This window comes from Mesorhizobium shangrilense (genome assembly GCF_028826155.1).
Classification (GTDB): Bacteria; Pseudomonadota; Alphaproteobacteria; order Rhizobiales; family Rhizobiaceae; genus Arvimicrobium; species Arvimicrobium flavum.
The window spans coordinates 3,872,552-3,927,803 of the sequence record NZ_JAQGPN010000001.1; the positions used below are offsets into that span (position 1 = coordinate 3,872,552).

Genomic DNA, 55,252 nt, shown 5'->3' on the forward strand with positions numbered 1-55,252 from the left:
CTCCATCAGCCGCCCGATCACGGCCGGCGTCGTCACCACCCCGCGCAGCGTGAAGCCGCTGGCGTCGGGGGACGCATAGACCGCCTGGCTGCGCCATGGCTTCTGCCATGCCGCGATCCTGAGCCGCGTTTCCGGTGCGGTCTCCTCGATCCCCATTGGCAGGTCCAGGAGCGACGCATCTGGCCTTCCCGCAAGGATCGGCACGACCGGTGCCGTCGATGCCGCACCGCTGCCGCGCCAGGGCGTCGGACTGACGCGCGCGATCTGCTTGGCATTGACCGTGCGGATCAAGCCCTCCTCGATATTCGTGACCAGGAACTCGGCGTTCGCAGCGGGCAGGCGGATGATCGTTCCAGGCTCGATGTCCACTTCTGCCGGCGCCACCGAGAAGGTGACGCCCTGGCGCTCGGTCCAGAGGCGCTTCATCCAGTCGTCCAGCAGCGACTGTGCCTGGCCAGTTTCGATCGAGCCCGGAAAGTGCACCGTCTGCTGGCGGCTGCCCACCGCTCCGAGGCGTCGACTGCGCGGCGCAGTCGCCTGATACTCCAGGAACAGCTCGCGCAGGCCGAGCACCGCTTCGCGCGGCAATTCGTGATCCGGCGTCCGCGCGATGTCGAGCGCCGCGCCGCCATGGAGCGCCAGGTCGTCGACGGTCATTGCGTCCGATGCGCCTGCTCCTTCCAGCCGAAACGCCATCTGCGCGGGGCCGTCCAGCGCGATGATGCCGAAGAGGTCGGTGAGCGGCTCGAGCGCCGCCCTTGCCGTCGAGGGGTCCTGCACGACGTAGCCCTGCACCATGCCTTCTGCATAGGTGGTGTCCGCCTCCGGAGCGCCGTGGTCCGTCAGGATGGCGTTGATCAGGTCGCTGCAGCTCGACGCATCGAGACGCCCGTTCAGCCAGTGGCCCAGATGCCAGTTGCCGCCGTCCCGCCATTCGTCGCCACGCAGCGGGAATGCCGGAAAGGGCCGTGCATCCCAGGCCCACAGGAGCGTGCGGGTGTGATCGAGCATTCGGCCGTCGTAGACTGCCGACATGGGATTGCGCGCCTCCTGGAAGCCGGTGAGCGCCGGATCCCAGTATCTCTGATGCGCCTCCAGGAACCGCCGTTGCGCGATGTCGGAGCGACCGCCGCCCGAAAAATAGGGCGACGCGCTTTCCGAAGATTTGGGGTCGGGGAAGACGTTAGGCTGGTTTGGTCCCTTGTCGACTGCCGGGCAGCCAAGTTCGGTGAACCAGATCGGCTTCGAGCGCGGCATCCAGCCGGTCGGCGAGGCAACCTCGACTCCGCCGAGACGGTCGTAGTGCGGGTTCGACCACCAGTTGACCAGGTCCTTGTAGCGATACACCCACGGCTTCCCGGAACCGTCGGTGATCGGCGCCCGCTCGCGCGCTGCGCGGGCTTCCGCGCTTGAATAGTACCAGTCGAAGCCCTCCCCGCCGGCGATCGCCGCGGTCAGGCCCTCGATGTCGTATGGCGTCTGGAATCCATCCGCATTGCCGCCGCCGTAGTCCGCGTCACGCCAGTCGGAGAGCGGCATGTAGTTGTCGATGCCGACCGCCGCGATCTCGGGATGCGACCACAGCGGATCGAGGTGAAAGAAGGCGTCGCCGCTGCCGTCCGACGGCTGGTGCCCGAAATACTCGCTCCAGTCGGCGCCGTAGGTAATCTCTGTTGCCGGACCGAGAACGCCCCGCACTTCGTCCGCAAGGGCGCAAAGCGTCTCGACGAACGGAAACGCGTTGCCCGCATCGCGAAGGGTCGTCAAGCCGCGCAGCTCCGTTCCGACGAGGAACGCGTCGACGCCGCCCGCCGCAGCTGCAAGATGGGCGAAATGCAGCAGGAACCGGCGATAGCTCCACTCGGCGGCATCTCCCGTGAAGGTGATCGCATCGGCCAGGACGTTGAAGTCGGCGGGGGTCGCCACGCCGCAAAACGCCTCGACCTGCATCCGCGCATCCGCCGTCTTGTCGGCGGACCCCGGCTGCGCAGGCCCCGGATAGCAGGAAATCCGCCCGCGCCAGGGATAGGGGGCCTGGGCCGCGCCGCCATGCGGATCGGGGAGCCCGTTGTCCGGCGGCACGTCCATCATGATGAAGGGATAGAGCGTCACTTTCAGGCGACGCTTCCGGACCTCCTTGATGGCGTCGATGATGGTTTTGTCCGAGGGCGACCCTCCATAGGCCGCGCCGCCGTCATGATAGCTGACCTGCAACGCCTCCGTTCGCTCGAGTCCCGACACCACCCAGGGCTCGGAGAAGTTGGTCGAGGTGTTGTCGGTAACCATCGGCCGGATCTTGCATTCTCCGGCCCTCAGGTCGTCGCCGAACCAGGTGGCGACGAGTGCGATGTGCTGCAGGTTGGGGCACAGCATCTGAAGTTCGTCCAGCGCCGCGACGAGATTGGTCGTGCCGTAGAGCACATGCCGGTTGAGCGCCTGCGTCTCGCCCGGCTGCACCTCGCGCGTTATCAGCGTGGGCGAAAGCCCGTATTCCGTCGCGCCGGGGATCAACGCCACGCCACGTACCCGCTTGTGGAATTCGCCGACCGGCCGCAACACCTCGAACTGCAGCTGCGGAATGCGGTTTCCGTAGTCCGCCAGCGGGAAGCGCTCGAATACGACATAGGCCGTCCCGCGGTAAGCCGGCGCGTTGTCCGCACCTTGCTTCGCCTCGATCAGCGGATCGGGCTCCTGCGTTTCCGCACCGGTATAGACCCGGATCTCGTGGAGCGTGCGGTCGAGTTCCTTGCCGTCGGCCCAGATGCGGCGGACACCTGCGATCTCGCCCTCGCACAGCGCGAAGGCGACGTTGGCGAAGTAGGAGTATTCGGTGACGCGCGGTCCGCCCTTGATGCCCTGGCGCGTGGTCGTCCGGCTCTCCTCGAAGCGCGTAGCCCAGATCACCAGCCCGCCCATGCGCGCGACGCCGTAGACGCGTGGGATCGACGCCCCCTCCTCCGCCGTGAAGGGCCTCGCCCCGGTAAGCCGGGGCCCCTCGATGCGCTGCAGGCCGTTGATGATGGCGCGGTCGATGAAGTAGCCGGCCATGGCCCCGGCGGCCGAGCCGATGGCGGATCCGATGGGACCCAGCGCGCCGCCGAACGCCGCGCCCGCCGCCTGAAGAAGAATTGTCGCCATGGAACGTGAGATCCGTTGTCAGCGATCGGTGGAGACCGGCGGAAACGCAAACACGCCCGCGATCCTGCTGCGCCATTGCGGCGCCAGCGCAGACGCCACGACCGCGCTTCCCTGATAGGCATGGATGAAGCGGTTGCCGCCGGCCAGGATGCCGAGATGCTTCGCCGGCAGATGCGGCCGCCAGCGGAAAACGAGGAGGTCGCCCGGCGAATAGCTTCCAGCCGGGATCTCGATGCAATGCCGCCGCGCGGCCTCCAGCAGGGGATCACCCCTGCCCATCTCGGCCCAGTCCGCCGCATATGGACCCGCCGCTTCCGGCTCGGTTCCATAAAGCGACCTCCAGATGCCCCTGACCAGCCCGAGGCAATCGCATCCCACGCCCTTGCGGCTGGCCTGGTGCCGATAAGGCGTCCCCAGCCAGGACCGCGCCTCGGCAAGCGCCGCGGCGCGCACGACTTCGCGAGCCGCTGCCATCACGGAACCAGTGGCCCGCCGTCGAAGACGAGTCCGTCCGTCACATAGGCGTAGGCTGAATCATTGCCCGGCAGGTGCGGAAAGCCGCGAAAGTTGTCGCGGTTTGCGAACTTGGCCCTGCATGCGGCGAACGTCTTGTCGCAACCAGCCACAACGTTGAACGTGTCGCCGACTGTGGCCTCCCCTCCTTCGACCGGCAGTAGGAACATCAGCGCCTGCTCACCCTGGGTGCGGTGGTCGACGACCCGATCGCTGCGGCCGCTGCGCGCCCCGCTGGTCCAGGTCAGGACGCCATCCGTGAACCAGTCGGCGGCAAAGCCCGCCAGCCCGGCCACCAGCCAGGCATCGGGCGCTATCTTGTCGAACACGGCGCCCGCGCCCCTAAACCCGGCCTGTCCCAGGTCGAATCCGCAACGCTGGTCGCCCAGTTCCGCATCGCAGGCGCGTGTCAGGTAGCGCGCGTTCGGCTGGTCGAGCGCATGCATCCGGCTCTTCAGTTCGGCAACGAAGCGCCCGTCGCTGCGCGTGATCCTGCCGATGGTTGCGCGGCGGATGAGCGCGAACTCCCCGGGCATCCTCCAGTTGACCAGGAACGTCTCGACCGTGGCGTCGTCGAGCAGCCCCGCCTCGATCTCCTCGTCGACCAACCCGGCGGAAGACAGCGCGCCTTCGACGTCCACGGTATCGATGGCCAGACCGAGCGATGTCTTCGCCTCGCTCCCGGTGAAGCCTGTCGCCGGCTCGAACAGGGTGTTGTCGAACGCCAGCGGCACGTCGTGATCTGTATAGCCAGACGCCTCTCCGTCGCGCCGCGTCAGCCGCCATGCATGGCAGACGGTCGTGCAATCGCGCGCCAGATGCGTCCTGAGGCTTTCCGGATAGGTAGTCACGGCTGCAGCACCTCGATCAGCGGAATGGTTGGAATCTGCCCCGCGCGGAAGGACGTCAGGCTGACGGACATGCGCTCGGCGTCGAAGCGCACCGGAACGTCGTAGTGATAGCCTGCCGTCACTGCCGCGCCTGTTGCAGGCGCCGCTGCGAACACGATCTCACCGGTCGCGTCATCGAAGGAGAAATCCGCCCCTTGCCCCTTCTCAGCGCCGGCGACGGCGATGCGCAAACCGGACAGCAGCGGCTTGCGGATCGGCCGCCGGTAGGCGTCCGCGCCCGAGCCATAGGTCTTCACCAGCGCGAACCGGATGCGCGTCCCATCGCCCGTGCCGAGCACCTGGTCCGCAGGCGCTGGCGTTTCCTCCGGGCGGCAGGACCGATTGTCGAACGGGTCACGGAAGCGGAAGGCGTGGAACGAGCCCCGGCGCGCCTCGAAAAACGCAAGGATGTCATAGAGATTCTGGATCGACTTCACGCCCGTCCCCGCATCGTAGGTCCGCCGCGAGTGCGCAGTTCGGAGGTTTCGCCGCTCGCGCCCAGACGTCATGAGCACGATCTCGTTGCGCCGCTCCGGCCCACCGGTCGCTCCGAAGGAGACTGCGGTCGGAAACAGCACGTCATGGAAGCTGGAAAGTTCGGTCACCGCACCTCTCCGCGTGGTCCGTCAAGTCCAAGAAAGGGGAGTAGGGGATTAGGGGAATAGGGGATTGAGGTGGGCCAGGAGTAAACTCGGAGTGGGCACCATAGCCCCTTTCCTACTCCCCTACTCCCCTATTCCCCTATTCCCCTAAATCCTCCTCGCCCCCTGCGAGACCGCCCTCGCCAGCATCCCCGTCACCTGCGCCTCCGACTTGCGGAACGACGCGGCATCGGTCGCCGTCACGTTGAAAACCACGTTGACGCCGACGCCGCCGCTCGCGGCCACACCCAGCCTGCCGTCCGCACCCCGCTGCAACGGCAGGATCGCCTCGGGCCCAGCCTCCCCCATCACACCGAGGTTGCGGCCCAGCGGAAAATAGCTCGGCGCGGAGACGACGCCCCCGCCGGCGAAGGGCACGACATGGCCGGGCACGCCGCCCCTTGCGAAGGGCAAGGCTCCGGCCATGCTGCCGACCAGCCCGGACAACAGGGAGCCCGCCAGCGATTGAAGCGGCTTCAGCCCTTGCTCCAGCGCCATGCCGGCAAGGTTGAGCCCGATGCGCCTCAAAACATCCTCGAGGCTGCGGCCGCTAACCGCCGCACTCTTCAGCGCGCCGCCTAGCTGCGTCCCAAAACTCTGCGACAGGCGCTCCAGATTCTGAAGCGCCGCCACGAACGGCTCAGTATCGGCGTGCACGCCTATGCGAATTTCCCCAGCCATGATCCTTGTTCCTCTCGTCGGGAAACGCCGCCATCAGCGCTGCGAGATCGCGGCTCGACGGAGGCGATCCGCGCCTCGGCGCGACCGCTCCCACGGCACGCTCGAACTCGCGCGGCGTCATTGCCCAAAAATCCCGTGGCGAAAGCCGCAACACGCCGAAGCCGATCGCCATCACCTCGTCCCAAGGGAAAGCATCGGTTCCGCCATGTGCGGCAGCTAAGGGTTTTGTCCCCCCTCGCCGGCCTGCGCCGCGCCAAAAGTCACCGTCAGCAGCTCCGCGACGATGGCGGCGAAGCCCGCCGCACCGTTTTCGACCTGCATGCGGCCCACCGCATCATCCGAAATGTCGTTGCCGCCGCCGCGCAGGCCCGCGCCGACAACCCGCATCAGGTCGATTGCCGAGAGCTTTCCGGTTGCGAAGCGCCGCGCGAGCGCCGCCAGATCGTCCGCCGCGTAGGCGGCCTCAAGCTCCGCCAGCGCGCCCAGCGTCAGGCACAACCGGTATTCCTGGCCATCGAGCACGGCCCCGACCTCCCCGCGTCGCCGGTTCGCCGTCATGGCGCCACCGAGAAGCTCAGCGCGCCGGCCGATTCCAGCGCCATCTCGAAGGTGACCTCGCTGTCGTGACTGCCGCCATACTCCAGCGAAGCAATCTGGAATGGGCCCTCGATCGTGCCGAAGGACGGCACCACCACCTGCCAGCTGGCGATCTCGCCGGCGAAGAACCGCGCACGGATAGACGCATCGGATTGCTGGTCCTTAAAGATGCCCGATCCGCTGACCGAAGCGCGCTGGACGCCGCTGCCCGCGAGCAGTTCGCGCCACCTTCCGGCGGATTCGGAATCCGTGATGTCGACCGTCTCGCTGTTGAAGGCGACACGCTTCGAGCGCAGCCCCGCCACGGTGACATAGCTTCCCGACCCGTCTCCATCGATCTTGAGGAGAAGGTCCTTACCCTTCTGTGCGACCATGAGGGTTCCCTTGCGTGAAATTGGTCTTTTGGCGCTCAGGCGGCGCAGGCCGAGCGACCAGGATGATTGCCCTTACGGTTGGGCGGTGGGCTCTACTCCGACCCTTCCGTCACAGCCCGGAACCTGAGCAGCCCGTGATAGAGCAGCAGGTCCTCGTCGTGCCGCGCTTCGGCGAACTCGAGCCGGCAATTCACGAGCGCCTGCGATTCCAGCGTCAGCGGCCGGTCGTGCAGCAGGCCCTGCGCAAGTTCCATGATGTCCAGCGTCTCCTTGCGGCCCTTCGCCTTCGACCAGACGTGGAGCGTGAACAGTTGCTCCGTGCCGATCTCCGTGCCCGTGCTCCAGTCGTAGATGCTGGTGCGGCCAAAGGTGAGGTAGGGAAAGACGACGTTCGGCGGCGCGTGATCGTAGATCTTTGCGCCCTCCAGGAGAGCGATCAGCGTCGCGTCGCCTTTCAGCGCATCGAAAATCGCTTTCTGGAGTTCACTCGCCGCCGCGGTCATTGCCTTCCTCCCCGAGCCGCACGGATTGTAGCTGAATTTCCCGCCGCGTGCCGAGCCGGCTTCTGCGGTCGAGATAGGCCCGCTCGCCATCTTCCGCGACTTCATGCGCCGCTCGGCGCAAGGCGCGGATCATGCCGTCCAACGTCAGGCGAACAGTAAGATTCATAGCCCCACCTCGCGTGTACGGCAGACAAGATAGCGCCCGCTCTCGTCGGGATCGTGACCCGTCAGGATGGCGAACACGCGGCCGCACTTGCGGAAACGCATTCCGCTGGCCAGGCCGTCCCGCGCCCGCAGCGTGATGCGATGGGTGACCGTCTCCAGCGTCTGGTCGGCCCCGAAAACGCTGGTTGCGCTCACCGGCTCGACCAGCGCGAACACGGTCGCCGCCTCGCTCCAGCTCTCGGTATGGCCGCCCTGCCCGTCGGGCGCGAGCGTGGCTTCCTCCAGCACCAGTTCGGTGCGCAGCAGGCCCGGATCGAGGAACGCCATCCGCATTCAGAGCCTCCGCGTCCGATAGCCGGAGATCATGCGCTCGTAGCCGACCGGAAACGACACCGGCTGATCGCCCGGACCGAAGGTCCCGCGGAATTCGAACCAGTGCGCGACGAGCAGCAGGATCGTCCGCTTGAGCAGATCGGGCACGTCAGGACCCGACTCGCCGAAGCCGGCGGAAAAGTCGACCTCGATACCGTTCATCGCGCGCAGCGGAGCGGTGTCGGCCTCGAGGTGGAGTCGGGCCGGCCGCGACAACCCGTCGAACTGATAGGTGCCGGGATCGACGAGGCTCGCCTCGCCATCCGGGCCGTAAGCGGTGACTGACAGGATCGCCTTCACCGGATGTTTGGTGATCGCAGCACAGCCGCTCCGGGGCCATCGGTCGAGGACCAGCCGCCATGTCTGGTCGATCAGCGCCAACCCGGTCGATCTCTCGACCTCGTCTCGGGCCGCGCGGATCAGGCCGGAAACCAGCCCATCCTCGCTGTCGTGGTCGAGCCTCAGATGCGCCTTGGCCTCGGCCAGCGTCACCGGTTCGACCGCGGGCTCAACGGTTCGGAAAAGCGTCATGCGCACTCCTGGTGGATGATGGAAAAGGAAGCGGCCCCGGCAGTGTGAGCCGGGGCCGCCACGGCAGCGTGGGCCGGGAGGAAGCGGGCGCTGCCGATCAGTGAGCGGTTCGCCCCGGTTTCTTATGCGGTTCCGAATTTCAACAGCTTGATCGCGTCGAAATCCTGGACGCCACCGCCGACGCGCTTGGTCGTGTAGAACAGCACGTAGGGCTTGGCGGAGTACGGGTCGCGCAGCACGCGGATGCCGGTACGGTCGACGATCAGGTAGCCGCGGGAGAAGTCGCCGAAGGCGATGGCGGTGGCGTCGGTGGCGATGTCCGGCATGTCCTCCGCTTCGACCAGCGGAAAGCCCATCAGCATGGCGCGGCTGCCGGGTGCGGCAGGGGGCTGCCAGAGGTAGTTGCCGTCGGCGTCCTTGAACTTGCGGATCGCCGCCTGCGTCTTCCTGTTCATCACCCAGTTGGCGGCCTGGCGGTAGCCGGCCTTCAGCGCATAGACCGTGTCGATCAGCTTGTCGGCCGGATTGCTGGCGGCAAAGGCGCCGGCGACGCCGGTGGCGATGTATCCGATGTCGCCCCAGGTCCAGCTCGCCTCCGCCACGACGTCGTAGTTGAGGAAGCCGCGCGGCTTGTTGACGCCGTCGCCCTTGACGAAGGCCGCGCCTTCCTGTTCGGCGAACGCCACCTCCACCTCGCTCGACAGCCACTGGTCGAGGTCGACGATGGAATCCTCCAGCAGCGTCGCGGTCGCCGCCGGCATGGCGTAGAGTTCCATGGTCGGGAACGAGAGTTCGGCCAGCGTCGGCGTATTGGTCTGCGGACGCGACGCCGTCTCGGCCACCCAGCCGGTGGCCGGTCCGGTGAGGGCGAAAGGCTTCTTCAGCACAGCCGCCGAGACCTGGCGCACCGAAGCGATCGAACGGATCGGCGACAGCGTGGAGAGCCGCTTGCCTATCTCGGCCTCGGTCTCCTCCGGCGCCAGATAGCCGCCGTCCTGGCCCGAGCCGTAGGACATCGCCTTGGTATCGAGCGCCCTCAGCTGCCTGTCGTCGCCGCTTCGCACATAGGCCTCGAAGGCCTGCTTGTGCTCACTCGGCATCGCCTGCGCGACACGGCCGAGACCGGGCCGCAGCTTCTTCAGTGTCAGCTGGTCGATCGCCCGCTTCTGCTCGTCCAGCGCACGTGAAATGCGGTCCACCTTCTCGGTCGTCACCACGTCGGCCGACTTGGCCTCGATCTCGGCCAGGCGTCGGTCGTTGTCCTCCTTGAACGTCTCGAATGTCGCCATGAACTCGTGGAAGGCGTCCTGTACCTCGCTGCTGGCGGACGTCGACTTCACCTCGGGAGCGACCTTCAAACTCGCTTCTGTCATCAACGGAGATCCTTCTGCTGCATCAGGCGCGTCGCCGCGCGGATGGCGCCGGCAAGATCGCCGGCACGTTTGGCTGCGGCGTCCCGCTCGCGGATCAAGGTCGCGAAGCCCCGGGCGATCACCGTGCGGGCATCGCTTCGCCTCAGGCCCGCATCCCGCGTCAGCCAGCGTTCGAATTCGCGGACGGTCGGCAACCGCCCCTTCACCTGTGCAATGCGCGCTTCGGGCAGCATCGGGAACGTCACCACCGAAATCTCCCAGAGATCGGCCTCCAGGATTCTCCGCACGCCCTTCGCTGCATCGGCTCTGGCGCGCACGGTGCGGAAGCCGATGGACAGGCCGTCCAGCGCCCTGCCGCGCATCAGCGACAGGACCTCGCGGGCGCGCACGACCTCCTTGGCCAGCTTTCCCCGCACGAACAGGCCGCGCGCGTCCTCGCGGATCTCGGCCCAGGCACCGATCGGTTCGTTCGGGTCGTGCTGGAAGAGCATGCGGATGCCGGCCGCCCCGCGCCGCTTCAGCGACTGTGCGAAGGCGCCGCGCTCCACCACGTCGTTGGCGAGGTCCACCTTGCCGAACAGGCTGGCATAGCCCGAGAAAGAGCCGTCCTCGTCGACCTCGTTCAGTCCGAGTTCGGCATATTTGCGCTCGACCGGCATGTCTGTTGCGTCACCGCCCATGTTCATCCTTCCGATAGGCCGAAAAACCGCGTTCGAAGCCGCGCATCAGGAATCCCAGCGCCCACCAGGCGCACACGCTCGCGGTCGCCGAGCCCATCATCAGGATCTCGCCGGAGCTCAGCACGTCCTCGATGCCAAGCTCCTTGGCGATCTTCACGCCTGCCGCGCCGCCGAAGACAAGTCCCGAGACGACGCCGACAGCGAAGCGCACCCCCGCCTCACGGCGGCCCTGCGGCAGGAGGTAGGCAAGCGAAATTGCGGAGCCCGCGACCGCGCCGGCTCCCTTGGCGACCCACAGCCACGCCGCCTCGGTGATCTCGGTCATTGTGGTGAACTCCCTTGGAGGGACTAGGGGAGTAAGGGGAGTAGGGGAGCACACTTCGGTCGTGAGCGAAGTCAGTGGCAGGGATCAGGAGGTTTCCTGTCTAGCGCCAGCGTAGGAACGTGGTTCCGCTACTCCCCTCTTCCCATACCCCACCGCCTCCCGCTTCTCGTCCTCGCTGAGGAAGCCGGCAGCGCCAACCCTCGCCCAGAGCGCATCGCGTTCGCCGGTGAGACCGGCCACCTGGTCGGCGTCAAACCAGAGCCGGAGGCCGTGCCCGAACAGCGGCGTCAGCCAGGCCGAGAGTTCCTTGGCGGTGCGCGACACCAGCGGCAGCACGGTCAGGCGGTAAAAGGCGCGGTTCGCCTCCTGGTAGTTGGCGTAGGTGTTGTCGCCTGGAATGCCGAGGAGCATGGGCGGCACGCCGAAGGCGAGTGCGATGTCGCGCGCCGCGCCATTCCTGGCTTCCAGAAAGTCCATGTCCTTCGGCGTCAGGCCCATCGTCTTCCAGTCGAGCCCGCCCTCGAGCAGCAGCGGCCGCCCGGCGCGCGCCGCGCCTGAATAGCCGTCCTCCAGTTCGACCTTCAGCCGCTCGTACTGCTCGTCGGTGAGGTTGCCGCCCTCCTTCGGCGCATAGACCAGTGCGCCAGAGGGCCGCGCCGAATTGTCCAGCAGCGCCTTGTTCCAGCGGCCCGCCGCATTGTGCGTGTCGAGCGCCATCAGCGCCGCCTCCAGTGGCGGGAAGCCGTAGTGCTCATCCAGCGGATGAAACAGCTTCAGGTGGAGCGCCCCGCCGCCCGACGCGTCGCCGAGCGCAATGCGCCGCCGCCGCCCGTTCTCGCGATAGTCGAGCGCCACCGGCCACCCCGCGGCATCGGTCGCCACCGTCACCCGGTCAGGCCGCAGAAGATGCAGTTCGCGCGCGCCCTCGCCGCCGTCAACCAGTTGCACGTAGGCGTTGCCCGAGATCAGCAGGTGCCCGTAGATCGCCTCCATGAAGGCCGCGCCCGCCTGGCCCGAATTCGGCCGCTCGAGCAGGTCGAGCAGCGGATGCGCGTCAAGATCCGCGGTGCCTTCATAGACCAGCCAGGGCATCGCAGCGGCGGCTTCGGCGATCATCCGCACCGCCCGGTGCGCGACCGGATTGCGCATGAAACCCTCGCGGGCGAGCCCGGCATAGTCGCGCCTGGTCCACCGGGCCTCGCCCTCGAGATGCAGGGCGACGAAGCCGTAGGGCGCCGCCTTGCGCTCGGACACGGCATGTGCAGCCGCCGGCTTCCGCCAGGGAAGATGAAATGGCATGTTCCTGTCCTTCCTGATTTTCCGCCGGCCGCAAAGCCATCGCGATCCGCCCCGCGGACGCGATAGCGCTCACCCCAATCCGCGCACCCTGGGTTCTGCGCTCTTGTCGGCCATCAGTTCCGTCACCGCCCAGACCAGCGCGTCCACCCGGTCCGGCGAGCGGCCGTTGGACAGCCCGTTCGGCCCAAAATCGCACATCTCGTCCTCCAGCTCGGAAAACCGCCCGGCGTGCTGTACGCGCCCCTGCGCATAGAGCAGGGCCACCGGTTCGGCGCGTATCCATTTCCCGCGCCGCGCCCGCACTGCCCGCACTGGCACGTCCGTATCGACGCTCCTGATCACGGCCGTCACCATGTCGCCGCCCTGGTTCACCTCGGCGACCAGGCAATCGGCCTGCAGCCTGTGATAGAGCCCGACGGCGGCCGCGGCCCATTCCTGCGGCTTCGCCGCGCGCTGCGTCGCGTCGGCCAGCACCGTCACCCGCCCGTCCTCGGCCAGCCCCGCCGCGACGATGCCGCAGGCGTCCGAGGTCTTGCGCGAGCTTGCCGGCGGGTCCACCGCCACCACGATCCGCCGCAATTCCGGAAGCTCCGCCACGAAGGCCGCCTCCAGCGCAGCGCGAGACCACAGCGCGTCCTCGCGATCCTCGATCAGTTCGCCGTCAAGTTCCTGCCGTCCCAGCCGCGTGCCGCCGTATCTCTTCCGCATTGCGCCGACGAAACCCTCGGCCAGGTTCGCCGCATTGTCGTCGGTGCGCATGCGACGGGTGAGCGTCGCCGGGTCGCCAAGCAGGCGGCGGATCAGCGGCGTCGGCTTCGGCGTCGTCGTCACGATCTGGCGCGGCGCAGCCCCCAGCCGCAGGCCGAACTGCAGCATGTCGAATGTCGCCTCGGCGTTCTTCCACTTGCCGATCTCGTCGCACCACGCCGCCTCGAACTGCGGCCCGCGCAGGCTGTCCGGGTCTTCGGCGGAGAAGATCTGCGCCACCGCCCCGCACGGCCATACCAGCCGCCGCCGGCTCGTCTCGAAGCGAGGCCGCGCCTGGCGCACCAGGCTCAGGATTCCGCTCGGTCCCTCGATCATCACCTCGCGCGCGTCGGCCAGCGTCTCGCCCACCAGCGCAATGCGCCGGTGCTTCAGCGCGTAGGAGAAAGGCGGCAGGCCGCGCACGGCGGCGTCAACCCACTCTGCGCCCGTGCGGGTCTTGCCCGAACCGCGCCCGCCGATCAGCAGGAAGGTCCGCGGCCGGCGTCCGATCGGGTACTGCTCGATGCGCGCCTTGCCGACCCACTCGGCGAGGACGCGTTCGGCCTGCTCAGCCGTCAGGTTCGCCGGCGACCAGCCGCGCTGCATATCCGCGGGCCAGTTCGACGATGCGCTCGTCAACTCGTTTGAGGATCTCGGCGATTTCGGCATCGCTTCTCGTTTGTTGTTGGACCGCATGCTCCGCGGCATGCTCCTGGAGTTTCTCGGCCAGACGGATCATCGCCACCACCGTATCGACCTGCTGCTTCGTCAGCGCGCCGTCGGGCGCCGCGCCGGCGCAGGCGAGCAGCCAGTCGGCATGCTGCAGCAACAGCGTGGAGATCCGCTCGGCGCGCGCCGGCTGGTCGGCATCGGATGGCGTCGCCTGCCCCGCTGCCCCGGCCTGCTGTTGCGGCGGGGCAACGGCATGTCCTGCCGGCTCGAAGTCGCCGGCCTCGCCGGCCAGGAAGCGCCGGAGCAGCCGGTCGCGCAGTTCCCGGTGCGCGGCCTGCACGTCCCTGCGGCCGAAATCGAGCTTCGCCCCGCCGCCCCGCGCGATTCCCCGGGCGACGGTTTTGGGATGGACGCCCATCGCGGCGGCAATCAGCGCCTGCGTCGGCGCCTCAAGCCTGTTCAGCGCCCGCGCAGCATCCCACCGCTCCGGGCTGATGGCCTGAGGCATGGAGAAGAGACCTTGGATCGAGGGGAAGAAAAAGTCGCCGGCCGCAGCCCCTGAGGCGCAGTTTTCCGACGATATCGAGAAGCTACCAAAGCACCGTCACGGTGTCAAGGAATTTTTTCCTAGAGCGATGCACGACAAAGCAGGGCCGATTCCGTAAAAAAGAAGGGACGGGCCAGTCTCACGCCAGAGCAGCGTGAGGCAATAGAGTGTGAAATCAGCGGGATGCTTTGGGAAGGCAGAAGGAACGGGAGAGCCGTTCAGCGAACTATCGGCTAGGACTGTCCAGCGCGCGTTGGATTTCGTAGCCGAAGCGGAGCGTCTCGTTCATGAAGATTAGAAGCTTGACGCTGCAATCATCGATGTCGCGGATACGAACACGCTTTTGCTCCATCGTGTTGGTTTGCTTCCCGTAGCGCGTTCTGTTGAATTGAATGTCGCCGGTCTGCGCATACTCAAGGACATTGGCGACGACGCCGTGAACAATCCAGTTTCGCGTGTCTGCCAAGCTGTCTGCCTGATCGGCAACGGAGACGCCCTGCTCCCTGAAGGGGCGCAGTTCTGGTAAGTTCGTGAACCATTTGCGCAACAGGCGCGTTTTTCGGTTCAGGGCGCGGGGAGTTTCGGCCTCGCCGGTCTGCAACTTCTGCATAACGACCCAGACCAAGATATCTATATTCGTCTCCACCGCCGCCCATCGTATCGTCATCTGTCCCACGGCGGTGTAGAGGTTCTTGAACCTGTCAGCGTGCTCCTTATCCATGCCGGACACCGATCAGAAGAAGACGGAAGAAGTCCGCTTCAACGAAACTCTGAAGCGGATGTTGAAGGCACATCCAAAGCCGCACGACCAGCCGCCCAAGCCAAAATCTCAGAACTCGGAAGATAAGGAGCAGGATTCCTCTTCCTGAGTCGCGCTTTCCGCTGACTCGTGCTTCTATTATGCGGGTCAAGGGGAGGATTGCGATGGAAGGTGATGCGCGTGCCGAAGTAGCTTCGAGTGAGTTGATGGAGGCTACATACGCGATTCCTGCATTCAGGGCGAACCGCTTCGTTGTTTCGCATCCCGTAGAGAACGTTGTTCGCATAGTGCTTGGAGAGGCGTGGGGCATCGATTCCCCGATTACTATGAGATCGGCCATCGCCATGTCGGTTGAAGACGTAAAGCGTTTTCGGGATGTGATTTCATCTGTGTTGGACGCTCACGAGAAAAATGAGACAACGGCAACAATGCCCGCCGCCGTTGTTGAGTAGCCGACATGGGTGCTCACCAAATGGATGGTTTCGTTGCTCCTGCTTCGTCGGGCCACGTATTCGCCTTGGTTCCACCCGCATCTCGTCAACCAGGGTCCGCTTCTGGAGAATTCGGCGCCTCGCATCCTGAAGGCGCGGGTGCTATATCGCGACCATATTCTTCAAGTGGCGTTGCAAGGGCAAATATGTCGATTACGCGAGAAGAAATGGAAGCAAGGCTTGAGCGAACAGAAGCTCGGGTTGAAAAGACTCTGGCAGAGGTGAAGTCAGAGTTTTCAGGAATGCGAGCTGACTTGGCGCTATTCCGCGAACAAACGTCAAGCCAGCTGTCGCATGTTCCTTCTAAGTCGTTTCTTGTCGGAACCGCAATCGGCATCGTCGCGGCTGTTCTGGCGGCTCTTGGCATCGGTGCAGCCATGTTCGGCAACGGCATCATGGTTACAACGGCCTCAGTCGATCGTGCGAATCAGGCACTTACTCTTGCCGAAGAAAACGCAACCCAGATACAAGAGCTAACTCGTGGCCTGCAAGCTCTTCTGGATAAGCAGGCGGGCAGCACAACGGAACCCGCTCCTCCTACAACGGGTAACTAGGCGCGCCCCTCTTCTTGCTCCATTGAAGAAGGGCTCGCGCTTTCTGCTTAGGTGTAACGGGCTTCACCAATCCGCCGATAGGCATCGGCGTCTTGGAAGAGCAGGCTGTCGAGCTACGGCGTCACCACCACATTCCGCGTGTTCGTCCCCCCATTGTCCGACCACGAGCGCACGCCAAACGTCTTCGGGCCGCCCGTGTCGATGCGGAAGCGCCAGGTCGCCTCGCGCGAATCCCCCTGCACGATGCTGCCCAGCGTCAGGCCTGTGGCGTTCGGAAAGGTCATGGCGACGCCGTCCTCGCGCACGGTCCTGGTCTCCAGCAGGGTGACGCCGGCCGGGACGGCTGCCACCGCCGCATGCACCCCGTAGGCCTCGAAGGCCGGGTTGTCGACGCGCGCGGTGATCGTCACCGTCGAGCCGACGGCGGGATTCGTCGGGTTCGCGAAAGCGCTCAGCGACGTGGCCGGCGTCGGATCGCCGCGGACGATCTTGGCGGCGATCGCGGTCGGCAGGCCGAAGGACGGCGCGTCCCAGTTGATCACCTTCAGCCGGTAGACGCCCGCTGGCGGGAAGTCGATGATCAGGTATTCGGTGTTGTCGTCATAGGACTGCGAGGCCCACTCGCCACACTGGCCGTGGCCGTCCGGTGTGCAGTCGGCGTTGAAGTCGGCCCACAGGTCGAGGTCATAGGTCACCGCCGCGGTCGCGCCCGAGCTCGACTGCGGCTCGTCCCAGGCCATGACGACGACGAGGCGGTCGGTGCCGCGCGGCACGTCGAGGTCCCAGCTGCCCCAACGGTTGTTGGTGATGCCGTTCCACCAGGCCCAGTGCCCGGTCCACCCGTTCGGGTTGTTGTGCGCCCAGTGCGACTGGTAGTCCGACAGCCGGCCGAGGCCGAAGTCGTTGCGGCCGCCCGAGCTGTTGTTGGCCGGCAGCACCTCGTCGTGGTGGAGCACGGTCGACGCCATCAGGTGCGCGCGCAAGAGATGCGGCCTGCCGCGGAAGTCCGGATAGTGCTCCAGCAGGGTGGCGGCGATGCCGCTGACATGCGGCGTCGCCATGCTGCAGCCGGCGTCGTTGGCATACTGGTTGGTCGTGCCGGCGTCTGCCGAGGTGACCGTGCGTCCAGTCGCGACAACGTTGGGCTTCATGCGTCCGTCGCCCGTCGGGCCGAAGCTTGAGTTGAAGGCCAGCTCGCCGACCTGGTTTGCGGTGTTGTCCTCTACGTTGCCGACGGTGAGCGCGTTCTTGGCGACGCCCGGCGACCAGATGGTGCCGGCGCCCTGCCCGGTGTTGCCGCCGCACACGATGTAGGCCTGCCGGAACTGCCAGACCTTGTCGTCCAGCTTGCGCGATTCCGCGTCTGTGCCGTTCATCGACGTGCCCCGCGCGCCGCCGCTGAGATTGATGACTTCGGGCCGCGGCGCGTCGCACGCGGTCTCGTCGTCCAGGAAATCCATGGCGTTGCGCAGCCATGCATTCTGGCCGCTGTTCATGCTGTTCCATATCTTGCCGGCGCGAATGCGGTGTCGGTCGCCGACGCCGGTGGCGACGCCGCGGAAGCGCGCCTGCGCGGTTCCGGTTCCCGTGGCTGTCGCCAGCACGTGGGTCCCGTGGCCGTTCTGGTCGTTCCACACGCCGGCCGCGTCGGTGGTGAAATTCGCGCCGCAGCCGTTCTTGTTGAGGTCCTGGTGCATGGTCGCGGCCGCCCCGCCCACCATGAAGCCGGTGTCCAGGATGCCGAACACCGTCGATACCCCGGTGAAGCCGGCGGCGCGGATGTAGTCGACGCTGGTTGTCGGCATGCTCTCGTCATGCCCTCCCTGCGAGGGCTTCTCGACCTCGATGAACAGCACGAAATCCTGCTCGGCGAGCTGCCGCACCTCGCCCAGCGAGGCCAGCGCCTCGTAGGCCTGCAGGCCGGCGTCGTAGGACACGATCTCGACGCCCAGTTCCTCCATCCTGCGGGCAAAGACGTTGTCGCGGTCGGCGGCGAACAGGTTGACGATGACCGGAAAACGGTCCGCGTCGCTGCCATAGGCCGAGAGCGTCCGCGCCAGGGCCGGCTCGATCTTCTGCTCGGGCCGGGCATAGCCGATGGAATGCACGCCCGGCAGCCGCAGGATGGCATCGAGAACCCCGCGGTTGAGCGGCAGCCGCACCTTCTGCGCGTCGTCGTGACGGCCGAGCAGCTCGACGCCGAGCTTCTGCAGATCCTGCTGCATGGCCTCGTCGGGATCCGTCTCCATGACGAGAAAGGCGAAGGTGTCGTCGCCGCGCCCGCTTTCCAGCGCCTTCAGCAGCGTGTCCCCGATGCCCGGTTCGGGCGTGAAGGAGGCGCCGACGAAGCTCAGCTGCATCCAGTCGCCCGGATCGAAGCCCGGGCTCCGCGAGAGGCCGGCGCCCGCCTTGGGCTTCGTGCGGCTCATTGGTTCCGCTTTGCTCTCGACGAGTTCGGCATCGGGCGACGCTTCATGCGCCGAGGCGCCCTTCGGCGCCTTCGGCTCCGGTGGCTGCGCGGCTTCCTTCGGCCCGCCGGTTTCCTCGACCTTGGGCTCCACCTTCTTGTCGCGGGCTGCCATGCGCCGCATGCTGTCCTCCACCGCTCCGCGCAGGAAATCCAGCGTCATCGGGGCCGGATCGACCGCCGTCTGGGCGGCGGCCGGCCCGGAGAAGACGGTTCCGGCGAACAAGGTTGCAATGATGGGAAGGGCGCTGAACGCAGACATGGCACGCATCGTGACTCCTCCGTGGGAAGCGATCGGCGCCTGAGCAATGCTGGTCTGGTTGCAATTTATCACACCGCGGCAGGCACACCAACCGGGTCTGCCCCGCCGGCCGGTCGGGCGTGCGGGCGTGCCCGCTTGACGTAGCGGGACTCGAGTGAAGCGGCGCCCCGCAGGTCTTCGACCGTTGCCGGCCGGCTGTCGATTGCGAAGGGTCCGGGGTCCCTACGCGCGCAGGCCCGGCGCCTCCTGGCCCGTGCGCTCGACATATTCGGTGTAGCCGCCGCCATAGGCATTAAAGCCGTCCGGCGTCAGTTCCAGGACGCGATTCGACAGCGCGGCGAGGAAATGCCGGTCGTGGCTGACGAAGAGCATCGCCCCCTCGTAGCGCGAGAGGGCTTCGATCAGCATCTGCTTGGTGGCGATGTCGAGATGGTTGGTCGGCTCGTCGAGAACGAGGAAATTCGGCGGATCGAACAGCATCTTGGCCATGACGAGCCGGGCCTTCTCGCCGCCCGAAAGCACGCGGCACTTCTTCTCTACCTCATCGCCCGGAAACCCAAAGCAGCCGGCAAGGGCGCGCAACGGCGCCTGGCCCGCCTGCGGAAAGGAATCCTCCAGCGACTGCAGCACTGTGCGATCTCCGTCGAGCAGTTCCATGGCGTGCTGGGCGAAGTAGCCCATCTTGACGCTCGGGCCGCGCGCCACCGTGCCGTCGTCCGGTTCCGAGGCGCCGGCGACGAGCTTCAGGAGGGTAGACTTGCCGGCCCCGTTGACGCCCATGACGCACCAGCGCTCGCGGCGGCGGACCTGGAAGTCGAGCCCTTCGTAGATGCGGCGATCGCCATAGCTCTTGTGGACGTTCTTGAGCGTGGCCACGTCCTCGCCCGAACGCGGCGCCGGCTGGAATTCGAAACGCACCGTCTGCTGGCGCTTGGGCGGCTCGACCTTGTCGATCTTGTCCAGCTTCTTGACGCGGCTCTGCACCTGCGCGGCATGCGAGGCGCGCGCCTTGAAGCGTTCGATGAAGGCGATCTCCTTGGCGAGCATCGCCTGCTGGCGCTCGAACTGGGCCTGCTGCTGCACGTCCGCGACGGCGCGCTGCTGGCGATAGAACTCGTAGTCGCCCGAATAGGAGGTGAGCGAACCGCCGTCGATCTCGACGATCTTGTCGACGATCCGGTTCATGAATTCACGGTCGTGCGACGTCATCAGGAGCGCGCCGTCAAATCCCTTGAGAAAGGTTTCGAGCCAGATCAGGCTTTCGAGGTCAAGATGGTTGCTGGGCTCGTCGAGGAGCATCACGTCGGGCCGCATCAGCAGGATTTTTGCCAGCGCCACGCGCATCTTCCAACCGCCTGAAAGTTTGCCGACGTCGCCGTTCATCATCTCCTGGCTGAAGCCGAGCCCGTGCAGAACCTCGCGGGCGCGACCGTCGAGCGCGTAGCCGTCGAGTTCGTCGAAGCGGCCCTGCACCTCACCGTAGCGCGCGATGATCTCGTCCATCTCGCCGGCGCGGTCGGGGTCGCCCATCGCGGCTTCCAGCTCGGCCATTTCCGCCGCCAGCGCGCTGACCGGGCCGACGCCGTCGATCACCTCCAGTACCGCACTGCGGCCGGCCATGTCGCCGACGTCCTGACTGAAATAGCCGATGGTGACGCCGCGATCGACCGCCACCTGTCCCTCGTCGGGCTGCTCCTCGCCGGTGATCATGCGGAACAGCGTCGTCTTGCCCGCGCCGTTGGGGCCGACCAGCCCGATCTTCTCGCCGCGCTGAAGCGCAGCAGACGCCTCGATGAAGACGATCTGCTTGCCGTTCTGCTTGCCGATGCTTTCCAGGCGGATCATGCTTGGTCCAACGTGTTCAGGATGTTTGGGGCGGCCGCGAGACTGTCGCGAACCGAAGCGAGCGGACGCTAAACCATCGCGACCGCGCCGGCGCAAGAGCGCCGATGCGTCGCGGCGGTCTCGCCGCCGGCTCGGGCATGGACGTTAAATGCCTGCGATGCGCACCGGCACGGACGGAAACGCCCTCCCCTTCATTCCGTGCCAATACTGTCCTATGCTGGCTTTGGCGGGGGCTTTCCGGGAGGGACCCTCATGGCAAGTTGGCAGCCCGATCCATCATTTTATCCATCGCCCAGGATGGCGGCGAAGGCGCCGGCCGAGAAACTCGCCTACGTCGCAGCTTTCGATCCCGATCGCCAAAAGCCCGACGCCATCGCCGTGGTCGACGTCGATCCGACATCGGCGACCTACTCGAAGATCGTCGGCCAGGTCGACATGCCGAACGTCGGCGACGAGCTGCACCATTTCGGCTGGAACGCCTGCTCCTCGTGCCTCTGCCCCAACGCGCCGCATCCGCACATGGAACGCCGCTACCTCGTTGTGCCCGGTCTGCGCTCGTCGCGGCTGCACATCATCGACACCAAGGCCGATCCGAAGAACCCGAAGATCGTGAAGGTCATCGAGCCGGCGGAAGTCGCCGAAAAGGCCGGCTACTCGCGGCTCCACACCATCCATTGCGGACCCGAAGGCATCTACGTCAACGCGCTGGGCAACGCCGAGGGCAAAGCGCCCGGCGGCATCTTCCTGCTCGATCCCGACAGTTTCGACGTGATGGGCCAGTGGGAGATCGACCGCGGCCCGCAGAAGCTCGCCTACGATTTCTGGTGGCACCTCGGTCATGACACCATGATCACCAGCGAGTGGGGCACACCCGACACCTTCGAGAATGGGCTGGTGCCGGAAGTGCTGCTCGGCAGCAATTACGGTCGACGGCTACACTTCTGGGACCTCCACACGCGCAAGCACCTGCAGGAGATTGATTTCGGCGCGGAGCACCAGCTCGTCTTCGAGCTCAGGCCCGCCCACGACCCGACCAAGGCCTACGGCTTCGTCGGCTGCGTCATCAGCCTCAAGGACCTGTCGGCCTCGATATGGACCTGGTATCGCGACGGCGCCAAGTGGGCGGTGAAGAAGATCATCGAGATCCCCGCCGAGCCGGCCGACCCGGCAAAGCTGCCGCCGGTGCTGCAGGGCTTCAAGGCGGTCGCGCCGCTGGTCACAGATATCGACCTCTCGATGGACGACCGCTTCCTCTACGTCTCCTGCTGGGGCACCGGCGACATGATCCAGTACGACGTGTCGGATCCGTTCAACCCGAAGGAGACCGGCCGCGTGCGCATCGGCGGCATCGTCTCGCGCGCCACCCATCCCGGGGCGAAGAACGGCGCGCTTAACGGCGGCCCGCAGATGGTGGAGATCAGCCGCGACGGCAAGCGCGTCTACTTCACCAACTCGCTCTATGGCCCGATCGACCCGCAGTTCTATCCCGAAGGGCTCGACGGCTGGATGGTCAAGCTCGACGTCGGCGACAATGGCGGCATCAGCTTCGACGAGAAGTTCTTCGTCGACTGGCCGAAGGGACATAGGCCGCACCAGGTCCGGCTGGAGGGAGGAGACTGCTCGTCGGATTCCTATTGCTATCCGTGAAAGACCTCTTCCGGAGATGGGGCAGCCGCACCAGCTACGCGGCGCATAGCCCCCACTCCATCTCGCCTTCGGCTCGCCACCTCTCCCCCACCCCGTGGGGTAGAGGAAGGGCGCCAAGCAGTGCAGTTGGGACTTCCTCTCCCCCGTCGATCGGGGGAGAGGTGGCGAGCGCAGCGAGCCGGAGTGGGGGTCGAAAGCTGGCTGCCAGATCCTGCCGAAAATCGTCCTTCGAGGCTCATGAATGTCGCCCTGGCTGGTGCTAGCCGGGCTCGGCGCCTTCCACGGCCTCAATCCGGCCATGGGCTGGCTTTTTGCGGTGGCGCTCGGCCTCCATCGCAAAAGCCGGCGCGTGGTCTGGCTGTCGCTCCTTCCGATCGCACTCGGCCACGCGGCCTCCATAGGGGTGGTCGCGCTTACAGCCGTGGCGCTCGGCCTGTTCGTTCCGCAACGCACGCTGGAGATCGCCGGCGGCCTGCTGCTGATCGGCTGGGCGGCGTGGCACGCCGTTCGCGGCCATTCCCGCCGCGTGCGCGTCGGGATGCAGACCGGCATGCTGGGGCTCGGCCTGTGGTCATTCCTGATGGCGACGGCACACGGCGCCGGCCTCATGCTGGTGCCGGTGATCATCCCGCTCTGCCTGTCCGGCATGCCCGGGCAGGAGATCACGGCGTCCGGCTCGCTGCTGACGGCGCTGGCGGCGATCGGCGTACACACGGCCGCGATGCTCGCAGTCACCGGCGTGATCGCCGCTTCCGTCTACGAATGGATCGGCCTCGCCTTCCTGCGGCGCGGCTGGATAAACCTGGACTACCTTTGGACCGCAGCGCTCATCCTGGCCGGACTGATCCTCATCGCGTGAGGCCCAACCGAAGCACCAAAAGCGCTCCGAAGAGAGCGTCTCCCTTCTCTTTTTCCTGCTAACTCTGTCCGGCCTTTTTCCTTGCTCCCTGTCCTATAATGCTCCATGTCATTGGGGCGGCGTTCGGGGAGCGCCGTAGTGTCATTCATGCGCGTTCGAAGCAACGCATCGTCAGCGGGTGGGCAACGCCGAATGGGTGGTCCGTTCGAGCCGAGGAAAGCGAGGGGACGGATCGCGGCTGCATTGCTGGCCGTCGATGCCTGGATCGATTCCACTGTCTGGAACGCCGGCTTCAAACTCGGTGAGTTCTGGGAAAGGCTCACCATCTTCTTCCGCCGCTTCCGCGTCACCGGTTTCCGCCGCGCGTTGGTCGAGCTGTCGAGCGAAGGCTTTACGATGGGCGTCGCGGGCGCCGTCCTGATGCTCGCCCTGGCGCAGCCCGCCTTTGAGGCGACAAAGGGAGACTGGCGGTTGCAGGGCGAATTCGCCGTCACCTTCCTCGACCGTTACGGCGCCGAGGTCGGCCGGCGCGGCATCATACAGCGCGATTCCATTCCGGTCGACGAGATGCCGGACAACCTCATCAAGGCCGTGCTCGCCACCGAGGACCGGCGCTTCTTCCAGCACTGGGGCATCGATTTCTTCGGGCTCACGCGCGCCATGACGGAGAACGTGCGGGCCAACTCGGTCGTGCAGGGGGGCTCGACGCTGTCGCAGCAGCTCGCAAAGAATCTCTTCCTGACGAACGAGCGCACGGTCGAGCGCAAGGTCAAGGAGGCCTTCCTCTCCCTGTGGCTGGAGATGAACCTCTCCAAGAAGGAGATCCTGCAGCTCTATCTCGACCGCGCCTATATGGGCGGCGGCACCTTTGGCATCGCGGCGGCGGCGGACTTCTATTTCGGCAAGAGCGTGAAGGAGCTCAATCTCGCCGAGTCGGCGATGCTGGCCGGCCTGTTCAAGGCTCCCGCCCGTTATGCGCCCCACATCAACCTGCCGGCGGCCCGCGCTCGCGCCAACGAGGTGCTCACCAACATGGTTCAGGGCGGCTTCATGACCGAAGGCCAGGTGCTCTCGGCAAGGCTGCATCCGGCGGATGTCGTCGACCGCGGCGCCGACAAGAGCCCCGACTATTTCCTCGACTGGGCTTTCGAACAGGCCAAGGAGATCGGGAAGAAGGTCGGCGTGCGCACCATGGTCGCGCGAACGACGGTCGACCTCGGGCTCCAGCGCGCCGCCGAAGAGACGCTCGAGTATCATTTGAGGACCTACGGCAAGGAGTACGACGTCGCCGAGGGAGCCATTGTCATGATCGAGAACAACGGCGCGGTGCGGGCCATTGTCGGCGGTCGGGACTACGGGGCCAGCCAGTTCAACCGCGCCACCAGAGCCCTGCGCCAGGCGGGCTCCTCCTTCAAGCCTTATGTCTTCGCGGCCGCCATGGAAAAGGGCTTCACGCCAGATTCCCTGATCTCCGACGCGCCCATAACCTGGAATGGCTGGTCGCCGAAGAACTACACGCGCGGCTACTCGGGCCGGATGACCCTCACTACGGCGCTGGTGAAGTCGATCAACACGGTGCCCGTGCGGCTCGCCAAGGAACACCTGACAACCGCCCCGGTAAAGGCGCTCGCCGAGGCGATGGGCGTGGAGTCGCCGCTCGAATCGCACAAGACCATGGTGCTCGGCACGTCGGGCATGACCGTCATGGACCAGGCGACCGGCTACAGCGTCTTCGCCAATGGCGGCTACGCCGGCATGCGCTACGGCATCTCGCAGATCACGACCCATGGCGGCGAGGTCGTCTGGGATCACGACCGCGACGCTACGCCCCCGCACAGGGTGCTTTCGGAAAAATCTGCAGACGAGATGAATTCGATGCTCGTCCAGGTGCCTGAATGGGGCACCGCGCGACGCGCCGCCCTCGACGGGATCCGCTCGGCCGGCAAGACCGGCACCACCCAAGCATATCGTGATGCCTGGTATGTCGGCTACACCGGCAACTACACGGCCGCGGTCTGGCTGGGCAATGATGATTTCTCCCCCACCAACGAGATGACGGGCGGCTCCGTGCCCGCGATGACCTGGCATCGACTGATGGCCTACGCGCACCAGAACATCGAGCTGAAGCCGATCCCGGGCATCGACAATCAGCCGGTCGAGACGAGGCCCGTCGCCGCGAAGGGCAAGAAGGACGGAGAATCCGAGGAGATCAACCCGGCCGAGGCCGAGCGTCCGCCGGTGCTGTCAGCGGCGACGACACGGCTGTTGCGCGAGATGAGCCGGACGTTCAGAACGGCGCCGCCGATCGGGCCGCCGAAGTCCGAGACGCTGTCCCGGCTTTAGGACGCGTAGTGGAGTCATCTCGCTCGAATGTCGGCTGGCCGACGCTTGCATTCCCCTCATCCCGCGGGATATCGGGAAGAAACCTCCCAAGGGCCGACACCCAAGGCATGTTCCGCACGATTTTCCTGACCGCCCTCGCCATCACGATCGCCATTGTCGGCGGAGCCGGCAGCGTGTGGTACGCCCTGGACATGCAGGACGGCATCGGTGCGCTCGGCGTCGGCCCTTGGAAAGCCCATCCGGAGCTTGGCAGCCCTCAGGCGGATCCCTACTCCAAGGCGCGCGTCGCTCGCGAGGGCCTCCTGGCCCTGGGCCGCGCCGAAGGACTGACATTCACCGCCACGCACGACTCGGCAGGCGCCCAGTTGCGCCGCAATTGCGACTACACCATCGTGGGCGTCATGCCGCCCGCGCGTTTCTGGACGCTGTTTCCGGCCGATTTTCGGATGACAACCCTCTCGTCATCCGGCTCGCGTCCCGCTGCACTCCATTCCCAGGACGTCTTGCGGCTTCCCGGCAACATCGTCTCGATCACGCTCAGTCCCCGGGCTGCGCCGCGGAACTGGATCGCCACCTCCGGGAACGGCAGGATGACGGTGTTGCTGACGCTCTACGACACGACGATCGCTGGCAGCACGGGCATGTCCGATATCCAGCTTCCGCAGATTATTCGTGGTTCGTGCAATGCATAGCAGGCGCCTCCCCCGCTCACATTGGGCAGGCCTGGCATATGCCGTCCTGGTCGGGCTGGTCGGCGCAGGCATCGTCCACGTGGCCGTTCTCCTGCTGCTTCCAGAGTTCTCGGAGCGGGATCCGTGGTCCCGGCTTGCAGAGCATACCGACGTCTATGTGATGAGCCGGATCGACGGGACGCCATCTGCAGACGTCATACACGGCTCCGCCGACCCTCTCTTCTATGTGAACGCCTGCCGCTTCAGCCTTGAAGACGGGTATGCCCACATCACGGCGCCCGGCAACGTGCCCTTCTGGTCGGTTTCCATCTATGACCGGACCGGCCAGAACCTCTACAGCTTCAACGACCGCTCCTCGACGGAAGGCGAACTCGACGTGGTCGTCGTCACGCCGGCCCAGATGATCGATGTGCGCAAGGAACTACCGCAGGAATTCGTGTCGTCCGTCTTCGTCGAGGCGGATGTCAGCGAAGGCATCGCGATGGTACGCGCCTTCGTACCGGACGAGAGCTGGGCGCCGCGCCTTGCGAGCTACATGAAATCCATGCACTGCAGTCAGGAATAGAGGCGCCGCGGTCGTCGTCCCGCTCTTCAGGAGGACGGCGACAGGGAGGGCGGCGACGGATCGGGGACGCGGAGACTTATCCCCGGCATGTCCTTTGATGCAAAGCGCTCGTATCTGACGCCTGGAAATATGATGATCGAAGACCCCTGCGGCGTCTGCCGCGGCGGTCTCGTCAGCGGTGTCTTTCGTGGTGCGAAGGCCAGGATGATGCCCATGTCACGTCAACCCTCTCGGCTGCCCCGGAGCAATGCACGCAACGCCTCCCACACCCATGAGGCATTCAAATAGGTTAACGCGTCGTTGACGGATTTTGCCTCAATCGTCGAAAATAGCCCGATTTCGTAGTGCCGCTTGCTCCTCTGTTGCAAGAACCACACGGTCTTGAGCAGCTTTGCGCCCGTTCAGACCATCGTCACGGCGCCATCGCATCGGCCATCGCGCTTCATCTCAGCCGAGGCTCATCGCGTCGGTCCTGCATGCGCGGCCGAAGACGACGCGGTAACGCGATCGGTAACGTAGGTCTTATAAGGGATTGAAACCAAACGGGAACTCTTACGGATCGGTTAACAGTCCGCTAACGGATCGACGCTAATTTGAACGAAGCGAGGTCGTTTCCTCATCGTCCCTCATTGTATTGCGTCTGGCGTAATCCTTCGTGTCGTCTGCGGATTTCAGACATATTGCCGTCAAGGGCAAGCTGCACAGGTCGGAACGCCTGTTCCGCGCTGCCGTCTCCGCCTTCTGCGCGCTCACGCGCCCCAGCCGAAGCGAGATCGCGCAGCTAGAGGATCTAACCCTCCCGCTTTTCGACGCGCAGCCGAAGGAGTCCAAACGCTTTGCCGCTGCCGCATTGTCCGACGCCGCCGAGGCGCCGAACGCGCTGATCCGCCGGCTGTGTGATGAAACCGTGGACATAGCGGCCCCCTTGCTGATCCGATCCAAGACCCTGTCGGACATGGACCTCATCGGCCTGATCTGCCGTCACGGTCTTCCGCATGCACGCGCCGTGGCCCGGCGCTCCAGGCTTCACCCGTCTATTGAGGCTCTCGTGCGCGCCCTGGAAGCGAAGGAACTGAGAGGCCAGAACGAGCCGGAGGAATTGCCGATGCCGCATGACGCTCTCGCCAGCCGCCCCGCCTTGGAGCTGGTGTCGCCGCAACCCCTGCCCTCACCGACGTCCGCCCCTTCCGGGGAGGCTGCCGAGCGCATGCGCCACCGGCTGCGCGGCGTCATGGCATCGGCGGCGCAGGTCGAGCCGGCCGCTTTAACCGCGACGCCGATCGAAACCCGACTGGCCCGCCTCAAGGTGACAGCGCTCAGTGGAAATCCTGCATTCTTCCAGACCGCCCTCGCGGACGCGGTCGAGGTCGACCTTGCAGTGGCGCGCGAGATCGCAACCGCCGAGGACTACACCAGCCTCATCGCCGCGTTAAAGTCGCTGGAGATGAACGAGGAGCAGGCTTTCCTGCTGACCGCCACCGTCTTCCCCGCCAGCTTTTCGAACGCCGCGGCCATCCGCCTCTTTATCGAGAGCTTTCGGCTGATGCGTCGCGAGGCTGCCAAGGAAACGCTGCGCGGCTGGCGCGCGGCATCGGCGGCCCGCAGTCCTCTGCGCACGCAATCGTCCACGGCGGGCAACTCGGACGCGCATCAGGGCAGTTCGGATCGTCTCAGGGCGTCGTGACGTTCAGGAGTTCGGCAACCTCCTGGTCGCCCGGCTCCAGTTCCACGACCCAGATGTCCGGATCGAAGCGAGCCTCCTTGGCGAGCCGCTGCTCCACCGCCTCTTCCTCCGCTTCGCTCATGAGAACCGAGAACAGCCGGTCGTCGGGCTTGGCGGTGTCGTAGCTTGCCTGTGCAGCGGGGCCGTAAAGCGTCACCTGCCCGTACCTGTTCCTGACGGTGACAAAGACCGCTCCGGCCTCCGTCGCGCCACGGCGCAGCACGGCGGCAAAGCCACCCTGGCGGAAAACGTTTCGAATGAGGGCTGAAACCCAGAAATCGGTGGTGAGGCGCATGCCCGTCCTTACGGAGGAAGGGCCGCGCCGCGCAAGTGGCCGATGACGTGCAACGTGCGCTGACGAAGCCGCCGGCCCTAGTTGATCAGGCCTTCCTTCCGCATCTTGGCAAAGACGACTTCGTCGGCTTCGCCGGTCTGCGGCAACCCGAACAGCGCCTGGAACTCCTTGATCGCGGCGCGCGTGCGGCCGCCCAGCACGCCGTCGATGTCGATGTTCTTGTTGCCGAACTCCCTCAGGCCCGCCTGGATCTTACGGACGCGCCCTGCCGCGGAATTGTCCTCACCGTCGAAACGGGCCGGCGAGGGTTCGTTGATGATCGCTTCGACGCTCTGCGGCCGCGGCCGCGGCTGCGGGGGGATCGCCGCCGTCGGACTGGTGTCGAGCTGTTCCAGGAGCTGTTCGTTGATAAGGCCGGTCACCGGCAGACCCACCGTCTTCTGATAGGCCTCCACGGCTCTCCTGGTGTTCGGCCCGGACAGGCCATCCACGGCGCCGTCGTAGAGGTTGAGATCTTTCAGCACCGTCTGCACGGCCTTCGTGATCGGGTCGCCGACGATCTGACGATGCGCCTCTTCCGGGCGCTCGATTTTGATCGTGGTCTCGGTCGGCGCAGGCCCCTCATCGCCGCGCTCGATGGTCCTTGTGGTGAAGAACGCACCGGGATGGGCGAAGGGCTGGTACCAAAGGGCGTTGGCGGAGACGAAGGAGAGGGCGACCAGGAACGCGGTCGAACCGCCCACCAAAGCAGGATTGCGCGCGATCATGCCGCCGACTGCGGAGGCGGCCGCCACCGCCGGGCGGGTCCGCTCGCGGCTTGGATCAGGCCGTTTTGAGGAGCGCGCCATGTTCTATCGTCTCTTTATGCACCAGTTCGCGAACCAGCCCAGTCTCCTCCACGCTCGCCAGCGCGGGCCCGCTGACCGGCAGGCTGATCGCAACCTTGGTGCCCTCGCCGGGCGCGCTCTCGATGGACATGGTGCCCTCATGCAGCGACACCAGGCCCTTGACCAGCGAAAGCCCCAGCCCCGCGCCCTCGAACTGGCGCGTGTAATCGTTGCGGATCTGCGTGAACGGACGGCCGATCCTGTCCAGATCCTCCTCGGCGATCCCGATCCCGGTGTCGGCGACCCAGAAGTGCAGGCGCGAGCCGAGCCGCTGCGCACCGACCACGACGGAGCCTCCTTCGGGCGTGAACTTGATCGCGTTCGAGACCAGGTTGATCAGGATCTGCTGGACCGCGCGGCGGTCCGCGACCACCTCGCCAACGGCGCGCCCGACCTGGGTGCGCAGGTCGACACCCTTCTTCTCCGCCTGCAGCGACATCATCGACCGGCACATCTCGGCTGCGTCGCCGAAAGCGAAGGTCTCGGTGTGAATCGGGTAGGCGCCCGACTCGATCTTCGAGACGTCCAGAATCGCGTTGACGACCGAAAGCAGGTGATGCCCCGACTCCTTGATCAGTTCCGTGTACTCCCGCTGGCGAGCGTCGGAGAAGCCGCCGAACATTTCGTGCAGCAGGATGTCCGAGAAGCCGATGATCGCATTCAGTGGCGTGCGCAGCTCGTGGCTCACGGCAGCGAGGAAGCGCCCCTTGGCAATATCGAGCGCTTCGGTCTCGTCGGTCGCCTCCCGCAGCGCCGCCCGCAGATCGGCGACCTCGGAGTCGTCGCGCAGGACAGCGATGAACTCTTCCCGATCAACATCGGCATGGAACTCGATGGCGAAGTGGCGAAAATTGTCGGGCCCGTCAGTGCCTTCGGCCTTGGGCAGGCGCAGCCGGACGTCGGTCCGCACCTGCTGCTCGCCGTCCCGCAGCGCGCCCAGCGCACACATGTAGTTGACCCGGTCGGCCACGTGCACGCGATCGAAGAGCCCTGCCCCGTGGAGCAGCTCCGGGGCGAGATTGAGCACGGTCCTCGCCTTGGCGCCGGCCTCGACCACCTCACCGCTACGCGCCAGCTTCAGCACGGCCCCGTCGACCAGGTCCATGCGCGCATCGCTCTCCTTCGCCCGCGCCTCGTCTCCTTCGGAGCGCTGCCGGGCGGCCAGCCGCGGCCACAGGGTGGCGCCATAGCTCAGCGGCAGGAGCCAGTGCCAGGCAGAGGCCGCGCCCAGGACCGCCGGCCATGCCTGCTCCATGAGGAGCCCCGATCCAACAGCTGCGGCAACAGCCGCTGCCCCGGCGATGAGCGCCTTGCGCGTCGGCCGGATGCCGTAGGCTTCGAGCGGAATGGCCAGAAGCAGCAGCGAAGCGGGCGACGCCAGTCCGCCGGCCGCGGTCGTCACCATCCCCATGAGCGGGATGCTCGCGGTCAGCACGGCCGCCTCGACCCAGCGGCTGTGCCGAAGCCCCGCGACGGCCAGCACGCCAAGCCAGCTCAATCCGAAGAACATGAGCACGCCGGCGAGCGTCAGCGATGCCCCCGCGCGCTCGGCCATGAGCAGCACGGCGGCGACCGACATCAGCACGGGCGCGAAGAGCAGCAGGCCCACGAAGCGGCGGCGCTGCCCGCGCACCAACTCGTCGGCGACCGACGGGTGCACGAAGCGATCGCAGGCAGACGCGACGGCGCCTCGCAGATCATCGATTCGGCTGGCAAGAAGCTTCAACTCAAGGCACTCGCTACACGCCCGCTTTCCGGGTCCTCTTGGTTAATTCGAACCTCGCACCGAGCGTTTAAAGAAACGATAAGGCACGGCCGCCTGAGGCTTCGCCGACATCGAATGTTGGGCGTTTCCGCATCCCGGCACGGGACCTTCTCGGGCCATGGTAAATGGAGGGTTAGGCTATCCGCGGGGTCCTGCGACGACCCCGATTTCAGCGGCTGCGCGCCTCGTCTTCCTATTGTCCCTTACGGTTCAATGTCTTGCATGGTTAGGCAGAGGTAAACACACTCATTTCAATGCCGCGAAAAACTGCCCCACTGTTGAATCGATAAAATTTGAAGCGAAATCTCCGAAAATTCTCCGGAAGGAATCAAGCGCGCCTTTGCCCGGGCGTGGCATGTTCGGGATGGGACGGAAGAGGCCGTGCGGCTCCGCTCGGCGACTGGGGAATGGAACGATGGGTTTCTTGATACGGATGGCCTTCTGGTTTTCGCTCGTGCTGCTGGCGCTGCCGCTGGGCGGCGTCGACGAACGGACGGGCGAGCGGCAGATCGGCGCGTTTGAGGCGATCATCGCCGCCGGCGAGGCGATGACGGACATCGCAGGCATGTGCGAGCGCAAGCCGGATGTGTGCGAGACGGGCAAGGCGGCCATCGCCACCGTCGGCGTGCGGGCCCGCGAAGCCTCGCGCATCGCTTACGAGACGCTCGACGAGCGCTTCGGCGAGCCCGACGCGACGACGACGGGAAGCGTGCCGACGCCGCAGGAAACCGTACCGCCGCAGCAGGACCCGATTCCGGCGGAGTGAAACGCCAACGCCGCTATTCGCCGCCTTGCGGGCGGTGGGGCGAACTTCGCAGCCGGATCAGTCGCCCGTCAGCACGACCTTGACGCTCTGCGATCGATCCAGCGCCAATCGAAAGGCCTCAGGCGCGGCGGCAAGCTTGCGCTCCGCGGTCACCAACTGAAGCACGTCGATCTGCCCTCCGGCGATCAGCTCTACGGCCTCCTGGAACTCGGCGCCGAACCGGAACGTGCCCCTGAGGTCAAGCTCCTTGGACATGACGGCGTTCGCAGGCACCGGTATCGAGCCGCCCGCAAGATTGCCGACCTGCACCACGACCCCGCCCCTCCGCGCGCTCCGCAGCGCCGCGGCCAGGCCCGCACCCGTCCCGGAAATCTCGAACGCGGCGTCGAAACGCGCCTCCGCCGCCTCATCCCCGGCGCCAAGATTGATGACCTGATCCGCTCCCAGGCGCGACGCGAACGCCAGCGGCGCAGCCGCGATGTCGGCGACGGCGACGCTGGCGCATCCCTTCAGTCTCGCCGCCAGCATGGTGAGCAGCCCGATCGGGCCTGCGCCGAACAGGACGACGTCCTTGCCGCGCACGTCGCCGGCGCGCGCAACGGCGTGGAGGGCCACCGCCAGCGGCTCGGCGAGGGCGGCTGCCGCGAACGGCGTCTCGCCCGGCACCTTGACGCATTGCGCCGGCGTCACGTCGAAGGTGCTGGCAAAGCCGCCCTGCATGTGTGGGGTCTTCGATGCCGAGCCCATGAAATAGATGTTCTCGCACAGATTGGCCCGACCCAGCTGGCAATAGCTGCAGCGCCCGCACCAGCGGGAGGGGTTGATCGCGACGCGCTCGCCCACTGCAAGGTCGGGAACAGCGCCGCCGGTCGCGATCACCTCGCCCGCGATCTCATGGCCCAGCACCAACGGCGAGGTCACGACGAAATCGCCGGTGCGCGCATGCCGGAAGTAATGAAGATCGCTGCCGCAGATGCCGCCGGCGCCAAGTCGAATTCGCACCATGCCGGGCGCCAGCGGTCCCGGCTCGTACCCCACGAGACGAAGGTCCTCCGGGCCGAACAGCGTTGCTGCGACCGCCCCGCTCATCGGATCAGCCCCAACTGGGTGGGCAGCCACAACGAAATGGCGGGCACGAAGGTGATGATCAGCAACGCCACGAGCAGCGGCACGAGCCACGGCAGGATCGCCATGGTCGTGCGCTCGATCGATAGCTTGGCGATGCGCGACAGGACGAACATGACGACGCCGACAGGAGGGGTGAGCAGCCCGATCATCAGGTTGAGCGTCAGCACCAGCCCGAAATGCACCGGATCCACGTCATACTTGGCCAGGATCGGCATCAGGATCGGGACGATGATGGTGATGGCCGCGATCGTGTCGAGGAAGCAGCCGATGACCAGCAGCAGGATGTTGACCAGTATGAGGAACACCCATTTGTTGTCGGTCAGTGCGAACAGGAAATCCGAAAAGTATTGCGCGGCCTGACTTACCGTGAGCAGCCAGGCGAAAATCGATGCGGCCGTCACGATGAAGAGCACGGAGGCCGTGGTCTCGATAGTGTCGAAGCTCGCCTTGGCGAGCGTGCGCAGCGTCATGGTGCGATAGCGAACGAGCCCGAGAAACAGCGACCAGATCACCGCCGCGACCGCCGCTTCGGTCGGCGTAAACCACCCAAGCGTCATGCCCCCGATAAGGATCACCGGCGTCATCAGCGCCATGACCGCCGCGAAGTCGAAGTACCAATCGAGGGCAATCAGCACCAGGAGCGCAATGCCGACCGCCAGATTGATCGACAGCCCGGCGAGCGTCAGCAGGTATACGGCGACCGGGAAGAGGGCGACGACAAATACTTCCGCCGAGGCGCCGGCCAGCCTGCGCAGGCTGAACGGCGTATCCGAGCCCCAGCCGCGCCGGTACGCGAAGAAGGCAACGGTGGCCATCATCAATACCGTCATGACGATGCCGGGAAGAATCCCCGCCATAAACAGCGCGCCGATCGAGACGTTGGCCATCATGCCGTAGATGACGAAGGGCAGCGACGGCGGGAAGATCGGGCCAAGCGTGGAGGATGCCGCGGTGACGCCCACCGCCGCCTCGACCGGGTAGCCGTGATCCTTCATCGCCTTGATCTCGATGGTGCCGATCCCGGCGGCGTCGGCCAAGGCGGCGCCGGACATGCCCGCGAAGACGACGGAGCCGAGGATGTTGACCTGCGCCAGGCCACCCTTCATCCAGCCGACCACCGCCAGCGCGAAGCTGTAGATCCGGCCGGTCACGCCCGCAGAGTTCATGAGATTCCCGGCAAGGATGAAGAAGGGGACGGCGAGCAGCGGAAAGCTCTCAACGCCGGCGATCATGCGCTGCGCCGTGATGATGTCCGGCGCCACGTTGTAGAAGACCAGATAGAGCAGCGACGCGAGGGCCATCGACACGGCGACGGGCGCGCCGACCAGCATCAGGACGAGGAAGGAGCCGATCAGAAGCAGCATGTTTCAGACCCCAAACCCGTCGAACTCTTCGGGCCTCTCCAGCACGGAATAGCCCCGCCTGAGATCGCCGATCAGAACCTGGATCTGGCGCAGCGTCATCAGGGCGAAGGCGGCGAAGACGGAATAGAAGACGATATTGCGTGGCAGGTCGATGGTGACCATGCGCTCGCGCGCCACGATGCCGGCGTAGCGCCAGAGAAGCCAAGTCATGTAGGCGAAGAAGCCGAGCGTGATCAGGCTGACGATCAATGCCAGCACGCGCCCGGCCTGCGGCGGCAGATACCTGTAGAGCAGGTCGACATGGATGTGGCGCACCGTGCGCGTGCACATCACCGAGCCCAGGAAGACGACCACGACCAGGCAATTGATCGCGATTTCCTCCGTCCAGGCAAAGCTGTTGTTCAGCACGTAGCGGGTGAAGAATTGCAGGAACACGCAAGCCGACATGCTCCAGAACACGACCATCGTAATCCAGTCCTCGACGGCATATCGGGACAGGTCGACAGGCGCGACCTCCTCCTCGAAAGCCTGCGCTATCTCCTCGGCGGTGATCTGGGTATGGATCTCTTCTTGCATAGGATGTCCCTGGCGTCCGGGAAGGATCCCCGGCGCGAGCCGCGCCGGGGTCGCTGTGGATCACTGGACCGCGCGGATCGCTTCCCAGTCGGCCTTCTCGTAGCCGAACTCCTCGAAGGTGACCTTTTCCATCACGGTCTTCTCGAAGTCGGCGCGGTCGACCTCCGTCACTGTCAGGCCGCGATCCTTGAACACCTGCACGAGTTCCTTTTCGCGGGCTACGATCGTCTCGGTCGCCCGCTTCGCCGCCTCCTGCATGACTTCCGTGAAGATCGCCTTGTCCTCGTCGGAAAGCTGCGCCCAGCGCGACTGCGAAACGATGGTGTTGAGGTGGTCGACGATGTGGCCGGTCAGAACGATGTGCTTCTGCACTTCGAAGAACTTCTTCGCCTCGATCGTGGTAAGCGGGTTCTCCTGCGCTTCGACTGTTCCCTGCTGCAGGGCGAGGTAGACTTCGGCGAAGGCGATCGGCGCGGTGTTGGCGCCGCACGCGCGCGGCATGGCGAGATAGGCGGGCACGTCCGGCACCCGGATCTTCAGCCCCTGCATGTCGGAGCATTTCTCGATAGGCCGGTTCGAGGTCGTATGCCGCGTTCCGTAATACGTGGTCGCGGTGATGTGGTGGCCCGACGCCTGCTCGTATCCGCCAGTCAGTTCCTTGTATTTCTCGCTCTTGGAGTAGGCGAGAAGGTGGTTGGCGTCGCGGAAGATGAAGGGAAAGTAAGTGACCCCTATCCGCGGGAACTCCCGGGCGGCGAAGCTGGAGCCCGAAATGATGACGTCAACCGTGCCGAGCGTCAGGCCCTGGTTGATGTCGGACTCCTTGCCCAGTTGCGAAGCCGGAAAGACATCGATCTTGTAGCGTCCGTCCGTCCGCTTGCCGATTTCCTCGGCTGCCCATACCGACTCGGTATGGAAAGGCTCCGACGTTTCGTAGACATGAGCCCACTTCAGGACGGTCTGTGCCGACGCAGAAGAGAACGGTATGGCGAGCGCGGCGATTGCGCCCACGAGAGCGGCGTATTTCGAGAACATTCACTCCTCCTGATGATGATCCGACTGATCCGGCCGCCGATCTCCTCCCGGCGGACTCCTCTATTTGGCAACCTCCAGGGCTGCTGGCTTCTCACTGAAATTCCGTGAGAATCTGAGTTGCGAAAGGCGCAGATGCCTCTGCATCGCCGCTTTTGCGCTTTCCGGGTCCCGCGCAGCGATCGCGTCACGCACCTCGACATGCTCCTCCAGCGCGGTCTGCCAGGATTCCCGGTTCTCGAAATAGCTGGAGAGCCGCTGGAAATACGGATTCATGCGCTGGTCGAACATCTCGCCGATGAAGCGCACGAGAACCGCGTTGCGCAGGATGCCGGCGACGGTGGTGTGGAATTCCCGATCGAGCCCGATGGTCTCCTCGGAAGGATGACTGCTCGTCCTCATGCGGCCGAGCACATCGTCGATCGCGGCGATGTCCTTCTCCTCGACCATCATCGCTGCTTCGGCAGCAACAGCGCCCTCGATGAACTCGCGCGCCCTCAGGAGTTCGAAAGGGCCCTCGTCCTTGTCGCCCGCCAGCGTGGCCCTCAGCGGCGGATCGGTGACGTAGATGCCCGAGCCGACGCGGATGCGGATTCGACCCTCGACCTCAAGCGCGATCAGGGCCTCACGGACAGTCGGACGGGACAGGCCGAATTGCTCCGCCAGCTCGCGCTCGGGCGGCAAGCGAGATCCGACAGGGTACTCGCCCTTGTCAAGCAACTGGCGCAGTTGATCTGCCACCTGGCGATACAGTCGTGGCGGTTCGATAGCTTTGATCGGCATCCCCCCTCGACAGCTCGAGCCTTCGATCGGTCAATTGGTCTGACCGCTTGCGTGACAAACTGCTGCAGAAAGAGGCGATGAGTCAAGGTTGCCGCGGCGATCCGTCAGCTGCCGCGAGCAGTTGGCTGCCGTGTGCCGTAGCAAACGAGGAGCCCCCGCCCCTCGCAGCCCATCGCCTAGGGATGGCGGGGGCCGGAACGGATTTCAAGGAGCCAACCGCTGGCGAGCCGGTCAGCTCTGCTCCTCCTCGGAGGGCGCTTCGGCGCACAGATCGCCGTCAAGCGCCGTCAGGGATGGAACAACGCTCACGCCTTGCCGGCGTCGGCGACACAGCCGAACCGGCGCACGGTGCAGCGCCAAGGCGATCGGTCCGTCAAGGTTGAGGACGGACGGGTGCTGGCCCCTGCCGGTGCGCCCGAACGGCCGCATCGGCTGAGGCCACACCCTCCGCACCCCATCCCCTCCGTACCACCTGTGCGGCCTGCTGCGAGGCCATACGAGCAGTCCAGACTCGTCGCTGCCGAAACGATCCATCTTGTCCTCCCACTCGGGAACGCGCCCCGGCGCTCCTCCCGTGAATGCGTTTGACTGAGGTTCGCATACCGTGTCTTGATTGACGCTAGGGAAGCTTCGGTGTTCCGTCTGTGGGATTCCGCACTTCCGGCATACGTCCGACAAGCCCGAAACGCTTTTGCTTCAGCGGTGGGCGACGTATACTGCCGGCAAGGAGGCACATGAGAATGACCGCCCCGCACGCCTTCCTCGCAACACTAAGTGAAGCCGACCTCGCTGCGCTGGCCAGCCGCTGGATCGTGCGCGCCTATCGCCAGGACGAACTGATCATCGCCCATGGAGAGAGCGGTCGTGACGTCTTCTTTGTGCTCGAGGGCCGCGCCCGCGCCATCCTCTACGGGGAGAACGGCCGCGAAGTCGCCTATAGCGACATCGGTCCGGGCGACATTTTCGGCGAGCTTGCCAGCATCGACGGCCGGGCCCGGTCGGCCAGCATCGTCGCCCTGGAGCAGACGCGCGCCGCGCGCATATCGCCGACAGCGTTTCGCGAATTCGTCAGCAGCAACCCGGCCTTCGCCTGGGCGCTTCTCCAGCATCTGACGATCCTGATCCGGCGCCTGACCGATCGCGTCTACGAGTTCAGCACGCTGGTCGTGCGCCAGCGATTGATCTGCGAGCTGTTGCGCAGGGCGGAAGAGAGCGGTCAGGCAGAAGGGGGCGCGTCGCTAAGCCCCGCGCCGACGCATTTCGAGCTCGCCGCAAGCATCAGCACCCACAGGGAGGCGGTATCGCGGGAGATGAGCGCGCTTGCCAAGAGAGGCCTGATAGAACGATCCGGGCGGAGCCTGGTGCTTCGCGATCTCGCCGCGCTCGGCACGCTGGCCGGCAGGGATCACGAGCAGTCACGCGTTTTTTCGTGACGCTGGACGCTTGCGTGACTATATCCGGATCAATCATGCCTACGATCGAAGACATCCGAAACGATTTCGCCTTCCTCGACGACTGGGAGGACCGCTACCGCTATGTCATCGAGCTCGGGCAGGAGCTGCCGCCATATCCGGAAAGCGCGCGCAACGACAGCCACAAGGTGCGCGGCTGCGTAAGCCAGGTCTGGCTGAACACGAACCTCGGTGACGGCCACGACCCGAAGATCACCTTCCAGGGCGATTCCGACGCGCACATCGTGCGCGGACTGGTCGCCATTCTCCTCGCACTCTATTCGGGCCGACGCGCCAGCGAGATCGTCTCGACGGATGCCGAGATCACGCTGCGCGAGCTCGGACTTGACGAACACCTGACCCCCCAGCGTTCCAACGGCGTTCGCTCCATGGTCAAGCGCATGAAACACGACGCCCAGCTGGCGCTCGGCGCGGTCGCCTGAAGCCGCCCACGCCGACAATCGCCTGCCGCTCAGGTGAGGCTCGGCCGGTAATCCTCAGCACCCCAGTGCAAAATCTGCTCGGCGCGCCTTTTACCTGTGCACGGTTCGTAGTGGCGGCTGAGCGCGCCTAGAGCCGACTTCAACACGACCTTGGCCGACCGGGCTGGCCAGCCGCGCTCGACCTCGACCCGCTCCAGCCCCTTCAGGTAGCAGCAGATGTCGAGCAGCACCCCTGAGAGCTCCGGCCCGACTGCGCCGATCGCCTTCTCGACGCGCATGCGCGCGGCAAGCGCGGCGTCGGTAAGCTCGATCGTCCCGCCTCCCCCGCTCCTCCTCCCACTCGCGACCGAGGCTATCCAGTTTGCGCCGAGCCTCTGCATGATCTGTCCGCGCGTGTAATCCATCCGCAATCGCTCACCGGCATTCACCTCCCTCGTTTCAAGAAATGGCCGGCCGTCGCGCCCACGGCGGCGCGCCAGCTGCGCCAGCGGGGATTCCGACAGGTCAGCCAACGTCCGCTGACCGCCCTGGCGATCGTCTAGGGTGATCAGTGCGAGGTCGCCCATGCCCTCGGGCACCGCATCCTTCGTGCGCTGGCTCTCGGTGAGCGCTCGGCCTGCGACCGTCAGGGTGATGAATTCCCCTGCCCGCTCGACAAGGCCCATCCGCGACATCTCGCCGAGCAGCGCCCTGGATGCCGATATCGCGCCATCGGCCTCGTCCTGCAGCAGCATTCGCTGGCTGTCGGCGGCCGGCACGACCGCCACCTTCCTGCCGCGGATGAACCGCGCGACGCGCAGCGCGCTCTTGTGGTCTTCGCCTGACGTCATGCTCACCCGCCGATCCTGTTGCGCAGCGCGACCAGGGCGACGCGCTCGGTCTGCGCCACCAATTGGTCGAACTCCGCATCGTCGCGCATGTCCTCGACCGTATGGCAGGCCAGCTGCACGGTCTTGCGATCGCGGCCAAAGCCGCGTCCGACCTCTGTCATCGTGAGACCCAGCGCGACATGGGCGACATACATGGCCACCTGCCGCACGCGCGTCGTTGGCAGCCGCGAGCGGCCAGTTCGGCGGATGTCCTTGCTGGAGATGTTGAAGAGCGCCGCCGCGATGTCGATCATGCTCTCGCAGAGATCGAGGGAGATTTCCTCCTTACGCCTCAGTACATCCTCATCAGACACGAGCAGAAGGATCCGTACCCCTCGCCCGCAGTCGAACATTTTCTCCTCACCTTCCCGAACCGCCGACGCCGCCAAAGCCTGCTCCCGTGCCTAGGAAAGCATTCTTATATGCGGAACCAGGATCGATGGGAACAAAATGAGAACAAAAAGATCGCTTCCCTTAACGCAAGCCGTTGATTTGGTTATCGGAATAAATTTGCGAAGCGATTCTTTTGCCCATTTTTGTCCCCGCACGTGCGTTAGGCCGCATCATCCCGTGCCACGCAAATGCGTTCGTGCAGGGAGCAGAGAATGGAATCACTGGAGCAGGAGATTGCAGCCTTTCGGAGCAGGCTCACGAGGGAGACCGCGGTCGCGAATCAGCTGGCCGCCGTCCGGTTGGCTTGCGGCGTGGACATGCCAGACCCGAAAAACGCGGAGCGTGCAGACCTTGAGCGCACCATTGCGCGGATCTCCCGCGCGATCCAGCGGGAGCGCATGAAGGCGGCGCGCGCGCACTGGAGCTACGATCTCAACAGGCACATCGCGCTGAAGCAGGCGCTCGACGAGTTGCGCGGCGCATGGGCCGGAAATGATAAGGCTTCGGCCGTGGTCGGATCCGGAGCCTGCAAAAACACCAACGGCGCCCGCAGGCGCCGCCAAACAGGTGCGAGCGGCTCTGCGCTCAGCGTGCCGCGGCCTTACGCTTGCGTCCCAACCCCATCTTCTTCGCTAGCTGCGAGCGGGCTGCAGCGTAGCTCGGTGCGACCATCGGATAGCTCGGGTCGAGGCCCCACTTCTCACGATACTGGTCAGGCGTGAGGTTGTAGTGCGTCATCAGGTGACGCTTGAGCGATTTGAACTTCTTGCCGTCTTCAAGACAGACGATGTAATCGTCGTGAACCGAACGCTTCGGATTTACCGCGGGTTTCTGCTTCTCAGCGACCGGCTGCTCGGGTGTCCCACCGACGCGGCCGAGCGCCGCATGCACGTCCGCAATGAGGTTGGGCAGTTCCCCGATCGGTACCGGATTGTTGCTGACATACGCGGCGACCACATCTGCGGTCAGCTCGATCAGCATCTCCGAGTTTCTTCCCGATGGTTCTGACATATCCATTATCTTCAGGCCCCAATGTAAGAAAGTTTCAGTCGTACCCGTTTTTTCAGGGCTTTGGCGCGCGCCATATCGTTCATGCGTCCTGCGAATCGCGCTGCCGTCCACTAAATGGAGTGACCAGTACATCAAGTCAATTCGCAAACCCTGGATTCGAGCTGGTCTGGCAACGATTTCTGGCTTATTTTAACTATATTTCCGAATGGAGGCACCTTCTGTTGCTAGCGGAGACACTACAGGGCATCCGAACATGGCATAATTCGCCCAAAACACCCTTCAGTACATCCCTTTCGCAGTATCTCCGATCAAAATTTCGCGCGTTCCGCGCAAGCCCAAGATGACGCTGCGATCGATCCGCCGCGGCAGGCGTCGCAATTCATTACGACCGGAATGAAACTTTCCTGCCGCGGCATTGACGGGCAGGACTTTTGGCGAGGCAAGCCTTTTGCGGGCCTTGGCCGCCCCTACATATGCGCAGATGAAGAACCCGCAGGAGTGATGACGATGCAGGAGGACGAGAAGCCCAAGATGCGGAAATCCGATGCCGAATGGCGCAGCAAGCTTACACCTGAACAATATCGCATCACCCGCGAGCATGGCACCGAACGCGCCTTCACCGGACCGTACCTCAACAACAAGGAGGCCGGGACGTACCATTGCGTGTCCTGCGGCAAGCCGCTGTTTCGCTCCGAGACGAAGTACGATTCCGGTTCCGGGTGGCCGAGCTTCTACGAACCCGTCGACGGCACGGCGGTCTCCGAACACACGGACCGTTCGCACTTCATGACGCGCACCGAGGTGAAATGCGCCGATTGCGACGCGCATCTCGGCCACGTCTTCGGGGACGGCCCGCAGCCCACCGGGCTCCGCTACTGCATGAACGGAACGGCCCTCGACTTCGAGAAGGACTGAGCGATCCGAACGGACCCGCCCTGTGCCGGCTCAGTACGGCGCAATGTACCTGCCGTACACCCAGCCGGTCACGTGGTCGCCGTCCTGCTTAGGATCATGCCAGACCTCGCACCACTGGTAGCGCACCGCCTGGCGCTGCTTGGCCTCGGACAGATGCGCGATATCCAGAAGGTTGACCCCTCCCGTGCACTTGCCCGTCATCTGCAGCACCGTGCCGTTCGGATAGGCGGCCTGCTTCTGCGATCCGCTCGACGGATACTTGCGGACGTTGAGCGTGTCGCCCCAGGCGACGTTGGCAACCTCCCACGCGGCGAAGGTGGCGGCATTGGTTGCGCCGGCGTGGAGGGCGGCGCCCGAAGCCAGGGCCAGCACCATTCCAAGCTTGATCAGGTCAGTCATGCCCTTCTCCCAAAGTCATCAGTTGACGATATGCTTCGACTTTTGCACCAGCATGGTTGAATACCTGCTGATCCCGACATTCATCTCCCGTTAAGTGACCGGAAACCTGCCATGAAGACTTCCCCCCGCTTTGAAGCCCTGCCCGCACCCGGCGCAGACCGGCGCCCGGTCGCGGACGAGCACCACGGCATCCGGCGGACGGACGACTACGCGTGGCTGCGCGCCGACAACTGGCAGGAAGTCTTCCGGAACCCTGACGTACTGGCCGCCGACATCCGCTCGCACCTCGAAGCCGAGAATGCCTACCAGTCCGCGCTGATGTCCGACACGGAAGCCCTCCAGAAGCAACTCTTCCAGGAAATGAAGGGGCGCATCAAGGAGGACGACTCGTCCGTCCCGATGAAGGACGGCCCCTTCGCCTATGGCACGTCGTTCAAGACCGGCGGCGAGCAGCCCCGCTTCTTCCGCACACCGCGCGACGGCGGCGAGCAGGCGATCCTCCTCGATGGCGATGCCGAGGCCGAAGGCCATCCCTATTTCCGCATCGGCGGCGTCGATCACTCGGGCGACCATCGCAAGCTGCTCTGGGGTTTCGACGACAAGGGCTCCGAGTTTTTCACGCTGCGGGTCCGCGACCTCGCCACGGGTGAGGATGGCATGGACATCGTGCCGGACACCGGCGGCGACGGCGTCTGGACCGCAGCCAACGACGCGTTCGTCTACACCCGACTCGACGAGAACCACCGGCCCTCAAAAGTCTTCCTTCACCGCCTCGGCACGCCTTCCTCGGAGGACAAGCTGATCTACGAGGAAGCCGATCCCGGCTTCTTCATCAGCGTCGACGGCACCCGCGACAACAAGTGGATCATGATCTCGGTCCACGACCACCAGACGTCCGAATACCGCCTCATCCCGGCGGACGATCCACTGGCTGAGCCGCGGGTCGTCTCCCCGCGCCTCACCGAGCGTCAGTACGACCTCGAGGAAGGCGGCGACGTCTTCTTCATTCTGACCAACGCGGACGGCGCCAAGGATTTCAAGATCATGACCGCGCCTGTGTCGGATCCCGCGCCCGAAAACTGGACCGAACTCGTGCCCCACGAGCCGGGCCGTCTCATCCTGTCGGTGATGGGCTTCAAGGACTACATGGTCCGCCTCGAGCGCAAGGACGGCCTGCCGCGCATCATCGTGCGCGAGCGTGCGAGCGGTGCCGAGCACGCCATCTCCTTCGACGAGGAGGCGTTTTCGCTCGGCCTGTCGGGTTCGTACGAATACGACACCGACACGATCCGCTTCTCCTATTCGTCGATGACGACGCCGGCGCAGCTCTTCGACTACAACATGGGAACGCGCGAGCGCGCGCTCCTGAAGACGCAGGAGGTGCCGTCGGGCCACAACCCCGACGACTACGTCACGCGCCGCCTGATGGCTCCCGCCCCGGACGGCGAGCTGGTGCCGGTCTCCATCCTCTACCGCCGCGACACGCCGCTCGACGGCAGCGCACCCGCACTGCTCTACGGCTACGGTTCCTACGGCTCGTCGATACCGGCCTCGTTCAACACCAACATCCTGTCGCTGGCAGACCGCGGCTTCGTCTATGCCATCGCGCATGTCCGCGGCGGCAAGGACAAGGGCTACGCCTGGTACGAAGACGGCAAGCGCGCCAAGAAGATGAACACCTTCACCGACTTCATCGCCGCCGCGCGCCACCTCGTCGCCGAGGGTTTTAGCAGCCACGACCGCATCGTCGCGCAGGGCGGCTCGGCCGGCGGCATGCTCATGGGAGCCGTCGCCAACTTGGCCCCCGACGCGTTCGGCGCCATCATCGCGGAAGTCCCTTTCGTCGACGTGCTGACCACCATGCTCGACGCCTCGCTGCCGCTCACCCCGCCCGAGTGGCCGGAATGGGGCAACCCGATCGATTCGGCCGAGGACTATCGGACGATCGCGGCCTACTCGCCTTATGACAACGTCAGCGCGCAGGCCTATCCGCCGATCCTGGCGGTAGCGGGCCTGACCGACCCGCGCGTCACCTACTGGGAGCCGGCGAAGTGGGTGGCGAAACTGCGGGCAACCAAAACAGACGCCAATCCGGTTCTGTTCAAGATCAACATGAAGTCCGGCCACGCCGGCGCCTCAGGCCGCTTCTCGCGCCTCGAGGAAGTCGCCTTCAACTATGCCTTTGCGCTGAAGGTGGTGGGGAAAGCCGCCGCTTCCTGACAGCGCTTGGCGCTCACGCCGCCGGTCGTAGCGAGGCCGTCGGCGCCTCGCTTGGCGCGGCCCTCGTCTCCTCCCACCAGTCGCCCAGCGCATCGATCAGCGGCACCAGCGCCTGGCCCGCCGGCGTCAGGTCGTAGTCGACCCGCAGCGGGTAACCCGAATAGGCGGTGCGGGTGACGATACCGCCTCCAGCTTGCGCAGTTCCAGCGCGAGGATGCGATGCGACACCGTCGGATTGTCGCGGCGAAGATCGCTGAAGCGCTTCGTGCCCTCCTTCAGGTAGTAGATGAGCAGGGTGGGCCAGCGTCCGCTCAGGACCCGCATGACGTCCTCGATCGGACAGCTCGAGACGGTGTCCTTCATCCGGCGCTCCTGGTTACAAAATTGTTCGTAATTTACGTGGGGACAGCGGCCCACTAGATCAAGCTCAGCTGCGCAGCGTGATTTCAGACATCACGGAGCTATCTGATGGAACCTATCCTTGTTTACGGCTTCCCACTGGGGAGCTCGATGGGCCTTGTCGCCGCTTTCGAGCTCATGGGGCAGCCCTACCGGCTTTGCCGGGTCGACATGCTGCACGACATGAAGAACGAACGCTATGCACGGCTCAACGGTCGGCAGGAGACGCCAGCGCTCATCACCGAGGACGGGCGGGCGCTGACCGAGACGATGGCGATCATCCACTGGATCGAGCAGCGCGACGTCGAACGGCGTGTCAGCTTCGAGCCGGGATCCCCGGAAGCCGATCGCATGCACCAGCTTGCCGCCTTCGTGAACACCGGCTTCACCGGAGCGTTCAGTCCATTGTGGGTAGCCCTTGAAAGCGAAGGCGAGGAGCCGTCCTATCTCGACGCCCTTCGCCGCTATGGCCGCAGCGCCGTCAGGGAACGCCACCAGAAGCTGGAGGAAATGCTGCCCGAGAATGGCTTCCTCGTCGCAGACCGCGTGTCGCTTGCCGAGACGACCCTGATCGGCGTCGCCCGCTGGGCGGAGTTCCACGAAGCGGCCGACGCCGGCGCCTATCCCAGGCTTTCGGCGCTGCGGCAGCGCATTGAGGCGCTGCCGGCGGTCAGGTTCGCGGAAGCGCTGGAAAACGGCGACGTGCCGTCCGGCTCCGGCGCGTTGCGCGGGCACGTGGCGCTGGACGAGGTCATCGACCGCTTCGGCGCGTAGAACGGCGGCATCGAGGCTTCGCAAGTTCGCTGCTTGCGGAGCCTCAATACCCGTTCGGATGCGGCGGAACAGCCTTAAGGTAGGCGGCGATTGCCGCTCGGTCTTCCGCAGGCAGCTTCGCCATGTTGCGCTGTACTGCGGCCATCGTCCCGCCGACGGAATCGAAGTCCGGAAGGAAGCCGGTTTCCAGCATGTAGGCGATGTCGCTCTCCGACCAGTCGCCGATACCGCCCTCGCCCGGCGTGATGTTGGGCACCTTGCCTTCGCCCTCGGCAGCGACGGCGCCCGCGAGCCACCGGCTCTTGTCGCTCCCGCCGATGGCGTCGCGCGGCGTATGGCACTCGCCGCAATGGCCGGGGCCTTCGACGAGATAGCGGCCGCGCTTCACCGGTTCGGGCGCGGCATCATCGAGCGCGATCACCGCTTCGCTGCTCATATAGAGCCGCTTCCACAATCCGAGCCCGCGCCGGATATTGTAGGGGAAGCCGAGCTGATGGTTGGCCGCTTTCCCTTGCACCGGCGGCAGCGTCTTGATGAAGGCGTAGAGGTCGGCCACGTCGCCGATCTCCATCCTGGCGTAGGACGTGTAGGGAAACGCCGGATAGTAGTGCTCGCCGTCTGGAGAGACCCCCTTCAGCACCGCGTTGCCAAAGTCTTCCGCGCTCCACGCTCCAATTCCGTCGGCCGGATCGCTGGAGATGTTGGGGGCGACGAAAGTCCCGAACGGCGTCTTGAGCTCGACGCCGCCGGCCAGTTGCAACGCCGCGTCGCCCTCGGCCTTCGGCCGAGCATGGCAGGATGCGCAACCGGCTGCGTAGAAGACGCGCTCACCGCGCGCCGCGTCGCCGGTGTCCAGCGCGGCCGCCTCCTCTGCGCCGAGCTTCTCAGGCAGGGTCAGGAGCCAGAACGCGGCAAGACCGGCGCCGCAGAGCACGACTGCGGCGCCGGCGATTTTTCCGGCCGTCTTCATTCAGTGGGCGTCTCAGTCCTTCTTGATGCGGTAGACTTCATGACAGGCGCCGCACGTCTTGCCAATGGCGCCGACCTGCGCGCCCAGTGCCGCGACGTCCTGCGGATTGGCAGCCACTGCGTCGGCGACGGCCTTCTTCCAGGCGTCGGCCTTGGCCGTGAAATCGGCCATGTTCTCCCAGATCTTCGGCGAGGCTTCAGACTTGCCCGTCGCCGATCCCTCCGGGAAGAGTGCCGCGATGTCGAACTTCTGCGTGTCCGCTTCCAGCGTCGCCAGCGCATCCTTGGCGACCGCCGCATCGAAGGGCTTCTCACCCTTGGCCATTGCGGCCAGCGTGCCGATCGCCTTGCCGTTGGCCTTCATCAGCGCCTCCCGGTCCTCGATCGCGTCTGCAAACGCCACGCCGACGCCGAGCGCAAAAATCGCGCCCACGATTGCGAACTTCTTCATGAAACTTCCTCTCCGGTTGCAAAAAAGCTGCCTGGGGCTTGAACGACGACGCTGCCTGATTTCTTCCCCGTTGTCCCCTCGAGCCGGCACTATTTCGAAACAAAAAAGCCCCGGCGAACCGGGGCTTTCCAAAATCGTCGCAGTGACGCGATCAGGCGGCCTTCTCGTACATTTCCAGGACGTAGTCCCAGTTGATCAGGCTGTCGACAAAGGCCTCCAGATACTTCGGACGCGCGTTGCGGTAGTCGATGTAGTAGGAGTGCTCCCAGACGTCGACGCCGAGGATCGGCGATGCGCCGTGAACCAGCGGGTTCTCGCCGTTCGGGGTCTTGGAGATCTCCAGCTTGCCGTTCTTGACCGACAGCCAGGCCCAGCCGGAGCCGAACTGCGTCGTGCCGGCGGCGATGAAGTCGGCCTTGAACTTGTCGTAGCCGCCGAGATCGCTGTCGACCGCCTTCTGCAGCTTGGCCGGCAGCTTGTTGCCGCCGCCGCCCTTCTTCATCCACTTCCAGAAATGGATGTGGTTGTAGTGCTGGCCGGCATTGTTGAAGAGGCCTGCGTTCTTGCCGAAGGACTGCTTCACGATCTCTTCGAGCGAGAGGTTTTCCATGCCGGCCTCGGCAGCCAGCTTGTTGCCGTTGTCGACATAGGCCTTGTGGTGCTTGTCGTGGTGGTACTCCAGCGTCTCCTTGGACATGTAGGGCTGCAGCGCCTCGTAGTCGTAGGGCAACGGGGGCAGTTCGAAAGCCATGGAAATTACTCCTTCTCAAAAAAAAGAAATCGGGGCTGGTCCCACCCTAACATAGGGGCGGATCAGCAGGGGACAACGGTCCGCTAGGCCGACGCGCGTGCGTGCGCGAAATCCCAGTACAGGTCGCGCGCCTTTTTGGCGATAGGACCGGGCTGCAGGTTGCGATCCTCGATCCGGGTGACCGGCACCACCTTGGAGTGATTGCCCGTCGAGAAGATCTCGTCAGCCTCGAGGAAATCGCGCACGCAGAGCGTCTTTTCGGTCGTGCGGAAGCCGTAGTCCGCGAGCAGCGAGATAGTGCGCGCCCGCGTGATGCCGGAAAGGAAAGTGCCGTTCGCGGCAGGCGTATAGACCTGTCCGTCCTTGACGAGGAAGATGTTCGACGACGCCGTCTCGGCGACGTTGCCCAGCATGTCGAGCACCAGCGCATTGTCGAAGCCGCGCATGCGCGCATCGACGATGGCGCGGCCATTGTTGGGATAGAGGCATCCGGCCTTCGCGTTGGTCGGCATCGTCTCCAGCGTCGGCCGCCGGAACGGCGAAACCGTGAGCGACAGCCCGGTCGGCGGCAGCATCGGCGATTCGTAGAGGCACAGGCAGAACCTCGTCGATGCCGGATCGGCCGGGACGCCCATGTAGCCGCCATGCTCGGCCCAGTACATCGGGCGGATGTAGACCGCCGTCTTGCCGTCGAACCTCTTCAACCCGTCCCGTGTGAGCGCCACCATCTCGTCGGCGGCCATGGTCGGCTTGAGGCCGAGCGCGATGGCCGAGTTGTTGACGCGCTCGCAGTGACGGTCGAGGTCGGGCGCCACGCCTTCGAACCAGCGGGCGCCGTCGAAGACGCTCGAGCCGAGCCACATGGCATGGCTGCGCGGTCCCACGATGGCGACATTGCCCTCATGCCAGTCGCCGTCGACATAGGTCCAGGTTGCCGTCTGTGCGGGAGTGGTAAGGCTCATCGGATCTTCCGTTCTGACAAGGCTTCGATCGCGGGCTTATGGAAACTACTTTTGACGCCCGCCCGTCAACCGCCTCCCTGGAAGAATCGTTGGCGCAACGGCAACCTTCAGGCAGGCGGCGGGACACACCAAGCACCTCTCGCATGTGGCTGCGACGCCTGGCCCAAACCAAACGGCGGCATTGTGCCTCCCCTCCGCAGCTTGACCCCGCCAGTCCAATGCGCCGACAATGACCTCGCACCCCACGAGAGAAGAATGCGCCACGCTGCCTACGTCTTCGATGCCTATGGAACGCTGTTCGACGTACACGCGGCGGTCCGTCGGCACGCGGCCGAAGCCGGCCCGGACGGCAGTCTCTTATCGGACATCTGGCGCGCCAAGCAGCTCGAATACTCCTGGACGCGCACGCTCATGGGCGCCTATGCGGATTTCTGGCAGCTCACCGAGCAGGCGCTCGACTTTGCGCTGAAGAAGGTGCCGTCCGTCGATCCGAAGCTGCGACAGAAGCTCCTCGACGCCTATTGGCGCCTTGACTGCTATCCCGAGGTTCCCGCCGTCCTGAAGGCGCTCAAGGCCGAAGGCGCGCGCCTCGCCATCCTTTCCAACGGCTCGCCTGACATGCTGCGCTCTGCGGTGCAGACCAATGCTCTCGACCAGGTGCTCGACGACGTGTTCTCGGTCGATACGGTGCGCCGCTTCAAGACCGACCCGGCCGTCTACGACCTCGTGGCGACCAACTGGCGGCTCTATCCAGACGCGGTATCGTTCCAATCCTCGAACCGCTGGGACATCGCAGGCGCGACCAAATTCGGATTCCGCACCGTCTGGATCAACCGCAGCGACCAGCCGGACGAGTATCGGGATCTCCCGCCGGCGCTGATCCTGCCGTCGCTCGAAGGCCTTCTCGGCAGTGCCTGACGGATAGTCGGGGTCTCGTTTCCAGCAGTTTCCAGCGGAAGGCTTGCACTCTGTGTTGCGTTGCAGCAACACAGACAGGTCGGCCACACCTTCGCCTTTGTTTACCCACTCTTAGGCCGGAAATGGAACCGTGTATGCGCCGCGTCGCTTATGGGAGGACCATGCGGGCCGGCAACGCCCCGCACCGCAGACAGAGAGTACGGAATTGACGAATAACATGGCCCACCTCTCCCCCGCCCTCTCCCGACGTCGGCTTCTTGCCGGTGCGGCAGCCGCCGCCGCATCCGCGACGCTGGCCGCCTGCACCAGCACCCGCCAGCAGCCTCCCGTGGCGCAGGCGATCAGGCCGGAGATCGGCGGCAGCTACGCCATGATGTACGGGCCCGTCTCCGATAATGGCTACGACATTCCAGCCGTGCCGTTCGAGAAGATCGACCCGCAGTTCCTGAGACAAGTCGTCGACGATCCGACCGGCGAGATGCCAGGCACCATCGTGGTCGATACCTCCCAGCATTTCCTCTACCTCGTCCGGGAGGGCGGATACGCCATCCGCTACGGCGTCGGCCTCGGCCGCGCCGGCTTCGAATGGGCGGGCCGCGCCGAGATCCGCTGGAAGCAACGGTGGCCGAAGTGGACGCCGCCGGACGAGATGATCGCGCGCGATCCGAAGTTGGAAAAGTATAGCGTCCGCAACGGCGGCATGCCGCCCGGCCTCGAAAACCCCCTCGGCGCCCGCGCGCTCTACATCTTCCAGGGCAACGAGGACACACTCTATCGCGTCCACGGGTCGCCGGAATGGTGGTCGATCGGCAAGTCGGTCTCTTCCGGCTGCGTGCGCCTGATCAACCAGGACATCATCGACCTCTACGACCGAGTGCCGCAGCAGTCCCCGATCCTCGTCACCAGCGGCGTCGGCGCGCCCGTCGCCACCAGCCCACTGGACCAGGGCGTCCCCATCGACACCGGGGTGCCGGCCGGATCGGTGCTGCTCGGCAGGGCGTGAGTGAGACGGTTCCACCAGTTGGCCGCTTCTCCGTACTGTTGGACAACCGCATTTCCTGGTGCGGCGACGGTCGATCTTGAGCACCCGCCGGCAGTGGGGTTGCGCAACGATGCGATTGGTGATCCTCTGATTTTCAGCAATTCCGTCAGTTTCTTGGAAAATTGCTGAAATGGTGTTATTGCAAGAACTTAACGGCGACCAAAGCCGAGAATTGATCAATACGACGCAGCGTTTCTCCGCCTTCGTGGAGGCAAACAAGCGCGCGAATGGCTATCGTGGTTCGATGTCGTTCGTTATGCGAAGCGGCACAGAATACCTGTTGCGCGACTATTACGATCCGAGATCTGGCGTCCGGCGCCAGAAGTCGCTGGGCCGCCGGGACACGACGACGGAGCAGACCTTTCACGCCTTCACGCAAGGCAAGACCGAGGCCGCCGAGCGCAGACGCGCGGCTGTAGAGACGCTCCAGCGACAGGCCGCGGTCAACAGGGCACTACGGCTGGGACGCGTACCGGAAATTGGGGCCAGGATCGTCCGCGCGTTGGACGAAGCCGGCTTGTTGGGGCACGGCATCAAGATCGTCGGAACCAACGCGCTTTTTGCCTATGAAGCAGTTGCGGGTGTGCATTTCGCCTCCGAACTGATGACCACCGAAGACATCGACATGCTCTTCGATGCGCGCGCGCGCATCAGACTGGCAATGAACGAAAATGTTGAGGAAAGGACGTTGCTCGGCGTGCTGCGCAAGGTCGACAAATCCTTTGCGCGAACGTCAAGAACTTTCCAGGCGGCGAATGCGGGCGGCTATCTCGTTGACCTGATCAAACCTGAGCGAAATCCGCCTTGGACTGTCGAAGCCAAGTCGATATCCGGAGATCAGTCCGACCTCGAAGCGTCGCCGATCGGCGGCCTCGTATGGCATGAGAGCGCGCAGCCTTTCGAGGCGGTGGCCATCGACGCACGCGGGTTTCCGCTGCGCCTGGTGGTCCCGGACCCCCGCGCTTTTGCAGTCCACAAATTGTGGCTCTCGGAACAGCCCGACCGCAATCCAGCCAAGCGAAGGCGAGATAGGCAACAGGCCGAAATGGTCGCACAGGTCACCGCGCGATACCTGCAGCATCTGCCTTTTGAGACTACCGCCCTGAAGAGCTTTCCAAGGGCCATCGTCGAGCGCGCCAAGCCGCTATTCGAGGCCGCACCGCGCGAAATCGTCTAGTCGGCCCCCCGAAGGATGTCGTTCACTGCGTAGCGGCCGTCGCGGCTGCCCGGGCGCGGTAGCGTTTCCACTGCCGTGCCAGGGATCCTAGCGCGGCAGTGGAAAACGCACAAAATCCAGATACTTAGCGGACGCAGCCCAGCTGCCTCAGAGCCCCTTCTTGAGGCTTCCCAATATCCCACGCACCAGGGCGCGGCCGAGCGACGAACCGACCGAGCGCACCACCGACTTGATGGCCGCCTCCGCCACCGTCTGGCGGCCGGAACTGCGGGGTGCACGGTAGCTGTCGTCGCGCCGCCGGCCGTTGCCCGTGCGCGCGTATCCGTCATCGCGCTGCGTGCCGCTATTGCCGAAATCGGGCAGTGTCCAGCGTGAACCGTCGCCGCCCTGCCGGACGTCGCGGTCCTGGGTCCCCCGCTCCGACTGCTGCGCCTGCTGGGCTCTCTTCTGCAGCATCTCAAAGGCGGAGTCGCGATCGACGGTCTGGTCGTACTGCCCGGCGACCGGGCTCTCGTTGATCAGCTTCAGCCGCTCCTGCTCGGTGATGGGACCGAGGCGAGATGCCGGCGGGCGGATGAGCGTCCGCTGCACCATGCCCGGCACGCCCTTCTCCTGCAGTGTCGACACCAGCGCCTCGCCGGTGCCGAGTTGCGTGATCGCGGACGCGCAATCGAAATCGGGGTTCGGCCTGAACGTGTCGGCGGCAGTCCTCACCGCCTTCTGCTCGCGCGGCGTATAGGCGCGCAGCGCATGCTGGATGCGATTGCCGAGCTGCGCCAGCACGGTTTCGGGAATATCGAGCGGATTCTGCGTCACGAAATAGACGCCGACGCCCTTGGACCGGATCAGCCGGACGACCTGCTCGACCCGCTCCACCAGCGCGCGCGGCGCGTCGTTGAAGAGCAGATGCGCCTCGTCGAAGAAGAACACCAGCCGCGGCCGGTCTGGGTCGCCGACCTCCGGCAGTTCCTCGAACAGCTCCGACATCAGCCAGAGCAGGAAAGTCGCGTAGAGCCGCGGGTTCATCATCAGCTTGTCGGCGGCCAGCACGTTAATGGCGCCGCGCCCGTCGCGCGTGGTGCGCATGATGTCGGCGATCTTCAGCGCCGGCTCGCCGAAGAAGTTCGCCGCCCCCTGCTGCTCGAGCACAAGCAGCGTGCGCTGGATGGCGCCGACCGATGGCTTGGTCACGTTTCCGTAGCGGGCTGCGATCTCGTCGGCGCGCTCGGCGATGTTGGCGAGCAGGGCCTGCAGGTCCTTCAGGTCGAGGAGCAGCAGCCCCTCCTCGTCGGCGATGCGGAAGGCGATGTTCATGATGCCTTCCTGCGCCTCGGAAAGGTTCATCAGGCGCGAAAGGAGCAGCGGGCCCATCTCGGAGATGGTGGCCCGGATCGGATGTCCCTGCTTGCCGAACAGGTCCCAGAAGATGACCGGGAATTCCTGGAAGTCGTACGGCTCGAGCTTGATCGTCTCGGCGCGCTTGAGCAGGAAATCCTGCGCGGTGCCCATCATGGCGACGCCCGAGAGGTCGCCCTTGATGTCGGCGCAGAAGACCGGCACGCCGGCGTTCGAAAAGCCTTCCGCCAGGATCTGCAGCGTCACGGTCTTGCCGGTGCCGGTCGCCCCGGTCACAAGTCCGTGACGATTGCCGTACTTCAGCAAGAGGTCCTCAGGCTGCTGGTAGCTGTCGTCCGGCTTGCGGCTGGCGCCGATGAAGATGCTGTTGTCCTGCGCCATGCGGCCCTCTCGCTGATCTGTGCGTCGCGGTGCGAGCGACTTGTATAGTCGACGCCACAGAGACCCGACAATGCCTCCTTCGCAGCCATTGTCGTTGCGGCATCCGTTTGGTCATCCTACACTCATCACGTAGTGTGTTCAGCGCGTATCCGAGTGTGAGGAGGAGTCATGGATGTCGGTCCGGAAAGCGGCGGACCGGAGTTTCCGCCTTTCAAGCGCGACCAGTGGGCTGCGCTCGCCGAGAAGGCACTGCGCGGAGCCTCCGTCGAAGAGGCACTGACGTCGCACACGGATGACGGTATCCCCGTCTCCGCCATCTCCGAGCGCGTCGTCGCAACGCCGATTGCCACCTCGCACCAGTCGTCACGCTGGACGATCGTGCAGCGCGTCGATGACCCCGATGTGGAGCGCGCCCGGGCGCAGGTCCGCGACGACGTCGAACAGGGCGCGACCGGCCTCGCCCTGGTGTTTGAGGGTGCGCCCAATGCGTTCGGCTTCGGGCTGCCTGCAACGCCCAAGGCGCTGGACACGGTGCTGGGCGACATACCGCCCGGCCGCGTCCACCTGCGCATCGACGCGCACCCGCACAGCCGCACCACTGCCGAGATGCTCGTCGCGCTGCTCGGCCGCAAGCGCGCCGACATGGAAAAGCTCAGCCTGTCCTTCGGCATCGACCCGGCCGCCATATTCGCCGGCACCGGCGGCCTGCGCATGTCCATCGAGGCGCTGCAGGCCTCGATGCCCCAGTCGCTCGGACACTTCTTCGCGCTCGGCGCACCCGGCATTCTCCTGGAGGCGGACGGACGCGTCTACCACAGTGCCGGCGCAACCGAGGCGCAGGAACTCGGCGTGATGATCGCGTCCGCGGTCCTCTACCTGCGGATGTTCTCCGAGGCGCGCCAGCCGCTCGTCTATGCCGTCCCGCACATCGGCTTCTCGCTCGCCGTAGATCAGGACCAGTTCCTGTCCATGGCCAAGATCCGGGCGTTGAGGAGGCTCTGGACAAAAGTGCAGGAAAGCTGCGGGTTGGAGCCGACCGTGGCCGCGGTTCACGCCGAGACCTCCTACCGGATGATGACGGCGCGCGATCCCGAAACCAACATCCTGCGCACCACCATCGCCGCCTTCGCCGCGGCCACCGGCGGCGCGGACACCATCTCGATCCTGCCGCACACCATCGCCAAGGGATTGCCCGACGGGTTTGCGCGACGGATCGCACGCAACACACAGATCGTGATGGCGGACGAAAGCCATGTCGGCTTCGTCGCCGATCCCGCTGCCGGTTCGGGAGCGGTTGAAGCCCTCACCGAAAGCCTGTGCGGGGCCGCATGGAAGGAGTTCCAGGCAATCGAGGCCGAAGGCGGCGTTCTGAAGAGCCTGACCGAGGGCCGCATCCAGAAGCGTGTCGTCCAGGCCCGCCAGGCGCGCGCCGCCGCCTTTGGCTCGGACGGGCGCGCAATCGTGGGCACGACCGTCTTTGCATTGAAGAAGGAGCGCCTCGCGCCGACATTGTCGGCCA

General features: G+C 65.3%; 55 protein-coding genes and 2 pseudogenes (2 of these 57 cut by a window edge). 18 read left to right on the forward strand and 39 right to left on the reverse strand.

Annotated elements, in window-relative coordinates; translation table 11 throughout:
* The 19 genes and pseudogenes from PD284_RS18775 to PD284_RS18865 form a co-directional block, all read right to left on the reverse strand.
* Positions 1–3,138, reverse strand: partial view of a baseplate multidomain protein megatron gene (locus PD284_RS18775; RefSeq protein WP_274629667.1) — the 5' portion only. 759 nt of this gene lie to the left of the window's left edge; only the first 3,138 of its 3,897 coding nucleotides appear in the window; it begins with the start codon at positions 3,136–3,138; its stop codon lies beyond the left edge, outside the window.
* A gap of 18 nt (positions 3,139–3,156) precedes the next feature.
* Complete coding sequence (locus PD284_RS18780; protein WP_274629668.1) at positions 3,157–3,612, reverse strand: NlpC/P60 family protein; 456 nt, start codon at positions 3,610–3,612, stop codon at positions 3,157–3,159.
* Positions 3,612–4,502, reverse strand: a complete 891-nt coding sequence (locus PD284_RS18785; protein ID WP_274629669.1) for a DUF2163 domain-containing protein — start codon at positions 4,500–4,502, stop codon at positions 3,612–3,614. Before PD284_RS18785 ends, PD284_RS18780 begins: the two co-directional genes overlap by 1 nt.
* A complete protein-coding gene (locus tag PD284_RS18790) occupies positions 4,499–5,146 on the reverse strand; it encodes a DUF2460 domain-containing protein (protein WP_274629670.1) in 648 nt (215 codons plus the stop codon). The genes PD284_RS18785 and PD284_RS18790 overlap by 4 nt, the downstream gene beginning before the upstream one ends.
* Before the next feature lie 144 nt (positions 5,147–5,290).
* On the reverse strand, positions 5,291–5,863 hold the full coding sequence (locus PD284_RS18795; RefSeq protein ID WP_274629671.1) for a phage tail tape measure protein: 573 nt from the start codon (positions 5,861–5,863) through the stop codon (positions 5,291–5,293).
* Positions 5,823–6,041, reverse strand: a pseudogene (locus tag PD284_RS18800) (phage tail assembly chaperone); the annotation flags it as partial. The pseudogene PD284_RS18800 and the gene PD284_RS18795, both read right to left, overlap by 41 nt.
* A gap of 38 nt (positions 6,042–6,079) precedes the next feature.
* Complete coding sequence (locus tag PD284_RS18805) at positions 6,080–6,421, reverse strand: gene transfer agent family protein (protein WP_274629672.1); 342 nt, start codon at positions 6,419–6,421, stop codon at positions 6,080–6,082.
* A complete protein-coding gene (locus PD284_RS18810) occupies positions 6,418–6,834 on the reverse strand; it encodes a phage major tail protein, TP901-1 family (protein WP_274629673.1) in 417 nt (138 codons plus the stop codon). Before PD284_RS18810 ends, PD284_RS18805 begins: the two co-directional genes overlap by 4 nt.
* Before the next feature lie 92 nt (positions 6,835–6,926).
* Positions 6,927–7,337 carry a DUF3168 domain-containing protein gene (locus PD284_RS18815; protein ID WP_274629674.1) on the reverse strand — a complete coding sequence of 137 codons (411 nt, stop codon included), beginning with the start codon at positions 7,335–7,337 and terminating at the stop codon, positions 6,927–6,929.
* Positions 7,318–7,503 carry a hypothetical protein gene (locus PD284_RS18820; RefSeq protein WP_274629675.1) on the reverse strand — a complete coding sequence of 62 codons (186 nt, stop codon included), beginning with the start codon at positions 7,501–7,503 and terminating at the stop codon, positions 7,318–7,320. The genes PD284_RS18815 and PD284_RS18820 overlap by 20 nt, the downstream gene beginning before the upstream one ends.
* Positions 7,500–7,835, reverse strand: a complete 336-nt coding sequence (locus PD284_RS18825; RefSeq protein WP_274629676.1) for a phage head closure protein — start codon at positions 7,833–7,835, stop codon at positions 7,500–7,502. The genes PD284_RS18820 and PD284_RS18825 overlap by 4 nt, the downstream gene beginning before the upstream one ends.
* Entirely contained in the window at positions 7,836–8,405 is a 570-nt protein-coding gene (locus tag PD284_RS18830) for a head-tail connector protein (protein WP_274629677.1), read from the reverse strand.
* A 122-nt stretch (positions 8,406–8,527) separates the two neighbouring features.
* On the reverse strand, positions 8,528–9,778 hold the full coding sequence (locus PD284_RS18835; protein ID WP_274629678.1) for a phage major capsid protein: 1,251 nt from the start codon (positions 9,776–9,778) through the stop codon (positions 8,528–8,530).
* Positions 9,778–10,458: an HK97 family phage prohead protease gene (locus tag PD284_RS18840; RefSeq protein ID WP_274629679.1), complete on the reverse strand. Its 681-nt coding sequence runs from the start codon at positions 10,456–10,458 to the stop codon at positions 9,778–9,780. The genes PD284_RS18835 and PD284_RS18840 overlap by 1 nt, the downstream gene beginning before the upstream one ends.
* Positions 10,448–10,783 carry a DUF6107 family protein gene (locus tag PD284_RS18845; protein ID WP_338036666.1) on the reverse strand — a complete coding sequence of 112 codons (336 nt, stop codon included), beginning with the start codon at positions 10,781–10,783 and terminating at the stop codon, positions 10,448–10,450. The genes PD284_RS18840 and PD284_RS18845 overlap by 11 nt, the downstream gene beginning before the upstream one ends.
* An 84-nt stretch (positions 10,784–10,867) precedes the next feature.
* Positions 10,868–12,082, reverse strand: coding sequence for a phage portal protein (locus tag PD284_RS18850; protein ID WP_274629680.1), 1,215 nt, complete (start codon positions 12,080–12,082; stop codon positions 10,868–10,870).
* A gap of 69 nt (positions 12,083–12,151) precedes the next feature.
* Complete coding sequence (locus PD284_RS18855) at positions 12,152–13,435, reverse strand: DNA-packaging protein (protein WP_274629681.1); 1,284 nt, start codon at positions 13,433–13,435, stop codon at positions 12,152–12,154.
* Positions 13,398–14,009 carry a hypothetical protein gene (locus PD284_RS18860; protein ID WP_274629682.1) on the reverse strand — a complete coding sequence of 204 codons (612 nt, stop codon included), beginning with the start codon at positions 14,007–14,009 and terminating at the stop codon, positions 13,398–13,400. Before PD284_RS18860 ends, PD284_RS18855 begins: the two co-directional genes overlap by 38 nt.
* A 265-nt stretch (positions 14,010–14,274) precedes the next feature.
* Complete coding sequence (locus PD284_RS18865; protein ID WP_274629683.1) at positions 14,275–14,769, reverse strand: hypothetical protein; 495 nt, start codon at positions 14,767–14,769, stop codon at positions 14,275–14,277.
* A 203-nt stretch (positions 14,770–14,972) separates the two neighbouring features.
* On the opposite strand from PD284_RS18865, the gene PD284_RS18870 reads away from it, so the two are divergent.
* Complete coding sequence (locus tag PD284_RS18870) at positions 14,973–15,260, forward strand: hypothetical protein (protein WP_274629684.1); 288 nt, start codon at positions 14,973–14,975, stop codon at positions 15,258–15,260.
* 206 nt (positions 15,261–15,466) lie between these two features.
* Complete coding sequence (locus tag PD284_RS18875) at positions 15,467–15,853, forward strand: hypothetical protein (protein WP_274629685.1); 387 nt, start codon at positions 15,467–15,469, stop codon at positions 15,851–15,853.
* Positions 15,854–15,966: 113 nt separating this feature from the next.
* On the opposite strand, the gene PD284_RS18880 is transcribed toward PD284_RS18875, so the two are convergent.
* Complete coding sequence (locus PD284_RS18880) at positions 15,967–18,591, reverse strand: S8 family serine peptidase (protein WP_274629686.1); 2,625 nt, start codon at positions 18,589–18,591, stop codon at positions 15,967–15,969.
* 213 nt (positions 18,592–18,804) lie between these two features.
* The gene (locus tag PD284_RS18885) at positions 18,805–20,427 is read right to left on the reverse strand and encodes an ABC-F family ATP-binding cassette domain-containing protein (protein WP_274629687.1); all 1,623 of its coding nucleotides are present in this window, start codon (positions 20,425–20,427) and stop codon (positions 18,805–18,807) included.
* Between the two features lie 252 nt (positions 20,428–20,679).
* Between PD284_RS18885 and PD284_RS18890 the strand changes: the two genes are divergently transcribed.
* From PD284_RS18890 to PD284_RS18915, 6 genes are all read left to right on the forward strand, one after another.
* Positions 20,680–22,074: a selenium-binding family protein gene (locus tag PD284_RS18890; protein WP_274629688.1), complete on the forward strand. Its 1,395-nt coding sequence runs from the start codon at positions 20,680–20,682 to the stop codon at positions 22,072–22,074.
* 241 nt (positions 22,075–22,315) lie between these two features.
* On the forward strand, positions 22,316–22,933 hold the full coding sequence (locus PD284_RS18895; protein ID WP_274629689.1) for a hypothetical protein: 618 nt from the start codon (positions 22,316–22,318) through the stop codon (positions 22,931–22,933).
* A 192-nt stretch (positions 22,934–23,125) separates the two neighbouring features.
* Entirely contained in the window at positions 23,126–25,276 is a 2,151-nt protein-coding gene (locus PD284_RS18900; RefSeq protein ID WP_274629690.1) for a transglycosylase domain-containing protein, read from the forward strand.
* A 107-nt stretch (positions 25,277–25,383) separates the two neighbouring features.
* Positions 25,384–25,968: a DUF1214 domain-containing protein gene (locus tag PD284_RS18905; RefSeq protein ID WP_274629691.1), complete on the forward strand. Its 585-nt coding sequence runs from the start codon at positions 25,384–25,386 to the stop codon at positions 25,966–25,968.
* Entirely contained in the window at positions 25,961–26,533 is a 573-nt protein-coding gene (locus tag PD284_RS18910; protein WP_274629692.1) for a DUF1254 domain-containing protein, read from the forward strand. The genes PD284_RS18905 and PD284_RS18910 overlap by 8 nt, the downstream gene beginning before the upstream one ends.
* Positions 26,534–27,188: 655 nt before the next feature.
* Entirely contained in the window at positions 27,189–28,217 is a 1,029-nt protein-coding gene (locus PD284_RS18915; protein WP_274629693.1) for a hypothetical protein, read from the forward strand.
* Here PD284_RS18915 and PD284_RS18920 read toward each other — a convergent pair.
* The 3 genes from PD284_RS18920 to PD284_RS18930 form a co-directional block, all read right to left on the reverse strand.
* Positions 28,204–28,551: a DUF1491 family protein gene (locus PD284_RS18920; protein ID WP_274629694.1), complete on the reverse strand. Its 348-nt coding sequence runs from the start codon at positions 28,549–28,551 to the stop codon at positions 28,204–28,206. The genes PD284_RS18915 and PD284_RS18920 overlap by 14 nt on opposite strands.
* 77 nt (positions 28,552–28,628) lie before the next feature.
* Positions 28,629–29,399 carry a peptidoglycan-binding domain-containing protein gene (locus PD284_RS18925; protein ID WP_274629695.1) on the reverse strand — a complete coding sequence of 257 codons (771 nt, stop codon included), beginning with the start codon at positions 29,397–29,399 and terminating at the stop codon, positions 28,629–28,631.
* On the reverse strand, positions 29,374–31,164 hold the full coding sequence (locus tag PD284_RS18930) for a sensor histidine kinase (protein WP_274629696.1): 1,791 nt from the start codon (positions 31,162–31,164) through the stop codon (positions 29,374–29,376). Before PD284_RS18930 ends, PD284_RS18925 begins: the two co-directional genes overlap by 26 nt.
* A gap of 454 nt (positions 31,165–31,618) precedes the next feature.
* Between PD284_RS18930 and PD284_RS18935 the strand changes: the two genes are divergently transcribed.
* On the forward strand, positions 31,619–31,969 hold the full coding sequence (locus tag PD284_RS18935) for a DUF5330 domain-containing protein (protein ID WP_274629697.1): 351 nt from the start codon (positions 31,619–31,621) through the stop codon (positions 31,967–31,969).
* 57 nt (positions 31,970–32,026) lie between these two features.
* On the opposite strand, the gene PD284_RS18940 is transcribed toward PD284_RS18935, so the two are convergent.
* Genes PD284_RS18940 through PD284_RS18960 form a run of 5 tightly spaced genes read right to left on the reverse strand, consistent with a single transcriptional unit; the run spans position 32,027 to position 36,852 of the window.
* Positions 32,027–33,058 (reverse strand): L-idonate 5-dehydrogenase, encoded by a 1,032-nt coding sequence (locus PD284_RS18940; protein ID WP_274629698.1) that lies wholly within the window; start codon positions 33,056–33,058, stop codon positions 32,027–32,029.
* On the reverse strand, positions 33,055–34,461 hold the full coding sequence (locus PD284_RS18945; protein ID WP_274629699.1) for a TRAP transporter large permease: 1,407 nt from the start codon (positions 34,459–34,461) through the stop codon (positions 33,055–33,057). Before PD284_RS18945 ends, PD284_RS18940 begins: the two co-directional genes overlap by 4 nt.
* 3 nt (positions 34,462–34,464) lie before the next feature.
* Positions 34,465–35,037 carry a TRAP transporter small permease gene (locus tag PD284_RS18950; protein WP_274629700.1) on the reverse strand — a complete coding sequence of 191 codons (573 nt, stop codon included), beginning with the start codon at positions 35,035–35,037 and terminating at the stop codon, positions 34,465–34,467.
* 60 nt (positions 35,038–35,097) lie between these two features.
* Entirely contained in the window at positions 35,098–36,072 is a 975-nt protein-coding gene (locus PD284_RS18955) for a sialic acid TRAP transporter substrate-binding protein SiaP (RefSeq protein ID WP_274629701.1), read from the reverse strand.
* A gap of 60 nt (positions 36,073–36,132) precedes the next feature.
* On the reverse strand, positions 36,133–36,852 hold the full coding sequence (locus PD284_RS18960) for a FadR/GntR family transcriptional regulator (RefSeq protein WP_274629702.1): 720 nt from the start codon (positions 36,850–36,852) through the stop codon (positions 36,133–36,135).
* A gap of 740 nt (positions 36,853–37,592) precedes the next feature.
* On the opposite strand from PD284_RS18960, the gene PD284_RS18965 reads away from it, so the two are divergent.
* Together PD284_RS18965 and PD284_RS18970 are read left to right on the forward strand one after the other, a co-directional pair.
* Positions 37,593–38,285, forward strand: a complete 693-nt coding sequence (locus tag PD284_RS18965) for a Crp/Fnr family transcriptional regulator (RefSeq protein ID WP_274629703.1) — start codon at positions 37,593–37,595, stop codon at positions 38,283–38,285.
* 35 nt (positions 38,286–38,320) lie between these two features.
* Entirely contained in the window at positions 38,321–38,746 is a 426-nt protein-coding gene (locus tag PD284_RS18970) for a SufE family protein (protein WP_411956232.1), read from the forward strand.
* Between the two features lie 29 nt (positions 38,747–38,775).
* Here the strand turns inward: PD284_RS18970 and PD284_RS18975 are convergent, their stop codons facing one another.
* The 3 genes from PD284_RS18975 to PD284_RS18985 form a co-directional block, all read right to left on the reverse strand.
* On the reverse strand, positions 38,776–39,576 hold the full coding sequence (locus PD284_RS18975) for a DUF6456 domain-containing protein (protein WP_274629704.1): 801 nt from the start codon (positions 39,574–39,576) through the stop codon (positions 38,776–38,778).
* Between the two features lie 2 nt (positions 39,577–39,578).
* Positions 39,579–39,929: a helix-turn-helix domain-containing protein gene (locus PD284_RS18980; protein WP_274629705.1), complete on the reverse strand. Its 351-nt coding sequence runs from the start codon at positions 39,927–39,929 to the stop codon at positions 39,579–39,581.
* A gap of 664 nt (positions 39,930–40,593) precedes the next feature.
* Positions 40,594–41,025 (reverse strand): Ros/MucR family transcriptional regulator, encoded by a 432-nt coding sequence (locus PD284_RS18985; RefSeq protein ID WP_274630697.1) that lies wholly within the window; start codon positions 41,023–41,025, stop codon positions 40,594–40,596.
* A gap of 501 nt (positions 41,026–41,526) precedes the next feature.
* Here PD284_RS18985 and msrB point away from each other — a divergent pair.
* Positions 41,527–41,934 (forward strand): peptide-methionine (R)-S-oxide reductase MsrB, encoded by a 408-nt coding sequence (gene msrB / locus PD284_RS18990; RefSeq protein ID WP_274630698.1) that lies wholly within the window; start codon positions 41,527–41,529, stop codon positions 41,932–41,934.
* Between the two features lie 30 nt (positions 41,935–41,964).
* Here msrB and PD284_RS18995 read toward each other — a convergent pair whose 3' ends face one another.
* Positions 41,965–42,333, reverse strand: a complete 369-nt coding sequence (locus PD284_RS18995; RefSeq protein WP_274629706.1) for an SH3 domain-containing protein — start codon at positions 42,331–42,333, stop codon at positions 41,965–41,967.
* Between the two features lie 111 nt (positions 42,334–42,444).
* Here PD284_RS18995 and PD284_RS19000 point away from each other — a divergent pair, with 111 nt between their 5' ends.
* Positions 42,445–44,553 (forward strand): S9 family peptidase, encoded by a 2,109-nt coding sequence (locus PD284_RS19000; RefSeq protein ID WP_274629707.1) that lies wholly within the window; start codon positions 42,445–42,447, stop codon positions 44,551–44,553.
* Positions 44,554–44,566: 13 nt separating this feature from the next.
* On the opposite strand, the pseudogene PD284_RS19005 reads toward PD284_RS19000, so the two are convergent.
* A pseudogene (locus tag PD284_RS19005) lies at positions 44,567–44,916 on the reverse strand (winged helix-turn-helix transcriptional regulator).
* Positions 44,917–45,021: 105 nt separating this feature from the next.
* On the opposite strand from PD284_RS19005, the gene PD284_RS19010 reads away from it, so the two are divergent.
* A complete protein-coding gene (locus PD284_RS19010; protein ID WP_274629708.1) occupies positions 45,022–45,726 on the forward strand; it encodes a glutathione S-transferase family protein in 705 nt (234 codons plus the stop codon).
* Positions 45,727–45,769: 43 nt separating this feature from the next.
* Here the strand turns inward: PD284_RS19010 and PD284_RS19015 are convergent, their stop codons facing one another.
* From PD284_RS19015 to PD284_RS19030, 4 genes are all read right to left on the reverse strand, one after another.
* The gene (locus PD284_RS19015; protein WP_274629709.1) at positions 45,770–46,696 is read right to left on the reverse strand and encodes a cytochrome c; all 927 of its coding nucleotides are present in this window, start codon (positions 46,694–46,696) and stop codon (positions 45,770–45,772) included.
* Positions 46,697–46,708: 12 nt separating this feature from the next.
* Positions 46,709–47,146, reverse strand: coding sequence for a c-type cytochrome (locus PD284_RS19020; protein WP_274629710.1), 438 nt, complete (start codon positions 47,144–47,146; stop codon positions 46,709–46,711).
* Positions 47,147–47,297: 151 nt separating this feature from the next.
* The gene (locus tag PD284_RS19025; protein WP_274629711.1) at positions 47,298–47,897 is read right to left on the reverse strand and encodes a superoxide dismutase; all 600 of its coding nucleotides are present in this window, start codon (positions 47,895–47,897) and stop codon (positions 47,298–47,300) included.
* An 83-nt stretch (positions 47,898–47,980) separates the two neighbouring features.
* Entirely contained in the window at positions 47,981–48,859 is an 879-nt protein-coding gene (locus tag PD284_RS19030; RefSeq protein WP_274629712.1) for a branched-chain amino acid aminotransferase, read from the reverse strand.
* A gap of 255 nt (positions 48,860–49,114) precedes the next feature.
* On the opposite strand from PD284_RS19030, the gene PD284_RS19035 reads away from it, so the two are divergent.
* The 3 genes from PD284_RS19035 (at position 49,115) to PD284_RS19045 (ending at position 51,996) form a co-directional block, all read left to right on the forward strand.
* Positions 49,115–49,777 (forward strand): haloacid dehalogenase type II, encoded by a 663-nt coding sequence (locus PD284_RS19035; protein WP_274629713.1) that lies wholly within the window; start codon positions 49,115–49,117, stop codon positions 49,775–49,777.
* Between the two features lie 217 nt (positions 49,778–49,994).
* Positions 49,995–50,780, forward strand: a complete 786-nt coding sequence (locus PD284_RS19040) for a L,D-transpeptidase (protein ID WP_274630699.1) — start codon at positions 49,995–49,997, stop codon at positions 50,778–50,780.
* A gap of 295 nt (positions 50,781–51,075) precedes the next feature.
* Entirely contained in the window at positions 51,076–51,996 is a 921-nt protein-coding gene (locus PD284_RS19045; protein WP_274630700.1) for a nucleotidyltransferase domain-containing protein, read from the forward strand.
* Between the two features lie 147 nt (positions 51,997–52,143).
* On the opposite strand, the gene PD284_RS19050 is transcribed toward PD284_RS19045, so the two are convergent.
* Positions 52,144–53,733 carry a helicase HerA-like C-terminal domain-containing protein gene (locus PD284_RS19050; RefSeq protein ID WP_274629714.1) on the reverse strand — a complete coding sequence of 530 codons (1,590 nt, stop codon included), beginning with the start codon at positions 53,731–53,733 and terminating at the stop codon, positions 52,144–52,146.
* A gap of 168 nt (positions 53,734–53,901) precedes the next feature.
* On the opposite strand from PD284_RS19050, the gene PD284_RS19055 reads away from it, so the two are divergent.
* On the forward strand, positions 53,902–55,252 hold the 5' portion of the coding sequence (locus PD284_RS19055; RefSeq protein ID WP_274629715.1) for a methylmalonyl-CoA mutase family protein. Its footprint extends 89 nt past the window's final position; only the first 1,351 of its 1,440 coding nucleotides appear in the window; its start codon is at positions 53,902–53,904; its stop codon lies off the right edge, out of view.

What these genes read in the sequence shown, in the direction of transcription:
- PD284_RS18840 (WP_274629679.1), bottom strand. Translation starts at nt 10,458, where the DNA reads ATGGGCGGTGACGCAACAGACATGCCGGTCGAGCGCAAATATGCCGAA.
- PD284_RS18965 (WP_274629703.1), top strand. Translation starts at nt 37,593, where the DNA reads ATGACCGCCCCGCACGCCTTCCTCGCAACACTAAGTGAAGCCGACCTC.
- PD284_RS18950 (WP_274629700.1), bottom strand. Translation starts at nt 35,037, where the DNA reads ATGCAAGAAGAGATCCATACCCAGATCACCGCCGAGGAGATAGCGCAG.
- PD284_RS18850 (WP_274629680.1), bottom strand. Translation starts at nt 12,082, where the DNA reads ATGCCATTTCATCTTCCCTGGCGGAAGCCGGCGGCTGCACATGCCGTG.
- PD284_RS18945 (WP_274629699.1), bottom strand. Translation starts at nt 34,461, where the DNA reads ATGCTGCTTCTGATCGGCTCCTTCCTCGTCCTGATGCTGGTCGGCGCG.
- PD284_RS18865 (WP_274629683.1), bottom strand. Translation starts at nt 14,769, where the DNA reads ATGGATAAGGAGCACGCTGACAGGTTCAAGAACCTCTACACCGCCGTG.
- PD284_RS18880 (WP_274629686.1), bottom strand. Translation starts at nt 18,591, where the DNA reads ATGCGTGCCATGTCTGCGTTCAGCGCCCTTCCCATCATTGCAACCTTG.
- PD284_RS19020 (WP_274629710.1), bottom strand. Translation starts at nt 47,146, where the DNA reads ATGAAGAAGTTCGCAATCGTGGGCGCGATTTTTGCGCTCGGCGTCGGC.
- PD284_RS19045 (WP_274630700.1), top strand. Translation starts at nt 51,076, where the DNA reads ATGCGAAGCGGCACAGAATACCTGTTGCGCGACTATTACGATCCGAGA.
- PD284_RS19035 (WP_274629713.1), top strand. Translation starts at nt 49,115, where the DNA reads ATGCGCCACGCTGCCTACGTCTTCGATGCCTATGGAACGCTGTTCGAC.
- PD284_RS18860 (WP_274629682.1), bottom strand. Translation starts at nt 14,009, where the DNA reads ATGCCTCAGGCCATCAGCCCGGAGCGGTGGGATGCTGCGCGGGCGCTG.
- PD284_RS18975 (WP_274629704.1), bottom strand. Translation starts at nt 39,576, where the DNA reads ATGACGTCAGGCGAAGACCACAAGAGCGCGCTGCGCGTCGCGCGGTTC.
- PD284_RS19025 (WP_274629711.1), bottom strand. Translation starts at nt 47,897, where the DNA reads ATGGCTTTCGAACTGCCCCCGTTGCCCTACGACTACGAGGCGCTGCAG.
- PD284_RS18805 (WP_274629672.1), bottom strand. Translation starts at nt 6,421, where the DNA reads ATGACGGCGAACCGGCGACGCGGGGAGGTCGGGGCCGTGCTCGATGGC.
- PD284_RS18935 (WP_274629697.1), top strand. Translation starts at nt 31,619, where the DNA reads ATGGGTTTCTTGATACGGATGGCCTTCTGGTTTTCGCTCGTGCTGCTG.
- PD284_RS18985 (WP_274630697.1), bottom strand. Translation starts at nt 41,025, where the DNA reads ATGGATATGTCAGAACCATCGGGAAGAAACTCGGAGATGCTGATCGAG.
- PD284_RS19000 (WP_274629707.1), top strand. Translation starts at nt 42,445, where the DNA reads ATGAAGACTTCCCCCCGCTTTGAAGCCCTGCCCGCACCCGGCGCAGAC.
- msrB (WP_274630698.1), top strand. Translation starts at nt 41,527, where the DNA reads ATGCAGGAGGACGAGAAGCCCAAGATGCGGAAATCCGATGCCGAATGG.
- PD284_RS19030 (WP_274629712.1), bottom strand. Translation starts at nt 48,859, where the DNA reads ATGAGCCTTACCACTCCCGCACAGACGGCAACCTGGACCTATGTCGAC.
- PD284_RS18885 (WP_274629687.1), bottom strand. Translation starts at nt 20,427, where the DNA reads ATGATCCGCCTGGAAAGCATCGGCAAGCAGAACGGCAAGCAGATCGTC.
- PD284_RS19040 (WP_274630699.1), top strand. Translation starts at nt 49,995, where the DNA reads ATGGCCCACCTCTCCCCCGCCCTCTCCCGACGTCGGCTTCTTGCCGGT.
- PD284_RS18925 (WP_274629695.1), bottom strand. Translation starts at nt 29,399, where the DNA reads ATGGCGCGCTCCTCAAAACGGCCTGATCCAAGCCGCGAGCGGACCCGC.
- PD284_RS18940 (WP_274629698.1), bottom strand. Translation starts at nt 33,058, where the DNA reads ATGAGCGGGGCGGTCGCAGCAACGCTGTTCGGCCCGGAGGACCTTCGT.
- PD284_RS18795 (WP_274629671.1), bottom strand. Translation starts at nt 5,863, where the DNA reads ATGGCTGGGGAAATTCGCATAGGCGTGCACGCCGATACTGAGCCGTTC.
- PD284_RS18845 (WP_338036666.1), bottom strand. Translation starts at nt 10,783, where the DNA reads ATGACCGAGATCACCGAGGCGGCGTGGCTGTGGGTCGCCAAGGGAGCC.
- PD284_RS18830 (WP_274629677.1), bottom strand. Translation starts at nt 8,405, where the DNA reads ATGACGCTTTTCCGAACCGTTGAGCCCGCGGTCGAACCGGTGACGCTG.
- PD284_RS18920 (WP_274629694.1), bottom strand. Translation starts at nt 28,551, where the DNA reads ATGCGCCTCACCACCGATTTCTGGGTTTCAGCCCTCATTCGAAACGTT.
- PD284_RS19050 (WP_274629714.1), bottom strand. Translation starts at nt 53,733, where the DNA reads ATGGCGCAGGACAACAGCATCTTCATCGGCGCCAGCCGCAAGCCGGAC.
- PD284_RS18835 (WP_274629678.1), bottom strand. Translation starts at nt 9,778, where the DNA reads ATGACAGAAGCGAGTTTGAAGGTCGCTCCCGAGGTGAAGTCGACGTCC.
- PD284_RS19010 (WP_274629708.1), top strand. Translation starts at nt 45,022, where the DNA reads ATGGAACCTATCCTTGTTTACGGCTTCCCACTGGGGAGCTCGATGGGC.
- PD284_RS18820 (WP_274629675.1), bottom strand. Translation starts at nt 7,503, where the DNA reads ATGAATCTTACTGTTCGCCTGACGTTGGACGGCATGATCCGCGCCTTG.
- PD284_RS18825 (WP_274629676.1), bottom strand. Translation starts at nt 7,835, where the DNA reads ATGCGGATGGCGTTCCTCGATCCGGGCCTGCTGCGCACCGAACTGGTG.
- PD284_RS18815 (WP_274629674.1), bottom strand. Translation starts at nt 7,337, where the DNA reads ATGACCGCGGCGGCGAGTGAACTCCAGAAAGCGATTTTCGATGCGCTG.
- PD284_RS18960 (WP_274629702.1), bottom strand. Translation starts at nt 36,852, where the DNA reads ATGCCGATCAAAGCTATCGAACCGCCACGACTGTATCGCCAGGTGGCA.
- PD284_RS18910 (WP_274629692.1), top strand. Translation starts at nt 25,961, where the DNA reads ATGCATAGCAGGCGCCTCCCCCGCTCACATTGGGCAGGCCTGGCATAT.
- PD284_RS18875 (WP_274629685.1), top strand. Translation starts at nt 15,467, where the DNA reads ATGGAAGCAAGGCTTGAGCGAACAGAAGCTCGGGTTGAAAAGACTCTG.
- PD284_RS18780 (WP_274629668.1), bottom strand. Translation starts at nt 3,612, where the DNA reads ATGGCAGCGGCTCGCGAAGTCGTGCGCGCCGCGGCGCTTGCCGAGGCG.
- PD284_RS18855 (WP_274629681.1), bottom strand. Translation starts at nt 13,435, where the DNA reads ATGCAGCGCGGCTGGTCGCCGGCGAACCTGACGGCTGAGCAGGCCGAA.
- PD284_RS18905 (WP_274629691.1), top strand. Translation starts at nt 25,384, where the DNA reads ATGTTCCGCACGATTTTCCTGACCGCCCTCGCCATCACGATCGCCATT.
- PD284_RS18895 (WP_274629689.1), top strand. Translation starts at nt 22,316, where the DNA reads ATGTCGCCCTGGCTGGTGCTAGCCGGGCTCGGCGCCTTCCACGGCCTC.
- PD284_RS18970 (WP_411956232.1), top strand. Translation starts at nt 38,321, where the DNA reads ATGCCTACGATCGAAGACATCCGAAACGATTTCGCCTTCCTCGACGAC.
- PD284_RS19015 (WP_274629709.1), bottom strand. Translation starts at nt 46,696, where the DNA reads ATGAAGACGGCCGGAAAAATCGCCGGCGCCGCAGTCGTGCTCTGCGGC.
- PD284_RS18870 (WP_274629684.1), top strand. Translation starts at nt 14,973, where the DNA reads ATGGAAGGTGATGCGCGTGCCGAAGTAGCTTCGAGTGAGTTGATGGAG.
- PD284_RS18890 (WP_274629688.1), top strand. Translation starts at nt 20,680, where the DNA reads ATGGCAAGTTGGCAGCCCGATCCATCATTTTATCCATCGCCCAGGATG.
- PD284_RS18900 (WP_274629690.1), top strand. Translation starts at nt 23,126, where the DNA reads ATGGGTGGTCCGTTCGAGCCGAGGAAAGCGAGGGGACGGATCGCGGCT.
- PD284_RS18995 (WP_274629706.1), bottom strand. Translation starts at nt 42,333, where the DNA reads ATGACTGACCTGATCAAGCTTGGAATGGTGCTGGCCCTGGCTTCGGGC.
- PD284_RS18955 (WP_274629701.1), bottom strand. Translation starts at nt 36,072, where the DNA reads ATGTTCTCGAAATACGCCGCTCTCGTGGGCGCAATCGCCGCGCTCGCC.
- PD284_RS18810 (WP_274629673.1), bottom strand. Translation starts at nt 6,834, where the DNA reads ATGGTCGCACAGAAGGGTAAGGACCTTCTCCTCAAGATCGATGGAGAC.